Source organism: Paraburkholderia bryophila, assembly GCF_013409255.1.
GTDB lineage: Bacteria > Pseudomonadota > Gammaproteobacteria > Burkholderiales > Burkholderiaceae > Paraburkholderia.
This window is the reverse complement of record NZ_JACCAS010000002.1, coordinates 2,411,122-2,467,255: the sequence shown is the minus strand read 5'-3', so window position 1 is coordinate 2,467,255 and position 56,134 is coordinate 2,411,122. Positions and strand designations below refer to the sequence as shown.

At 62.0% G+C, this 56,134-nt stretch carries 55 protein-coding genes and 1 riboswitch (2 of these 56 running past the window's edge); of the genes, 17 read left to right on the top strand and 38 right to left on the bottom strand.

Annotated features, from left to right (window positions below; translation table 11 throughout):
• Positions 1 to 1,125: the 5' portion of an AAA family ATPase gene (locus GGD40_RS32025; protein WP_179710162.1), read on the bottom strand. 780 nt of this gene lie to the left of the window's left edge; the window shows 1,125 of its 1,905 coding nt (coding positions 1-1,125); the start codon lies at positions 1,123 to 1,125; the stop codon falls past the left edge of the window.
• A 577-nt stretch (positions 1,126 to 1,702) separates the two neighbouring features.
• Entirely contained in the window at positions 1,703 to 2,179 is a 477-nt protein-coding gene (locus tag GGD40_RS37125; protein ID WP_257030643.1) for a hypothetical protein, read from the bottom strand.
• A gap of 101 nt (positions 2,180 to 2,280) precedes the next feature.
• Here GGD40_RS37125 and GGD40_RS32015 point away from each other — a divergent pair, with 101 nt between their 5' ends.
• A complete protein-coding gene (locus GGD40_RS32015; protein WP_179710164.1) occupies positions 2,281 to 3,315 on the top strand; it encodes a helix-turn-helix domain-containing protein in 1,035 nt (344 codons plus the stop codon).
• Positions 3,316 to 3,334: 19 nt separating this feature from the next.
• Here the strand turns inward: GGD40_RS32015 and GGD40_RS32010 are convergent, their stop codons facing one another.
• The gene (locus GGD40_RS32010) at positions 3,335 to 4,645 is read right to left on the bottom strand and encodes an MFS transporter (RefSeq protein WP_179746332.1); all 1,311 of its coding nucleotides are present in this window, start codon (positions 4,643 to 4,645) and stop codon (positions 3,335 to 3,337) included.
• Between the two features lie 301 nt (positions 4,646 to 4,946).
• On the opposite strand from GGD40_RS32010, the gene GGD40_RS32005 reads away from it, so the two are divergent.
• Complete coding sequence (locus GGD40_RS32005; RefSeq protein WP_179746331.1) at positions 4,947 to 5,564, top strand: ABC transporter ATP-binding protein; 618 nt, start codon at positions 4,947 to 4,949, stop codon at positions 5,562 to 5,564.
• 128 nt (positions 5,565 to 5,692) lie between these two features.
• Here GGD40_RS32005 and GGD40_RS32000 read toward each other — a convergent pair whose 3' ends face one another.
• The 7 genes from GGD40_RS32000 to GGD40_RS31970 form a co-directional block, all read right to left on the bottom strand.
• Positions 5,693 to 6,100, bottom strand: coding sequence for a universal stress protein (locus tag GGD40_RS32000; protein ID WP_373565386.1), 408 nt, complete (start codon positions 6,098 to 6,100; stop codon positions 5,693 to 5,695).
• Positions 6,101 to 6,248: 148 nt separating this feature from the next.
• Entirely contained in the window at positions 6,249 to 6,599 is a 351-nt protein-coding gene (locus GGD40_RS31995; protein WP_257030642.1) for a hypothetical protein, read from the bottom strand.
• Position 6,600: 1 nt separating this feature from the next.
• Positions 6,601 to 6,816 (bottom strand): hypothetical protein, encoded by a 216-nt coding sequence (locus GGD40_RS31990; RefSeq protein WP_179746330.1) that lies wholly within the window; start codon positions 6,814 to 6,816, stop codon positions 6,601 to 6,603.
• A gap of 188 nt (positions 6,817 to 7,004) precedes the next feature.
• Positions 7,005 to 8,300 (bottom strand): multicopper oxidase family protein, encoded by a 1,296-nt coding sequence (locus tag GGD40_RS31985; RefSeq protein ID WP_179710174.1) that lies wholly within the window; start codon positions 8,298 to 8,300, stop codon positions 7,005 to 7,007.
• A gap of 1 nt (position 8,301) precedes the next feature.
• Positions 8,302 to 9,738: a TolC family protein gene (locus GGD40_RS31980; protein ID WP_179746329.1), complete on the bottom strand. Its 1,437-nt coding sequence runs from the start codon at positions 9,736 to 9,738 to the stop codon at positions 8,302 to 8,304.
• A complete protein-coding gene (locus GGD40_RS31975; RefSeq protein WP_179746328.1) occupies positions 9,735 to 10,052 on the bottom strand; it encodes a hypothetical protein in 318 nt (105 codons plus the stop codon). The genes GGD40_RS31980 and GGD40_RS31975 overlap by 4 nt, the downstream gene beginning before the upstream one ends.
• 90 nt (positions 10,053 to 10,142) lie before the next feature.
• The gene (locus GGD40_RS31970) at positions 10,143 to 10,568 is read right to left on the bottom strand and encodes a hypothetical protein (RefSeq protein ID WP_257030641.1); all 426 of its coding nucleotides are present in this window, start codon (positions 10,566 to 10,568) and stop codon (positions 10,143 to 10,145) included.
• Positions 10,569 to 10,749: 181 nt separating this feature from the next.
• Here GGD40_RS31970 and GGD40_RS31965 point away from each other — a divergent pair, with 181 nt between their 5' ends.
• A complete protein-coding gene (locus GGD40_RS31965) occupies positions 10,750 to 10,947 on the top strand; it encodes a heavy-metal-associated domain-containing protein (RefSeq protein WP_179746327.1) in 198 nt (65 codons plus the stop codon).
• 64 nt (positions 10,948 to 11,011) lie between these two features.
• On the top strand, positions 11,012 to 11,419 hold the full coding sequence (gene copM / locus GGD40_RS31960) for a CopM family metallochaperone (RefSeq protein WP_035555661.1): 408 nt from the start codon (positions 11,012 to 11,014) through the stop codon (positions 11,417 to 11,419).
• 50 nt (positions 11,420 to 11,469) lie between these two features.
• Here the strand turns inward: copM and GGD40_RS31955 are convergent, their stop codons facing one another.
• Positions 11,470 to 12,279, bottom strand: a complete 810-nt coding sequence (locus GGD40_RS31955) for an alpha/beta fold hydrolase (protein WP_179746326.1) — start codon at positions 12,277 to 12,279, stop codon at positions 11,470 to 11,472.
• Between the two features lie 135 nt (positions 12,280 to 12,414).
• Here GGD40_RS31955 and GGD40_RS31950 point away from each other — a divergent pair, with 135 nt between their 5' ends.
• Positions 12,415 to 13,323 (top strand): LysR family transcriptional regulator, encoded by a 909-nt coding sequence (locus GGD40_RS31950; RefSeq protein ID WP_179746325.1) that lies wholly within the window; start codon positions 12,415 to 12,417, stop codon positions 13,321 to 13,323.
• A gap of 20 nt (positions 13,324 to 13,343) precedes the next feature.
• Here the strand turns inward: GGD40_RS31950 and GGD40_RS31945 are convergent, their stop codons facing one another.
• The 5 genes from GGD40_RS31945 to GGD40_RS31925 all read right to left on the bottom strand — a co-directional run bounded on the left by GGD40_RS31945 (position 13,344) and on the right by GGD40_RS31925 (position 22,380).
• Positions 13,344 to 14,966 (bottom strand): tetratricopeptide repeat protein, encoded by a 1,623-nt coding sequence (locus tag GGD40_RS31945; protein ID WP_179746324.1) that lies wholly within the window; start codon positions 14,964 to 14,966, stop codon positions 13,344 to 13,346.
• An 11-nt stretch (positions 14,967 to 14,977) separates the two neighbouring features.
• Entirely contained in the window at positions 14,978 to 17,638 is a 2,661-nt protein-coding gene (locus GGD40_RS31940) for a DNA-binding protein (protein WP_179746323.1), read from the bottom strand.
• A 225-nt stretch (positions 17,639 to 17,863) separates the two neighbouring features.
• Entirely contained in the window at positions 17,864 to 20,971 is a 3,108-nt protein-coding gene (locus GGD40_RS31935) for a bifunctional diguanylate cyclase/phosphodiesterase (RefSeq protein ID WP_179746322.1), read from the bottom strand.
• Positions 20,968 to 21,762 (bottom strand): substrate-binding periplasmic protein, encoded by a 795-nt coding sequence (locus tag GGD40_RS31930; protein WP_179710191.1) that lies wholly within the window; start codon positions 21,760 to 21,762, stop codon positions 20,968 to 20,970. The genes GGD40_RS31935 and GGD40_RS31930 overlap by 4 nt, the downstream gene beginning before the upstream one ends.
• 201 nt (positions 21,763 to 21,963) lie before the next feature.
• Positions 21,964 to 22,380 carry a potassium channel family protein gene (locus GGD40_RS31925; protein ID WP_179710193.1) on the bottom strand — a complete coding sequence of 139 codons (417 nt, stop codon included), beginning with the start codon at positions 22,378 to 22,380 and terminating at the stop codon, positions 21,964 to 21,966.
• Between the two features lie 263 nt (positions 22,381 to 22,643).
• On the opposite strand from GGD40_RS31925, the gene GGD40_RS31920 reads away from it, so the two are divergent.
• Both GGD40_RS31920 and GGD40_RS31915 read left to right on the top strand, forming a co-directional pair.
• Positions 22,644 to 23,285: an MAPEG family protein gene (locus GGD40_RS31920; protein ID WP_179746321.1), complete on the top strand. Its 642-nt coding sequence runs from the start codon at positions 22,644 to 22,646 to the stop codon at positions 23,283 to 23,285.
• A gap of 16 nt (positions 23,286 to 23,301) precedes the next feature.
• Complete coding sequence (locus GGD40_RS31915; RefSeq protein ID WP_179746320.1) at positions 23,302 to 23,808, top strand: dihydrofolate reductase; 507 nt, start codon at positions 23,302 to 23,304, stop codon at positions 23,806 to 23,808.
• Here the strand turns inward: GGD40_RS31915 and GGD40_RS37280 are convergent.
• Positions 23,803 to 25,299, bottom strand: coding sequence for a methyl-accepting chemotaxis protein (locus GGD40_RS37280; protein ID WP_179746319.1), 1,497 nt, complete (start codon positions 25,297 to 25,299; stop codon positions 23,803 to 23,805). The genes GGD40_RS31915 and GGD40_RS37280 overlap by 6 nt on opposite strands.
• Positions 25,300 to 25,617: 318 nt before the next feature.
• Positions 25,618 to 27,327, bottom strand: coding sequence for a hypothetical protein (locus tag GGD40_RS31905; protein ID WP_179746318.1), 1,710 nt, complete (start codon positions 27,325 to 27,327; stop codon positions 25,618 to 25,620).
• A 237-nt stretch (positions 27,328 to 27,564) separates the two neighbouring features.
• Here GGD40_RS31905 and GGD40_RS31900 point away from each other — a divergent pair, with 237 nt between their 5' ends.
• Complete coding sequence (locus tag GGD40_RS31900; RefSeq protein WP_179710202.1) at positions 27,565 to 27,837, top strand: hypothetical protein; 273 nt, start codon at positions 27,565 to 27,567, stop codon at positions 27,835 to 27,837.
• Here GGD40_RS31900 and GGD40_RS31895 read toward each other — a convergent pair.
• The 5 genes from GGD40_RS31895 to GGD40_RS31875 all read right to left on the bottom strand — a co-directional run bounded on the left by GGD40_RS31895 (position 27,834) and on the right by GGD40_RS31875 (position 32,719).
• Positions 27,834 to 28,757 carry a LysR family transcriptional regulator gene (locus GGD40_RS31895; protein ID WP_179710204.1) on the bottom strand — a complete coding sequence of 308 codons (924 nt, stop codon included), beginning with the start codon at positions 28,755 to 28,757 and terminating at the stop codon, positions 27,834 to 27,836. The genes GGD40_RS31900 and GGD40_RS31895 overlap by 4 nt on opposite strands.
• A gap of 71 nt (positions 28,758 to 28,828) precedes the next feature.
• A complete protein-coding gene (locus tag GGD40_RS31890) occupies positions 28,829 to 29,602 on the bottom strand; it encodes an SDR family oxidoreductase (RefSeq protein ID WP_179746317.1) in 774 nt (257 codons plus the stop codon).
• A gap of 205 nt (positions 29,603 to 29,807) precedes the next feature.
• Positions 29,808 to 30,599 carry a PhzF family phenazine biosynthesis protein gene (locus tag GGD40_RS31885; protein ID WP_179746316.1) on the bottom strand — a complete coding sequence of 264 codons (792 nt, stop codon included), beginning with the start codon at positions 30,597 to 30,599 and terminating at the stop codon, positions 29,808 to 29,810.
• Positions 30,600 to 30,816: 217 nt separating this feature from the next.
• The gene (locus GGD40_RS31880; protein WP_179746315.1) at positions 30,817 to 31,929 is read right to left on the bottom strand and encodes a linear amide C-N hydrolase; all 1,113 of its coding nucleotides are present in this window, start codon (positions 31,927 to 31,929) and stop codon (positions 30,817 to 30,819) included.
• A gap of 151 nt (positions 31,930 to 32,080) precedes the next feature.
• Positions 32,081 to 32,719, bottom strand: a complete 639-nt coding sequence (locus GGD40_RS31875; RefSeq protein ID WP_179747118.1) for an FMN-binding negative transcriptional regulator — start codon at positions 32,717 to 32,719, stop codon at positions 32,081 to 32,083.
• A 112-nt stretch (positions 32,720 to 32,831) separates the two neighbouring features.
• Here GGD40_RS31875 and pdxR point away from each other — a divergent pair, with 112 nt between their 5' ends.
• Positions 32,832 to 34,367: a MocR-like pyridoxine biosynthesis transcription factor PdxR gene (gene pdxR / locus GGD40_RS31870; RefSeq protein ID WP_179746314.1), complete on the top strand. Its 1,536-nt coding sequence runs from the start codon at positions 32,832 to 32,834 to the stop codon at positions 34,365 to 34,367.
• A gap of 24 nt (positions 34,368 to 34,391) precedes the next feature.
• Here the strand turns inward: pdxR and GGD40_RS31865 are convergent, their stop codons facing one another.
• On the bottom strand, positions 34,392 to 35,021 hold the full coding sequence (locus tag GGD40_RS31865; protein ID WP_179746313.1) for a TetR/AcrR family transcriptional regulator: 630 nt from the start codon (positions 35,019 to 35,021) through the stop codon (positions 34,392 to 34,394).
• Positions 35,022 to 35,096: 75 nt separating this feature from the next.
• Here GGD40_RS31865 and GGD40_RS31860 point away from each other — a divergent pair, with 75 nt between their 5' ends.
• The 4 genes from GGD40_RS31860 (at position 35,097) to GGD40_RS31845 (ending at position 38,867) form a co-directional block, all read left to right on the top strand.
• Positions 35,097 to 35,570 carry a hypothetical protein gene (locus GGD40_RS31860; protein ID WP_306456608.1) on the top strand — a complete coding sequence of 158 codons (474 nt, stop codon included), beginning with the start codon at positions 35,097 to 35,099 and terminating at the stop codon, positions 35,568 to 35,570.
• Between the two features lie 50 nt (positions 35,571 to 35,620).
• A riboswitch (SAM-I-IV-variant riboswitch) is annotated at positions 35,621 to 35,730 on the top strand.
• Positions 35,731 to 35,774: 44 nt separating this feature from the next.
• The gene (locus GGD40_RS31855) at positions 35,775 to 36,128 is read left to right on the top strand and encodes a hypothetical protein (protein WP_179746312.1); all 354 of its coding nucleotides are present in this window, start codon (positions 35,775 to 35,777) and stop codon (positions 36,126 to 36,128) included.
• Positions 36,129 to 36,233: 105 nt separating this feature from the next.
• Positions 36,234 to 37,616, top strand: coding sequence for an ATP-grasp domain-containing protein (locus GGD40_RS31850; RefSeq protein WP_179746311.1), 1,383 nt, complete (start codon positions 36,234 to 36,236; stop codon positions 37,614 to 37,616).
• A gap of 66 nt (positions 37,617 to 37,682) precedes the next feature.
• Positions 37,683 to 38,867 carry a lytic transglycosylase domain-containing protein gene (locus GGD40_RS31845; protein WP_179746310.1) on the top strand — a complete coding sequence of 395 codons (1,185 nt, stop codon included), beginning with the start codon at positions 37,683 to 37,685 and terminating at the stop codon, positions 38,865 to 38,867.
• A gap of 132 nt (positions 38,868 to 38,999) precedes the next feature.
• Here GGD40_RS31845 and GGD40_RS31840 read toward each other — a convergent pair whose 3' ends face one another.
• The 7 genes from GGD40_RS31840 to GGD40_RS31810 all read right to left on the bottom strand — a co-directional run bounded on the left by GGD40_RS31840 (position 39,000) and on the right by GGD40_RS31810 (position 45,697).
• A complete protein-coding gene (locus tag GGD40_RS31840; RefSeq protein WP_179746309.1) occupies positions 39,000 to 40,859 on the bottom strand; it encodes a M3 family metallopeptidase in 1,860 nt (619 codons plus the stop codon).
• A 45-nt stretch (positions 40,860 to 40,904) separates the two neighbouring features.
• Positions 40,905 to 41,384, bottom strand: coding sequence for a hypothetical protein (locus GGD40_RS31835; protein WP_179746308.1), 480 nt, complete (start codon positions 41,382 to 41,384; stop codon positions 40,905 to 40,907).
• A 45-nt stretch (positions 41,385 to 41,429) separates the two neighbouring features.
• Positions 41,430 to 41,939, bottom strand: a complete 510-nt coding sequence (locus GGD40_RS31830) for a DinB family protein (RefSeq protein WP_179746307.1) — start codon at positions 41,937 to 41,939, stop codon at positions 41,430 to 41,432.
• Between the two features lie 149 nt (positions 41,940 to 42,088).
• Positions 42,089 to 42,526, bottom strand: a complete 438-nt coding sequence (locus GGD40_RS31825) for a GNAT family N-acetyltransferase (RefSeq protein WP_179746306.1) — start codon at positions 42,524 to 42,526, stop codon at positions 42,089 to 42,091.
• Between the two features lie 4 nt (positions 42,527 to 42,530).
• Positions 42,531 to 43,388, bottom strand: a complete 858-nt coding sequence (locus tag GGD40_RS31820; protein ID WP_257030640.1) for an alpha/beta fold hydrolase — start codon at positions 43,386 to 43,388, stop codon at positions 42,531 to 42,533.
• Between the two features lie 263 nt (positions 43,389 to 43,651).
• Positions 43,652 to 44,209, bottom strand: a complete 558-nt coding sequence (locus GGD40_RS31815; RefSeq protein ID WP_179746304.1) for a TetR/AcrR family transcriptional regulator — start codon at positions 44,207 to 44,209, stop codon at positions 43,652 to 43,654.
• Positions 44,210 to 44,341: 132 nt separating this feature from the next.
• Positions 44,342 to 45,697, bottom strand: coding sequence for a carotenoid oxygenase family protein (locus GGD40_RS31810; protein ID WP_179746303.1), 1,356 nt, complete (start codon positions 45,695 to 45,697; stop codon positions 44,342 to 44,344).
• A 153-nt stretch (positions 45,698 to 45,850) separates the two neighbouring features.
• On the opposite strand from GGD40_RS31810, the gene GGD40_RS31805 reads away from it, so the two are divergent.
• Positions 45,851 to 46,612, top strand: coding sequence for an IclR family transcriptional regulator (locus GGD40_RS31805; RefSeq protein WP_179710235.1), 762 nt, complete (start codon positions 45,851 to 45,853; stop codon positions 46,610 to 46,612).
• A gap of 49 nt (positions 46,613 to 46,661) precedes the next feature.
• Here GGD40_RS31805 and GGD40_RS31800 read toward each other — a convergent pair whose 3' ends face one another.
• The 4 genes from GGD40_RS31800 to GGD40_RS31785 all read right to left on the bottom strand — a co-directional run bounded on the left by GGD40_RS31800 (position 46,662) and on the right by GGD40_RS31785 (position 50,986).
• Positions 46,662 to 48,221 (bottom strand): methyl-accepting chemotaxis protein, encoded by a 1,560-nt coding sequence (locus GGD40_RS31800; RefSeq protein WP_179746302.1) that lies wholly within the window; start codon positions 48,219 to 48,221, stop codon positions 46,662 to 46,664.
• 213 nt (positions 48,222 to 48,434) lie between these two features.
• Entirely contained in the window at positions 48,435 to 49,178 is a 744-nt protein-coding gene (locus tag GGD40_RS31795; RefSeq protein ID WP_179746301.1) for an SDR family NAD(P)-dependent oxidoreductase, read from the bottom strand.
• 58 nt (positions 49,179 to 49,236) lie between these two features.
• Positions 49,237 to 49,665, bottom strand: coding sequence for a GNAT family N-acetyltransferase (locus tag GGD40_RS31790; RefSeq protein WP_179710241.1), 429 nt, complete (start codon positions 49,663 to 49,665; stop codon positions 49,237 to 49,239).
• Positions 49,666 to 49,726: 61 nt separating this feature from the next.
• Positions 49,727 to 50,986, bottom strand: coding sequence for an MFS transporter (locus GGD40_RS31785; protein ID WP_179710243.1), 1,260 nt, complete (start codon positions 50,984 to 50,986; stop codon positions 49,727 to 49,729).
• Positions 50,987 to 51,246: 260 nt separating this feature from the next.
• On the opposite strand from GGD40_RS31785, the gene GGD40_RS31780 reads away from it, so the two are divergent.
• Positions 51,247 to 51,642 carry a response regulator gene (locus GGD40_RS31780; protein ID WP_179710244.1) on the top strand — a complete coding sequence of 132 codons (396 nt, stop codon included), beginning with the start codon at positions 51,247 to 51,249 and terminating at the stop codon, positions 51,640 to 51,642.
• A gap of 318 nt (positions 51,643 to 51,960) precedes the next feature.
• Here GGD40_RS31780 and GGD40_RS31770 read toward each other — a convergent pair whose 3' ends face one another.
• A complete protein-coding gene (locus GGD40_RS31770) occupies positions 51,961 to 53,628 on the bottom strand; it encodes an ankyrin repeat domain-containing protein (protein ID WP_179746300.1) in 1,668 nt (555 codons plus the stop codon).
• 306 nt (positions 53,629 to 53,934) lie between these two features.
• Here GGD40_RS31770 and GGD40_RS31765 point away from each other — a divergent pair, with 306 nt between their 5' ends.
• Positions 53,935 to 54,657, top strand: a complete 723-nt coding sequence (locus GGD40_RS31765) for a helix-turn-helix transcriptional regulator (protein WP_179746299.1) — start codon at positions 53,935 to 53,937, stop codon at positions 54,655 to 54,657.
• A gap of 32 nt (positions 54,658 to 54,689) precedes the next feature.
• Positions 54,690 to 55,058, top strand: coding sequence for a VOC family protein (locus tag GGD40_RS31760; RefSeq protein WP_179710250.1), 369 nt, complete (start codon positions 54,690 to 54,692; stop codon positions 55,056 to 55,058).
• Positions 55,059 to 55,296: 238 nt separating this feature from the next.
• On the opposite strand, the gene GGD40_RS31755 is transcribed toward GGD40_RS31760, so the two are convergent.
• Both GGD40_RS31755 and GGD40_RS31750 read right to left on the bottom strand, forming a co-directional pair.
• Entirely contained in the window at positions 55,297 to 55,854 is a 558-nt protein-coding gene (locus GGD40_RS31755) for a nucleotidyltransferase family protein (RefSeq protein WP_218901373.1), read from the bottom strand.
• 9 nt (positions 55,855 to 55,863) lie between these two features.
• A protein-coding gene (locus GGD40_RS31750) for a winged helix-turn-helix transcriptional regulator (protein ID WP_179746297.1) crosses the window boundary here: on the bottom strand, positions 55,864 to 56,134 show its 3' portion. Its footprint extends 152 nt past the window's final position; only the last 271 of its 423 coding nucleotides appear in the window; the start codon falls outside the window, past its right edge; the stop codon is at positions 55,864 to 55,866.

The window sequence follows — 56,134 nt, the reverse complement described above, 5'->3', positions numbered from 1 at the left end:
CCGCTCCGCGTAGAAGCGGAAAATCTTCGCGCGGTCTTCGCGATCCGGCAAACGGACCTGCACGGTGCGATCGAAACGGCCCGGCCGGCGCAACGCTTCGTCGAGATTGTCGGGGTGATTGGTCGCCGCGACGATGATGACGCCTTCGTTCGACGCGAAACCGTCCATCTCCGCCAGCAGTTGATTGATGATGCGGTTGCTCTCCGCTTCGACCGGACCGCCGCCGGTATCGGTGCGTTTGGCGAGACCGTCGGCTTCGTCGATGAAGATCACCGTGGGCGCATTCTTGCGCGCCAGTTCGAACAGATGCTTGACCTTCTGAATGCCGACACCGTAGTACTTCGCGCTGAAATAGCTGCCCGTGATCGAAATGAAACTCGCGCCGCATTCGCCGGCCAGCGCCTGCGCGAGCCGTGTCTTGCCGACGCCCGGACCGCCTACCATCAGAATCCCGCACGGCGCGCGCACGCCCATCGACGTGAACTGCTGCGGGTCGGACAGGTAGCCGCGAATATCGGCAAGCGCCGCCTTCGCCTCGCCGGCGCCGATCACGTCGTCGAAGCGCAGCGTGGGCGCTTTGTTCAGCAGCGAAGCGCCGCCGCGCATTTCGCGGCGCATGAACCACACCATGCCGCCGATCAGCAGCAACGGCAGCATCAGACTAATGGCGTCGCGCACCTGATCGAACACCGGAATCCAGCGCGACGCTCCCGTGCGAATGTCCGCGTCGGGCAGCCAGACGAGTTGATACGCGGCGGCCTGATTCGAGCTGGGTTCACCGAGCAGCAGCGCGTGCGAGAAAGTCGCGTTGTGGTCGGTGACGAAGTACTTCGCACCGTCGCGCCTCGACACCAGGATCGCACTGGGACTCACGCCCACCGCCGCGACGTTGCCGTCGCGAACATCGCGCAGCATTTGCGAGGCGTCTTTCTCTTCGTGGATCCACGCGGACGGGTCCTGCCGCATCTGCTTCGCGACGCCCGTCAGCGCCGGCACCGCCTGCGCGGTGCGCTGCTGCACATGCCACACACTGAACGCGAGCAATGCCACGATCAACGCCGCCCCGATCGCCATGGCGATTTTGCGTGCGCGTTTTTTCTCAAGCGAGTTCTTTCCCGGCTTCATGAGTCACTTCCAAAAACGGGCTCAGGCAAGCCCTGATACTGGCCAAAATCGGGTGGGTAGAGGTTGGCGAGGGGAATCGATCGAGACGACACCGTGCATGAATGGAAGACAGGACAACCAATCATGCGCCCCCTTTTTGCGCTGCAAACACGGGCTAGTATGCCGTGTCGGCGCGCGTTCAAAATCGGGGGGAAAGCCTGTTTCTACCGTCTATCCGGCGGTTTCAGGCGACCGGATTTCAGGGAGCGAACGGCGCCTGAAAAGGCTCGGCGTCCCTGCTCCGGCGCACAGTTTATCAGCGCTAAATTCAGTGCGTATTCTGGATACTTACTATTAGTCCGCGCCCTATTTAAAAGCGGTCGGAATTACTGCACGCGTTGATTTTTATTTATTGGGGCGCGGTGCCGCTGTGGGCGAACGATGGGGTCGATGTGCGACGGGCCTCTTTGGGCCCGTTCGCATCATCGCCACTTTCTCTCAGGTTCCTCGACTTGTACTACCGATGCCCGTGGGCATCGTTTGGTCCCCTACTACACAGCTACTGCCCCCGGTCTTTGCGACTCTGTTATTTCGCGGCTCACGCGGCCGACCGGCTTCGCCGGCCGACCTGTGCCTCAGTCACCAGCCGCGCCAGCAGCTTCGTGATGCGCTGCCGCTGGCTATTAATCAATTCGTGGGTCTCTTCCAGCGCACGAATGCGCTTTTCCCAGTACTCATGGTCGAGCGTGTGCTGCGCGCCGGACGCGTCCCCACGCGTCACAAACTCCACCACGCTCTCAAGATGCTGCAATTGACTGTCCACCAAACTGGACGGACGCAGACCGCCGCGTTGCGCGGTGGATCGCCTGTTCGTGCCGCTCATCTTTCGTTCCCCGTGAAATGCCAGCCGGCAAAGCATGGACCTCGCGCCCATTGCGCCGCGTATGGCGGACGGCGCTTTCTTCACGCGCAGCTGCGGTTCCAGCACGGGGCGACGGTCGATCAAAAACTGCCGCGCCATCAGCGAAAACGATCTGCATCTAATCATGTGACGATAAGGCAAAATTTTTGACACGCTTTACCATACGTCTCAGTTTTGGCCGACGGTGTGCAAAAATACGTGATCGCCGCCGTCTCCCCGCCGGTAATGCCTTTCCCGTTCGCAGCAAGCTATTCATGAATCAGCGCTCCTTGCCCCCGCATCTGGCCGCGGCCGCCGCAGCCGATTCGCGCTCGTCGATTTCCACGAGCCGTTTCAGCACGCATGGCGTCGCCACGCAGAAGCAGGCGTTGGCGTGGCGCGAGCGAGTGGGGCATGTGGTCGACGCGCCGCCGTCGAAGGAACAGATTGGCAGCGGATTTCACGGTGAAATCGATTTGTATGCGGTCGGCGGCATGGTGTTTACCGATTGCCGCACCGATTCGATGCAACTGGAGCGCTCGGTAGCCCGCGTCTCTACAGATAGCCGGCGCGATTACGTGTTTCAACTGTTCGTGGAAGGCGAAGTTGGCCACGTTACGGGCATGCACAAGAAACGCAGCGCCACGGGCTCGGTGCCAGGCATCGTCGCGTTCGACCTGAACCAGCCGTTTCGCGCCGACCGCCCGGCGTCGCGGCTGCTGAGCCTGTTCGTGCCGGCTGCGCTCGTCGATCAGGAGCTGGACGGCCCGGCCATTCACGGCCGCATCGTCGAGCAAGGCTCGCCCCTGACCGGCCTCGTACTCGACCATATGACGGCGCTCGCCCGCGAAATGCCCACGCTCGACCCGGCCGGCGCGATCGAGGCCTTGCAGGCCGGCGGCCAGTTGCTGGTGGCCGCGTTCGGCAAGCACGCGCGGCTGACCGGCGCGAGCCGCGCCGCGCTGCAGACCGCGGTAATGGCACAGGTGCGCCGCTACATCGAAAAGAACCTGCACCAGAGCGAGCTCACGCCCACCAGCGTGGTTCAGGCGCTGCAATTGAAACGCGCGACGATTTATCGCTGGTTCGAGCACGAAGGCGGGCTGGGCGCGGTTATCCGCAACCGCCGGCTGCGCGAGGCGGCGGACGAACTAGTCCGTTTTCCGGGTCTTCAGGTCGCCGAAATCGCTTATGGGCTCGGTTTTCAGAGCGCGTCCGACTTTACTCGCGCGTTCCGCCGCGCCTTCGACATGAGTCCGCAGGACATGCGCCTGCGCGCGTTCGACCTGCAACTGCGCAACGCCGCATAGCGGTGCGGTTACCCGGTTATCACGCCGACGGTTGCGACGGGCAGGTGCTGCACGCGCCGCGCGTCGCCGGTTCGGGAAAGCCCTTCAATGCGGCTAGCGTCAGCAGCGTCGCCCCCATCAGATACCACGCCGGCACCATCGGGTCGCCAGTCCGGTTGATCAGCCACGTCACGATGAACGGCGAAAATCCGCCGAATAGCACCACGCCGAAGCTGTAAATCACCGCTAGTCCGGCAGCGCGCCGGTGCACAGGCAGTGCTTCCATCATCAGCACCGAACTGGGGCCGGCGTTGTTGACGGCCAGCGCGACGTAAGCCGTGATGATTGCCAACGCAACCAGATCGGCCGCGCCGTGGGTCAGTGCCCAGAACGCCGGCCACGCCAGAACGAGCGACGCCGCAAGCGACGCGTATTGCAGCGTCTTGCGGCTCGCGAGCCGGTCGGCTGCACGCGCAAAGAGCGGCGTCACCACGAGAATCACGAGACCGGACAGGCACGCGGTCCACAGGCTGATCGCCGGCGGCCGCTGCAGCGTACGGACCAGGTAGGCCGGCATGTAAAACACGGTCAGGTAAATGCCCACAGACGGCGCGGCCATCATCAGCAGGCCGCAGACCAGCGCACGCGGATGCTCGGCGAACATGCGCGCCGGCGAGAGCCGCGCGCGTTTCTGCGGCGCGGCCGCCGGCATACGGCGGCGCAGATACCAGCCGACCGGGCCGATCAGGCCGCCCAGCACGAACGGAATGCGCCAGCCCCAGGCGTGCATTTCCGCGGGCGACAGCAACATCGTGGTGCTCGCGCCAACCAGCGCGGCGGCAAAGGCGGCCGCGCCCTGGCTCGCGCCGCGCCAGCTCACCATGAAACAACGCTGCCGGTAAGCGGCCGATTCCATCAGCGAAGCCGACGCGGGACCGATCTCGCCGCCCGCCGCGAGCCCCTGCATCAGCCGTGCGAGGACCATCAGCACGGTCGCGGCGGGCCCGATCGACGCATAGTCCGGCAGGCAGGCGATCAGCCACGTGCCGAGCGTCATTAGCGTGAGCGAGACCGTGAGGCCCGCTTTGCGGCCGCGGCTGTCGGCGATATGGCCAATCATGATCGCGCCGAGTGGACGCATCACGAAGCCCGCGCCGAAGGTGGCGAGCGAGAGCAACAACGACGACGCGGGGCTATGCGACGGAAAGAACAGATTGCCGATTATCACGGCGGAGAAGCTATAAACGGTGAAGTCGTACGCAACGAAGCCGTTGCCGATCACGATGGCGGTGACGATACGCCTGAGTTCGGCGCGGGATGGCGGAGCCGTTTTGCCGGCAGCAATTTGCATGAGGTCGGGTGGACGGAGTCGTCGGGAAAGTCAGGGAAGGCGGGAAACAAAGACAAACTTCACTTGTTTAACGGCCTCACGTTGCGCAACTTTACACCGCGTGACGCGATTCGCCGTGTCGCGCCGGCAAGCGTTCGCCTACCCACGCGCCCGTGCTGTCCGCCCGCGCTGCTAAACTTGCGCCACTCCGGCTACGCCGACTTCATGAAGAGACCGTGCGGCCCGACACGATGCGAAGCGACCCGGTTCACCATCGCATTGACAACTGAAGCGCCCTTCTTCTACGACTCCGTTTTAATCCATGCTCCGATTCGACAACCTCAGCAAGCGCTACGGCGAACGCGTCATTTTTCAGGGACTGCACTACGAGAATCAGGCCGGTTGCGTCGCGCTGAATGACGAATCCGGCAGCGGCAAATCCACGCTGCTCGGTGTGCTGGCCGGCACGATCGAAGCCGATTCGGGCGATGTCTGGATTGGTGGTCACGCGTTGCGCAGCGCGCCGCTCGCCGCGCAAACCGCGCTGATGTATGTGCCGGAAGACTGCATGACGTATCCGGATCAAACCGGCCGCGCGTATCTGCACGACGTTGCCACAGCGAGAAAAACCACGGTCGGCGCCGCCGCGCTGGAGCTGGCGGATCGTTTCGGGCTTACGCCGCATCTCGACAAACGCTTCGAGCAGATGTCGTTCGGCACGCGCAAAAAGATTTTCCTCACGGCTTCCGTGTTGGGCGAAACCAGCGTGCTGATTGCGGATGAGCCGGTCGGCGGCCTCGATGCCTCAGCGCGTGCGGTGCTGGTGGAATTGTTCAGCATGCTGGGCGAAACCCGCACGGTGTTTTTCTCCAGCTACGACACGGTCTTTACCGAAGCTTGCCAGGCGGCCAGCATCCAGTTTTCCGACCTGGCGGGTTAGGCAGGCTGGAATCTAACGGTGTATCGGCGTATCGGTGTATTCGCCGGCGTCAGATTGCTGCTGGAACGGGGGGACGCTGCCGCGAACCGTTGAAAGACGCGTTGAACGAAGCAGCGTCGACTACGTAGTCAATGCACCATCGTCACGGGCGTGACCGTGCGGCGCGCCAGCGAAGCGAGCGTGACCATTCTGCGGAAAAAGCCCATATGGCTGGCGTCGATCACCATGACGTCGGGTTGCGTCAGCGCCGCGTAATCGGCGATCGCTTTGGTACGGTGACCGAATACCCGTTTCCAGTGATACGGCACGCCAGCTTCTTCGAGGATCGTGCGAACGTCGATCAATGCCTTCAGCATGGCGCGTTTTTCTTCCCGCACGAGCGAGCTGCGCGAGTGAAACGCCGCGACCCGCCCTTGATCGACGGGTTCGAGCACTTCCAGCAATTCCACCTCGGTGACACCGCGCTCCAGAAACAGGAACGCCGCGTAACGTGCGGCTTCGACCGCGCCGCCATTGTCGAGGACAGGGATCAACATTCGTATCATGGGGCACCTGTGGCCACTATTCGATACATTGAGCTTATCCAATGCCGCGTTAAAAGCGCGTAAAAGTATCGGCGGGTTCTAACGAGGATCGTGCAATGCGCTATTCAGCGCTAGCTCGCGGCCGGCATTCATGTTCGGGTTAAGCCTGGATCGCAGCAGGATTCAACTCGATATGCAGAATCACGAGCCAGCGTTTCGGACAATCCTCTGCGATCCGCAGCTCCTGCTTGCCGTCGCCGGTCTTCTTGACGAAGCCCTTCTCGCGCGCAAAACCGAATGCGCGGCGCGCGTCGGCCTGCAGCCAGAGCGTCAGCAGGCCGCAGGTCACACAGCTAAACAGCCAGATCGCGTCATGAGGCAGCGCGGAATCGAGTTGCTGCGCGACATACGTGAAAATGGTCGTGAGCACCTGGTTGGTGACGAAGGCAATCGCCACGACCTTGCACATTCCGCGGAACATCATGGCCTGTTTTGACGGTGTCGCGGCCATGTCAGACTCCGAGGATCCGGCGCGCTTCGACTTCGGCCAGTTCGAGCGCTTGTGCGGCGCTACGCATCGGCCGGCCGCAACCGCGCCCGATGACTTGCTGAACCTCCTTGTCGCCGCGTCGGGTCGTCACGCGTAGCGCGCCTTTGAACATCTGCCCCGGCGCGGGAAATACGCAAGCCTCGACGGTCACGTTGCCCTTCGTTTGTTTGAATGCCATACAGCCTCCAGCGAATCTCATCGTAATTGCGGCGAACCGCCAACCCCAGACGATACGGAAGATGCCGTAAAAAGCGGGCAACGATCGTGACCGGCGGTGTAAAAAACCTGTGAAAACCGAGGCGTGATACGGGCCAGGTATGGGCCTCGCCTCACAGGTTGCCGATCGATAACAGGAGACGTGCAGGTTCAGCCCTCCGGCAACTCGCCGGTGTATTCATAGGCCACCGTCCCCTTCGGATGCCTGAACCAGCCCGGATCGCGATAGTCGTCGCGCCCGAGTCCCTCGCGCACTTTGACGACGCTGAACATGCCGCCCATTTCCAGCGCGCCGAACGGGCCGGTGCCGGTCATCATCGGCAGCGTGTTGTCGGGCAGCGGCATTTCCATGCCGCCCATCGCGCCGCCCGTGCCGCCCATCGCCATATAGCCGGGCACCAGCTTGTTGATGCGCTGCGCGAGGTCCTTCTGCGGCACGCCGATCAGGTTCGGCACCTGGTGTCCCATCGCGTTCATCGTGTGATGCGACTTGTGGCAATGAAACGCCCAGTCGCCAGGGCGATTAGCCGTGAACTCGATCGCGCGCATCTGCCCGACCGCGACGTCCGCGGTCACCTCGGGCCAGCGCGCGGACGGCGGAATCCAGCCGCCGTCCGTGCCTACCACTTCGAAGTGATAGCCGTGCAGATGAACCGGATGATTGGTCATGGTCAGATTGCCGACGCGAATCCGCACCCGGTCGCCGGCGCGCACCGGCAACGCGTCGATGCCCGGAAACACGCGCGCATTCCACGTCCACAGGTTGAAGTCGGTCATCTCGTTGACGCGCGGCGTGAAGCTGCCCGGGTCGATGTCGTACGCGGACATGATGAACACGAAGTCGCGATCCACCCGCATCGCGCCCGGGTCTTTCGGATGAACGATGAACGTGCCCATCATGCCCATCGCCATCTGCACCATTTCGTCCGCGTGCGGGTGATACATGAAGGTGCCGTGCTTCTCCAATTGAAACTCGTAAACGAAGGTCTTACCCGGCGGAATATGCGGCTGCGTGAGACCGCCTACGCCGTCCATACCGCACGGCAACAGCATGCCGTGCCAGTGAACCGTGGTGTGTTCCGGCAGCCGGTTCGTTACGAAGATGCGCACCTTGTCGCCTTCCACGGCCTCGATCGTCGGGCCGGGCGCCTGGCCGTTGTAGCCCCACAGATTCGCACTCATGCCCGGCGCCATTTCGCGCACCACGGGTTCGGCGATCAGATGAAACTCTTTCCAGCCGTTCTTCATGCGCCACGGCAACGACCAGCCGTTTAGCGTGGCGACGGGCGTATAGGGCCGGCCATTGGCCGGCGCGAGCGGAGGCTGCATCGTGGCGGTGGCCATCGTGGGCGCTTCGGGCAACGACGCCGCGCCGGCTTTGCTGACCAGCGCCGCGCCCAGCAAAGCGGCGCCCGAGCCGCCGAGAAAATGTCGACGTGTCACCATGTCATTGACCTTTGGATTCATTGGATGAGGCGGTTTGCGTCGCCGGTAAGAGAGGTGTCGCGGCCAGCGCGACAGGCGGCAAACGGCCGCCGAGCGCTAGTTGGAGATCGGTTTCGGCGAGCCAGTAGTCTTTCAACGCGTCGATCGCGCTATTCACCGCGCCGATCTGCTCGCGGGAATCGGCAAGCAGTTCGAACACGCTCGCGAGCATGCCGTTGTAGCGAAGCAGCAGTTCATTCGAAATGGTTTTGCGGATCGGCACGACTTCGTCGCGGTAGTGCCTGGCGAGCTCGTAGTCGCTGATATAGGCGGAATACGCTTCACGTACCTCGGAACGCGCGTCGATCGCCGTCTCGCCAAGCCGGTTCGCCGATTGCAAATAGATCGCCTCGGCGCGCGCCACCTTCGCGCCGCCCCAATCGAACACCGGAATTTCGACGCTGATTTCGTAGCCCTGCTCGCGGCCGTCGGAGGTGGTGAAGTTGTTCTGATAGCCGACGTCCAGCGCATTGATGAAGCGCGTGGCCTTGCTCAGACCCAGCGAACTTGCGACGCTTTGCGTTTGCAGTTTCGCCGCCTGAATGTCGAGGCGGTTGTTCATGGCGAAGCGCTCGAGGTCGGGCAACTCGGCACGCTCCCGAGGAAGATCGGGTAAGCGTTCGGGCAGCGCGTATTGCGACGCTTGCGAGCCCCACAGGCCCATCACGCGGGTGAGCTTTTCTCGCGCCGCCAGCGCCACCTGCTGTGCTCGCACACCTTGCGCCATGGTTTCCGCGTAGAAAGCCTGCTCGCGCGCGTACTCCAGCTTGCTGAAATGGCCGGCCTGCTGCATCCGCAACGCGAGTTCGGCGCTCGCCTGCGCCGCGTCCGTCACCTGCACCGCGTAGGCCGCGGATTGCTTCGCCGCCGCCGCGTTGATGTACGCGCGTCGCGCATCGGCCGCGACTTTTAGCATTGCATCCGCCGCGAGCAAACGGGTCCGTTCGAAGCGACGGCTTTCGATACGCGTGGCCAGCGGCATCGTCAGCACGTTCATGAGGCCGAGCGTGAATGTGCGGCTAATGCTCAGGTCGTTGCCACCGTGCGTGCGGCTAAACGTGAAGCCGGGATTCGGCAGCCGCCCCGCCTGAACCAGATCGGCTTCGGCGATGCCTAGCTCGCTGTACGCAGCTTGCAGGCCACGATTGTTCAATAGCGCGATCTGGACCGCGTCGTCCATGTCGAGCGGTTTGGCCAGCAGTTCATCGGTGCGTTTGGCGACCGCGTTGCGGTCCTGATCCGTCGTGATTAACGCGGTATCTTTGCCGAGCCGTTCCGAGGCTGTGCTGGAAACGGTCGCGAATCCGCCGTCTTTCGAAAACGTCGTGCAACCGGCGAGCAATAAAACCGCCGCGGCAATAGCCAACACGCGGGGAGTGGGAAACAGGGGCCGACTCATTTCATCGGCTCCTCATGGGAAGCACCGTGCATGTCATGCTCGGCACCGGCGCCGGTACTCATGGAATGCATCATGTCATGATGCATTCCGGCGTTACTGGACGACGGCTTCGTGACCGCGCGATTGAGCGCCTGCCAGCTCGGTGCGTTCGGCTCGCGGTAACCCACGTAGTCCGCGAAGAAGGACGGCGCGCTGAGCGCGGGCGTCGACGCGGCGGCATCCGCCGGGTCGGGAATGACAGAGGGGGTCTGGGCGTGCACGAGCGACGGCAAGCTTGCCGTCGCGGCGAGCAGCGCCGCAATAAACGTTCGCATGAATTGTCTCGTCGTATGTCGTCCCGGCAGCCGACATGCAGCCGGCCGCCGGAGCGAATGGGAACCACGCAGCGCAAGGCTGCGAAAGAACTAGACGAGTGAGAGGCGCGGAGGCCGTTCGATGCCGTCCGTCAGAAACGACGCGACACGAACAGCGGGAGGCAGGGGAACGGTGAAATGAATCGGCTCGACCGACAGGGACGCCGCTGCGGTATTCGGCAACGCACCGCCGAAACAGCAAGCGGCGCACGTCGAGCACGCGTGCGCGTGATGCTCGCCGCCAACTGTGCCGTGATGCGGAAGAGGGACGCTACCGCCCATGTCACTGGCTTGCGCGGCCCTCATCGCGGCGTGGTCGTGATGCTGAAGTTGGCTCGCGACCGGCTCATAAAGCGCGGGCGCTCTCTCGCCGATGGAATGCGAGGAATCGCATTTCATGGAGACGGCCGCGAACGACTGAACCGGAAGGCTCAGCACGAGCAGCACGACGATGAGGAGTTTGCGCCAGTAAGACATGGGTACGGAGTCTAGCATGCTGATTAAGGCGACTGTAAGGCCAGAAGCGCGCCTCGCGCGACGATTTACCGTGATGCCTGGCATCGGTTGAATACATGAGCCAATACGCTTGACCTTACTGCGGTGGGAAGGTCCACGCTTGAGTCCTGACCACTTATTAACGATTCATTGGAGGCAGCAAATGGAATTCGAAATCCCGGATATGACGTGCGGCGGATGCGCCAATGCGATCAAGCGTGCAGTCACCCAATTCGACCCCGCCGCGAAGCTCGACGTCGACGTCCCCGTTAAAATCGTCAAGGTCACGTCGACGCAATCGTCGCAGCGGATTATCGAGGTCATCGAGGCAGCGGGTTTTCATCCGCTGGCAAGAACCTGAATGAAATGAACCGCTGCCGATAAACGCATCGACCAGGACACCCTTTTCCTAACGGACATCCACCATGAAAAACCTTCGCGCCTTTCGCGCCCTCTGTCTGTTCAGCGGCCTGGCGTTTGCCGTCGCGGCCGCGCCGGTTCACGCGCAGCAAAGCGGCACCATGCCCGGCATGCCGGGCATGAAAATGCCGGCTTCGACAGGCGCCGGCTCAAGCGATTCGACGCAAGCGTTCAAGGCCGCCGACGACAAGATGATGCAAGGCATGAGCGCGCCCGCCTACACCGGCGACACCGACAAGGATTTCGTCGCGCATATGATTCCGCACCATCAGGGCGCGGTTGAAATGGCGCAAGTGGAATTGAAATACGGCAAGGACCCGGAGTTGAAGCGCCTGGCTCGCAACATCATCAAGGCCCAGCACGATGAAATCGCGTTCATGCAGCGTTGGCAGGCAAAACACGGCGTGAAGTAAAAGAGCAGCCGGGGCCTGCAAAGAAGCGCCCCGGTATGCCTGCCTACCCGTTACGCGTCGTGCTCAACACGCGCGAGATGCTGAACGAAGTCGTGAATCCGCTCTGCGACTTCAACCGGCGCTTCGAGCGGCGACAAATGCCCGACACCCGGCAGCACATGCATTACCGCGTGCGGAATGCGGCCGAGCACTTCCCGCTGCAGCACCGCCACGCTATCCACGCGATCCAGTTCGCCGGCAATGATCGTGGTCGGCACATCGATCGAGGCGACTTCACGCGTAATGTCTTCACGGCTCGTGGATCGCGGCCACGCGGCCTTCGCTTCGGGCGCGCCACGCAGGCTGTCTTCGATCACTTGCCGGCGATGCGCGGGGCTCAACGACTTCGCGCACAACATGCCGTCAATGGACGCTTCGACCGAAGCCGGTGAGGCATAAGCGCTTTCCATCTGGGCCAACGCTTCGGCCGGCAATTGCAACGGCACCGGCGGCGACGGCGCAACCAGCACGAGACCGGCCAGACCTTGCGGACGGTGCGCCGCCAGCAACTGCGCCACCTTGCCGCCCATCGAATGCCCGACCAGCACGAAGCGCCGCAGCGCGAGCGCTTCGATCACGCGCTGTGCGTCGTCGGCGAGATCGGCGAGCGCGTAACCGGCGGCCGGCTTGTCCGAATCGCCCCAGCCGCGGTGATCCGGCGCGACCGTTCGATACACGTTCGGCAGCGCGGCGATCACGTCGTGCCACGTGCGCGACGAGCCGCCCCAGTAATGCAGAAAGACGATGGCGGGGGTGTCGCCGCCGTCGTCGAAACCCAGTTCCCTCACGTGAATCCGTACACCGTTCGAGTCGATTTTCATTTGAAACTCCCTGCGCGTTGAGCCTGTCTCTGCCCATCGTCAGGCATTGAGTTCGATGGTAGATTTAATCGTGTCTCGCGATAATCCCGATTCCACTATCATGATTCGATCGTAAAACTATCGACTGGAGTCGTCATGGACCGTTTTGCCAGCATCGCGGTGTTCGTGGCTGCGGTCGACGAAGGCAGCCTTGTCGCGGCGGGACGGCGCTTCGGCTTATCCGCGTCGATGGCCGGCAAGCACCTGAGCGGACTCGAAGCCGAACTGAAGGTCCGGCTGTTGCAGCGCAGTACCCGCAGCCTGAGCCTGACGGATGCGGGCCGCGCGTATTACGCCCGCTGCAAGCGCATTCTCGACGAGTTCGACGACGCCAACCGCGAGGCGAGCGACGCGCAGCGGATCGCGAGCGGCATGCTGCGCGTCGCCGCGCCGGTCACGTTCGGCGCGATGCATATGGGGGACGTCGTCACGCGGTATCTGAGCGATCACCCTCACGTCGACATCGACATTGCGCTCGACGATCGCTACGTCGATCTGCAAAACGACGGCATCGACGTCGCGATCCGGATCGGCCGCTTGCCCGACTCGCAACTCGTCGCGCGTCGGCTGGCGCCTTGCCGGATGGTGATCTGCGCGTCGCCGGCCTTTCTCGCGCGTGAAGGTGTGCCGCACACGCCCGACGATCTGGCTCGCGCGCCGCGTCTCGCGTTCAGCGAGGCCGTGTCGGCGGGTGAATGGACGTTGCTGGACGAGCAGGATCGTTATCACGTGATCGGCGGCCCGCTGCGCATGCAGGCCAACAACATGCAGATGCTGGTGGCGGGCGCACTCGCCGGCATCGGCATTGCGTATGGTCCCACCTTCGTATTCGGAGAGCACATCAAGGCGGGCAATCTCGTCGTGCTGCTGCCGGGTTTCAGGGCGCCCGAGCTGACGATTCACGCGGTGTATCCGTCGGCGCGTTATGTGCCTTCGAAGGTGCGGCGGTTTATCGATTGCCTGGTCGAGGCGTTTGGCGACGAACCGCCTTGGGATGACTTCTAGCCCGTCTCTCAACGTCGACGTTACGCGTCAAAACCCTCGGCACACGCCTGCCGTACCCGTTCGATCACCGCAGGCCAACGTCCACCCAAAGGCTGACGAAATAGCCGGATCGTCTCCGGATACCACGGCGAGTCATCGCGTTCGAGCATCCAGCGCCAGTCGACGGACTGCTCCGGCAGCATCACCCAGCAGCGGGTACCGACCGACGCCGCGAGATGCGCAATCGCCGTATCCACGCAGATCACCAGATCGAGCTGCGCGATGATCGCGGCGCTATCGGCCATGTCCTTCGTTTCAGAGCCGAGATGCAGCAGCGGCTGTTCGGCGGGCGGCGATTGTGCCTCGTCCTCGCCGTCGCCTTTTTGCAGACTCACGAAGCTCACACCAGGCAGACGCCAAAGCGGCGCGAGCATCGCGAGGGACGACAGTGAGCGGTTCGCGTCGTTCTGGTGGAGCGCATTGCCTTTCCAGACGAGTCCGATTCTGCGGCCCGAGGGAAGTGTTGCGAGGCGCTCGCGCCAGGCGTCGACAAGCAACGGATCTAATGTCATCCGAACGGGCGGCGGAATCGTTTCTGTCGTTGTCCGCAGGTAAAACGGCACACTCAACGGACTCGTCCAATAGTCGTAACTCGACGCCGCGGCCCAGCCCGCCTCGTGCGTCAACACCACGTCGACGCCCTCCACCGTGGCGAATAGCCGATGCAGCGACGCAGCACAGACGAACGCGACCTGCGCCGCGCCTTGCGCCTTCAGCAGCGGCAGATAGCGGCCGAAATGAATCGCATCGCCGAGTCCGCCTTCCTGCCAGACCAGCAGTTTTTTCCCCACCAGCGATTCGCCTTGCCAACGCGGACGCCCGACGACCTTCTGCGTCTTATGTTGCATCGACCCAGGGTCCGCATGACGCGCGTCATGCAACCGCCAGCCTTCGTCGAAGCGCCCCATGCTCAGCAGCAGCGTGGCCAGCGCGAACCGCGCCATGTGATAGTCGTCGCTAACGGCAAGCGCCTGCCGGTAGGCGGCCTCCGCTTCCGTCAGACGGCCCAGTTCCTTCAGGATGTTGCCGAGGTTGCTGTACCCCATGACGAAATCGGGACGCAGTGCGATGGCGCGCCGATAGGCATCGGCGGCTTCGCTCCAGCGGCCTAGCGGTCTCAACACAGTGCCGAGGTTGTAATGAAATTCGAGGCGATCGGGCAGAATGCGCGACGCTTGCCGATACGCCGCTTCCGCTTCGGCCATGCGCGCCTGGTCCTGAAGTAGCGAGCCGAGCTGGTTGTGAACGTCCGCGAGATCGGGGCACGCGTCGAGCAGTTGCCGCAATAACGCTTCCACGTCGGCCAGGCGGTTGAGGCCCTTCAGCAAGGTGGCGAGGTTCAGGTACGCGTCCGCGAAACGAGGATTCGTTTCGATAGCGCGGCGCCAGTAAGACTCGGCGTCGGCGAGATCGCCCAGACCAAGCGAACTGACGGCCGCGAGTTGCAACGCCTCGGCTAATTCCTTGGGCGGCAACGGCGGCTGCAAGTCGAGCAGCGGCTTCACCTTGTTCAGCGCGTCGACAAATCTCGCCGACGGATCCGGCTGCGCTACCGGCTCGTCTTGAGCCGAACTGGAAGGTTCGCTAAGGGAAGACGGACACATAAGCAGATCGATCAGCGCTCGATCTTCGACATGACCGCTGTCGTCGCGTCGTAGCGATAGCCCTTCTGCGCCAGTTGCTGCGCCATCGTCGCGCCGATCAGTTTTTGCTGCATATCGCGCGATATCAACTCGTGATCCGGCTTGAGCCGCTCCAGTTCCGACGCGAGCCGTCGAACCAGCACCACTTCTCCGGTGCTGCGCGCGTCGATGAAGATGATCCGCTCGCTCGCGAGACCGAGGCGTTGTTTGAGATCTTTAGCATGCGCCACCCATTGCTCGGCGTTCGCGTGAAGCTCGTCGAAGGCCTTGGTGTGCGCTTTGGCCTGAGCTGCCACTTGACGCTGCAGCGCCGCGATTTCCTCGGCGCTGTCGGTCTCGTCCTCGTTGACGCCCGGCTGCGGGTGGCGTCGATTGTGTTTGGCGGCAGCGTGCGGTCGCTCCGCAATGCGCTGCTGCAGTTGGGCGGCATGCTGTTCGGCGGCGTCCGCGCGTTCCTTCGCGGCAGTGGCTTCGTGCGACAGTCGCGTCAGCTCGGCACTCGCGGCAGCAGCCGCCGCGGTCAGCGTGCCGACGTGTTCGCGGCTCGCGTCGAGTTCCGCCGATTGCGCCTGACGGTCGGTGTCCAGCGCGGCGAGTTGCTGCTGCGCGTGATCGTGTTCCTGCGTGAGTCGCGCGATCTCGGCCTCTTTACTGGCGACACGCTCGGTCAGTACTTCGTGCGCCTGGCGTTCTTCTTCGAGCGTGGTTTGGGTGGCGGCGAGTGCCGCGCTTTCCGCCGACACGCGCTGCTCCAGTTCCTCGATGCGTGCCTCGGCGGCAAGCGCGCGCGACGTGGCCGTCGCCGCTTCCTGCGCGGCGCGTTCCGCCTCCTGCGACTTGGCCTGACCGGTGTCGCTCAACGCGGCAGCCTGCTGCTGCGCGTGATCGCGTTCCTGCGTGACTCGCGTTATCTCAGCGTCTTTGCTTGCGACCAGTTCATTCAATACGTCATACGCCTGGCGCTGTTCTTCGAGCGTGAACCTGGTGGCCTCGAGCGTCGCCATTTCTTCAGACGCACGCTGCTCCAACTCCTGAATTCGCGCCTCGGCGGTTTGCGCGCGCGACGTGGCCGAAGCCGCGTCCTGCGACCATCGTTGCGCCTCTTCCGATTTCGCGTGACACGCGTCGTTCAACGTCGCGACCTGCTGCAGCGCATGATCGCGGTCCTGCGTGACGCGCGCGATCTCAGCGTCTTTGCCGGCCACCACCATGATCAATGCCGCACGAGCCTGGCGTTCTTCTTCAAGCATCGCGTTCGTGGCCGCAAGCGTGGCGCTTTCCACCGACGCACGCTGGTCCAGTTCCTCGATACGCGCCTCGGCGGTGTGTGCGCGTGTCGTCGCCGCAGCGGCGTCCAGCGACCACTTGTCCGCCTCTTCCGACTTCGCCCGCAACGCCTCGTCCAACGTGGCGACCTGCTGCTGCGCGTGATCGCGGTCTTGCGTGATGCGTGCGATCTCAGCGTCTTTACCGGCGACCACCACGATCAGCGCTTCACGCGCGTGACGCTCTTCTTCAAGCGTCGTGCTGGTGGCTTCCAGCGCGGCGCTTTCCGCCGACACACGCTGCTCCAGTTCCTCAATACGCGTCTCAGCGGCTTGCGCGCGCGAGGTGGCCGCAGCCGCGTTTTGCGACCAGCGGCTCGCCTCTTGCGATTTCGCCTGACACGCGTCGTCCAACGTGGCGACCTGTTGCTGCGCATGGTCGCGTTCCTGCGTGATTCGGGCGATCTCGGCGTCTTTGCCCGACACAACCGCGATCAACGCTTCACGCGCCTGACGTTCGTCGTCTAACGTCGCCTTGGTGGCTTCGAGCGCGGCGTTTTCAACCGATGCGCGCTGCTCCAGTTCTTCGATGCGCGCCTCGGCGGTTTGCGCGCGTGAGGTCGCCGCGACTGCATCCTGCGACCATCGGTCCGCTTCGTCCGATTTCGCCTGACACGCCTCGCTCAACGTCACGACCTGCTGCTGCGCGTGATCGCGCTCCTGCGTAAGCCGCGCTATTTCGTCGTCTTTACCCGCAGCGGCCACCACCAGTTCTTCCCGCGCCAGACGCTCCGTTTCGAACGTCGTATTGGCGGCTTCGAGCCTGGCGTTATCCGCCAGCGCGCGCTGCTCCAGTTCCTCGATGCGCGCCTCGCCCGCTTCCGCGCGACGGCTTGCCGCCACCAGTTCCGCGCCGAGGCTCAAGGCCGTGTCTTCCGACGCCGCCAGCGCGCGCGTCTGCGCGGCGAGCCGCTCGCGGCCCGCTTCGACTTCTTCGATAGTCTTCTGATACTCGGCGAACGCCTCGTCGCGTTCGGAGAGCGCGGCATCGAGATGCTCGCTGAGCGCGTTGAGGCGCTGGTTGAACGCTTTCTCCGCTTCGTCCTGCGAAGCGCTCCAGATGCGATCCGCGGCGCTCATGATCGTTTCGGCCACGCCGGTCGGCAAGCCGCTCTGGACCTGCACGTTCGGCGTGCTGGGCAGGCGTGCTTCGCGCCAGCGTTGCAAAGCCTCGACGATCGCAACCAGCGAACCGCCTTCGAGTTCTTTCCAGATGGCGACGGGCGAGACTCGCTTGTCTTCGTCAACCATGCGATCGGCGATCGCGGCGACCCGCTCATCGGTGATTGTGTCTACGTCCCTGGACATAAATGCCTCAAAATCAATGTGGCCGGGCGGAAGAGATAAAGTCTCCCATACGTTACTACGTCCCGCCACATTCTCGACGAAAGGAAAATGACAGCTACCACGGCGTGGACCGGCGACTGAGTTCGAGCCATCAGGCCCGGGCGCCGGCCTCGACTAGCGTCCGTATCGCGAGCTTTACATTCATCCGCGAATCCGGCTAGCCGTGTTGAATGACAGGTATCAGGTTTATTCGGCCACGCAAGGACGCGCTTCGCGCTGCCTCAATAGCGCTTCGAAGCCCTCGACAGGAAGCGGGCGGCAAAAATAATAGCCTTGGTACGCGTGGCATCCGGCCGCCGCGAGGAAGTCCCGCTGCGCCTCGGTCTCCACGCCTTCGGCGATCACGCCCAGGCCGAGGCTGTGCGCGAGCGCCACGATGGTCCGGGCGATCACGGCGTCGTTGGGGTCGACCAGCACATCCCGCACGAACGAGCGGTCGATCTTCAACTGGTCCAGCGGCAAGCGCTTCAGGTACGAAAGCGACGAATAGCCAATGCCGAAATCGTCGAGAGAAAAGACGACCCCTCTTGCCTTGAGCGCCGCCATCTTCTGAATAATGTCCTGCACGTTGTCCACCAGCACGCTTTCGGTCAATTCCAGCTTCAGGCGGTTGGGCCTCGCGCCGGTTCGACCGATGATCGTCACCACCTTATCTACGAAGTCCGGCTCGCGGAACTGCTGGGCGCTGACATTCACCGCGATCGTGAGATGCGCCCGGTCTGCTTGCGTTGCCCACGCCGCCAGTTGCTCACAGGCCGCCTCCAGGACCCAACTGCCCAACGCGAGGATCAGGCCGGTTTCTTCCGCGACCGGAATGAAATCGGCTGGCATTACGATGCCGCGCTGCGGATGCTGCCAGCGCACCAGCGCTTCGACGCCGGTGATCCGGTCGGCGTCGATCTGCGCCTCGTAATACAGCAGGAACTGGTTCTCTTCGATCGCCGTGCGCAGCCCCGCGTCCAGCGCGGCCCGCTCCATCACCACTGTCTGCATGTCGGGATCGAACAACCGCACGGCGTTGCGGCCTCGTTCCTTGGACTTGTACATGGCCAGATCGGCCTGTTTCAGCAGCTCGTCGATCGACGCCTGATGACCGATGAACACGGTCGCGCCAATGCTCGCGGTGCTGCGGTATTCGATCTCGCCGAGCTGATATGGACTGCCCAGCACGGCGAGAATGGTCTCGCCAATTGCTTCGGTCTGTTCGGCTGCCTGCTGGCGGTTTTCGTGCAGATTGCCCAGCACCACCACGAACTCATCGCCCCCAACCCGCGCCACGGTGTCGGTCTCGCGGACGCTGACAGCGAGACGTTGCGCCACCTGCTGCAGCAGCAGGTCGCCCTTGTCGTGACCGAGCGTATCGTTCAACGTCTTGAAGTGGTCCAGATCGATGAACAGCAACGCGCCGCACGCGTCGCTCCGGGCGCTCGCCGTCATCGCCTGCTTCAGGCGCTCCAGCAACAAGGTGCGGTTAGGCAAACGGGTCAGTGCGTCGAAGAACGCGAGTTCCTTGATGCGCTCTTCCGCGATCTTGCGTTCGGTAATGTCGTGGTGGGTGCAAACGTAGTGGCTGACAATACCGTTCTCGCCCATCACGGCGGAGATCGTCAGCCATTTGGGGTAAACCTCGCCGTTCTTGCGGCGGTCCCAGATTTCGCCCTGCCAGCCGCCGGCACGATGAATCGTTTCCCACATGGTGCGGAAGAACGCGACGTCGTGCCGATCCGAGCGCAGCACCTGCGGCGTTTCGCCGACGATTTCTTCGGCCGTGTAGCCGGTGCACTCGGTGAAGGCCGTGTTCACGCGCAGGATCCTGGCGCCGAAGTCGGTGATCATCATCGGCTCCATCGAGTCGAATGCGACCGCCGCGATCCGAAGTTCGGCCTCGGCGTGTTTGCGTTCGGTGATGTCCCGGCCGCTGGTACGAAAGCCGATGCCATTGCCTCGGGAGTCGCTGATCGGCACCCACGAGACGGACAGCCAGATCAGCGCGCCGTCCTTGCGAACGCAACGAAATTCGAGGTCGTCGCCGCGAATGCCCCGCAGGCCCTTCTGAATTTCAGGGATGACGCGCGCAATGTCCGCCGGATGAATCACCGTGCCGGCAAAGTCGGGCATCGCCATGCATTCGCTGACGGTATAGCCGATGTACTCTTCCACGGACGAATTGATCCAGCGCGGCTTGCTGTCCGGGCCCCACCAGACTTCCCAGTTGACCGTGCAATCGGCGATCGCGCGAAACTTCGCCTCGCTCTCGCGCAGTTCCCGGGTCATCGACGAAGCGAGCCGCAGCGCGCGGCCATGGCCGGTCATCATGAGCCAGGTGAGCAGCGCCAGCAGCAGGCTCAGACCTGTGCCGGTGGCGGCGATCTGCAGCGCCGCGTTGCGGCCGAAACGGGCTTTGAAGTCGTCCTGGGCGCTCATTGTCAGCGTCCAGTCATGGCCGCCGACCACCAGATATTCGTTGGCCGACATGTCGGTCGGCAGATGCCCGGCCGACCCCGGCGTTCTATGCAGCAGCGCCGCGGACGACGGCTCGACGCCGTCGTATATCGCGATCGACAGGCCGGGCGGCTGCTCGCCATACAGACTGGCGATCACGTCGTGCATCCGGAACGACGCGTAGACCCAGCCGACCAGGTGCGCCCGACGCTGGGCGACGCTTTCCTGCGACTGCCCGCGCGCATAGACCGGCAAATACATGATGAAACCGGGGCGCGCGTTGGTCTCGGTGTCCACCACCAGACTGACCTTGCCGGAGACGGTCGCCATACCGGAATCGCGCGCCTGCTCCATGGCGCGCCGGCGCACCGGATCGGCCCATGCATCGAAGCCGGGCTCCATGCGATTCAGGCCGACCGACGGCGAGCGCTGAATGACGGGGGCGTAATCGTCGCGTGCGCCTTCGGGAAGAATGGTGTAGCCGCGCAGGCCTTGCCGGCGCATGGCGCCGATGTGATCGCTCTTTTGCGCCGCCGGCACCCACGCCACCAGACCGATGGCCTGAATACCGGAGAAGTTGGCGTCGAGATTGAGCGTGTCGACGTAGTCGCGAAAGCGCTCGCGGTCCATCTCGCCGCCGGCGGCGAACAGGCTCTGCACGCCGCGCAGCAGGAGCTCATACGTGCCCATGCGCTGTTCGATGCGGCTGACGGCATCGCCTAGCGAGAAGTCGAACTGCGTGAGCAGCTCATGACGCGCGGCTTGCCGCTCATGGTCCCACAGCACCCACGTTACGCTGAGCGCGGCCGACAGGACCAGCAGCGGCAGGACGGCGATCCGCGCCCAACTCACGGCGGCGTCGGGAAATCGACCATCGCATCGGCGAGGTCGGGTTTGAAATACTTCTCGAACAAGCGCCGCACGGTGCCGTCTGCGCGCATTTCATCGACCAGTGCGCGCCACTTGGCCCGCTCGACCGGCGACAACGCCCGCTTCGACATGATCAGGCCGTGCGGCACGGCGGGATCGTCGAATTCCACGATGGTGGTCACGTCGCGGATTTTCTTTTCGTCGATTGCAGGGTAATCGAAAGGCTCGATGATCATGCCTTGAATGCGCCGGAGGATCAGCGCCTGATACAGCGGATCCAGGCCGCCCGCCTGGCTGACGCGGTTTTGAGCGGCCAGCGCGTCGACCAGCCGGTTCGCCGATTGGCTATAGCGGAAGCTGCGAATCACGCCGAGCTGGAATTGACGGTTGCGTTCGAAATCGGCCGGCCGCTGAATGCCGGCGTCTTTGCGCACCAGCAAATAGTATTTGTTGCTGAAGTACCAGGCGAAGTCCGCGTACTGATTGCGCTCGTCGTTGGCAATGCCCGACAGGCTGAAATCGAGGCCGCCGGATTCGATCAGCTTCCAGATTCTGGCCCGCGACATGAGGCTGACACGGATCTGACAGCCGCTGCGGCGCGTCAGTTCGTCGGCGAAATCCTTGTCGATCCCGCTGTCCGTGTCGACGGAATAGAGCAGGCCATGATCGTGTAACGCGAGCGTAAAGGTACGCGAACAGTCGGGACCCGCGGCGAAAGCGCTACTCAAACAGCTCAGCGCCAGCAGCAGGCCACCAAGGCCGTGTCGAATCACAGTGGCTCCATCGTGCGAAGGAAGGTGGCTTAAATAACGCGTTCGATCCGAGGACACGCTTCACGCAGTATCGGCATCGCGCTGCCGTTCTTGAGCGGCGGTCGTATTTTGGCAGCTATTGTGGCGGGTTTGTATTGTTTACGTCGGAATTTTGCAGGGGCAGGAGCGGCGCCGTACAGAGCGGCCAACTTCCATGACGGCTTAAGGATCGCTATCCGCAGTTCGCGTTTGGCGATGTAGCAGGCCGGCCCGTTGCGCGGCGAACTGGATCGAGTAAACCGCGCAAGCGGTGACCACGCCGGTCAACAACACGCCGAGCAGTCCGAGCAGAACCGCGATGATTCGCCCCAGCGCGGAGGTCGGCACGACGTCGCCGTAGCCGATGGTCAGCGCCGTGACCGCGCAAAAGTAGAAGGTCTCACCGATCGACGACGGCGCCCTCGACGTCGCGCCGACGGTTCCGCCGAGGTAATACATGGCGATCGACAGGAGGAAGAACAGCGCCAGCAGCATGGCCAGAATATGGCGCAGGAGCCAGAGAAGCCGCGTGAATTCGGCAATCGCGTCGTGCGGCCGGATCTGGGCGCGAGCATTGCCGTGGGCAGAAGGGTCAGCCATGTCATGAACCTCGCGGATGGGTCGGCTTCTTCTGGTGAGAAACCTGAAAGTAGAGGGACTAGCCGGTCGACTGCGTACATTGCCCGCTATCGTCGGGAATAGCAACCTGGCCGGTCGCCACACCTGACGGCGCGCAAGCCGTCTTTCTCTGCAGAAGGGATTTCGGTTTGCCGCGCATTACACTACGTCGCAACAGACCAACGCGCCGGGCACGGCCGATACCCATGCCGATGCCACCGCAACCATCGCCAGGAGGAAAACCCATGAGCGTCCCTGCCCAACCCGCGCCCGACTTTCGGCGGCAGCGCGCCGTCGGCATGGCCGGCATCGCGGTCGCCTCGCTGTTTGCTTCGGCGCTCTGGCTCGGCATCGATCTATGGATATCGCCGCTGCCCGGCATGGAGAGCCTCGGCGCGCGGATGCTGCTGACGCTCAAATGCTGCTGCGCCGCTGTGCTGTTCTGCCTGGTGACGGGCATCGAAGCCGTCGCGCACGAGCGATTGACGTCGCCCGCATTCGACCCGCTGGTGGGCTTCGAGACGCGCCGCTTGCGTGTCAATCAACGGTACCTGCAAAACACGCTGGAACAGATCGTCGTGTTTGCCGCGGCGTTGTTCGGGCTGGCCGCCTACTCTCCCGACGGTTCGTCCATGCGCGCGGTTGTAGCGACAACCGTGCTCTGGATCGTCGCGCGAGCCGCATTCTGGCTCGGCTACCATCGCAGCGCGGCGCTGCGCGGGCTCGGCGCGCCGGGCATGGCGATCAGTATGATCGTGCTGCTTTACGTGGTGAGCCGGTTTGGCCACGAGATCGCAGGGACGGTTGGGGCCATCGTGCCGCTCGCTGCGTTTGTCGCGATCGAGGCGGTGTTGTTCTGGGAGACGCGGCCGGTGAAAGAGCGTTAATTCGAGCGAGACAACCATGTTGAACGGCAAGCGAATTTCAATGGTGGCCGCCATGGCCACCAACCGCGTCATCGGCGCGGCGAACGACATTCCGTGGAAAGTACCCGGCGAGCAACGCCGCTTTCGCCAGCTCACGGAAGGGCATCTCGTCGTGATGGGTCGCCGCACGTATGAATCGATCGGCCGGCCACTTCCGAATCGGGACATACTGGTTATCGGCACTCAACCTATTGTTGCCGCGGAAAACGTGATGACCTGCCGCTCATTTCAGGAAGCCACCGACCACCTCGCGAACGACAAGCGAGATGAAGTGTTCATCGCAGGCGGCGAGAAGATCTACCGCCTGTTTTTGCCGTACGCGGACACGATCCATCTCACCGAAATCGATCTGACGCCACCGGGCGACGCGCTATTTCCAGAACTTCCGCCGGCGGACTTCGATTGCATCGAGAGAGCCCGTGTGGACGGGCCCACTCCCTATACCTTGCTGACCTTCCAACGTATCGCTTCGATCGCGCTATAACCTGAAGACCGTCACCGCCGCGTGCAGCTTGGCCGCCTGATCGTCCAGCGATTGCGCCGCGGCGGCCGCCTGCTCCACGAGCGCCGCGTTCTGCTGCGTCACCTCGTCCATTTGCGTGACAGCCTGACCGACCTGGTCGATGCCCTTGCTCTGTTCATCCGAAGCCGCAGCAATCTCGCCCATGATGTCGGTTACTCGCGTCACCGCGGCGATGATGTCGCGCATGGTCGCTCCAGCCTGCCCCACCAGCTCAGTGCCCACGCTCACATGCGTCGTGGACGCATGGATCAGATCCTTGATCTCCTTCGCAGCGGACGCCGAACGCTGCGCCAGCGTGCGCACTTCACCGGCCACGACTGCGAAACCCCGGCCCTGCTCACCGGCGCGCGCCGCTTCGACCGCCGCGTTCAACGCGAGAATGTTGGTCTGAAACGCAATGCCGTCGATGATGCCGATGATGTCCGCGATCTTCGACGAGCTCTGGCTGATCTCGCTCATCGTGCCGACCACGTTAGTGACGACCTGACTGCCGTGCCCCGCGATGTTGGAAGCATTGGCCGCCAGACCGCTCGCCTGACGCGCGTTCTCCGCGTTCTGCCGCACCGTGCCGGTCAACTCTTCCATACTCGCCGCGGTTTCCTGCAACGAGGCCGCCTGCTGTTCCGTGCGCGAAGACAGGTCGGTATTGCCGGCAGCGATTTCCTTCGACGCGGTGCTGACCGATGCGACCGAATCCCGCACCTCGGTCATGACGCCTTTGATACGGTCCATCAACTGGTTGAATGCGGTCGCTGTCTGGCCGATTTCATCCCTGCCGTGAACCGGCGCGCGCAGCGTCATATCGAGCGATTCGCTCGCCTGCTGCAGCGTGCCCTGAATGCCGAGCAGCGCCCGCTGGATCGAACGCGACAGCACCATGATCCAGCCGACCACCAGCGCCAGTACCAGCACCATCACCGCGACCACCGTGCGCACCGCATTCGTGCTGGTGCTGGTGGCTGCCGCATCGCGTTGTTCGGCCTGTTTGTTCGCCTCTTCGATGATCTGTTCGATCGATGCCTGAAGCGGCTGAAAATCGGAGTGATAGAGCGCGGTCACCTGGTCGTTCGCCGCCTTGGAATCGTGAGCGGCCAGGTCGATCAGTTGACGCGACTTCTGATCGTAAGAGGTCCACGCCGCGATCACCTTGGTGAATCGATCCTGTTGCTCGGGCGATTCGAACAGCGGCAGGATGACGCTCGACCACTTGCTCACATTTCGTTCGGCATCCGTAAATACTTTCCTGGTGTCGTCGGTAGTCGGATCAAGTTCGATGGTCGACAGTGCGCTTCCCTTGATCTCCGCGAGACCTCGCGCCTGCTTCTCCAGCCGATGCGAGGCAGCTTGCGCATTGCTGACCGAATTAAATCCGATCGACGTCACCACGGTGCCGAAACCAATGGCAAGCAACGTGACCAGCATGAGCAGCCGAAGCTTTAACTTAATCGTCATAGGAATGATCCGTAAAGTCAGAATACCTAATTCATGCTTTCGGCATATTCCAGAGGAAACTTGAACTGTGCTGCATTACCGAATGTTCGTGCCCGACGCGCTTTCTACGACGTCGTAGCGCCTGGCGTGGGTTGGCCGTTGGACCGTTAGCAGATCGCCGTCCGCCCTGATCCGCAACGGCTTACGATTGACTTTCCGACATGGGATAAACACTGACGCCGATGCTCCGGCGCCGCGCCTCAAAATCAGATCGCGGGCCGCCAGTGCCCGCGATTGCCGGTCTGATTGATCGTCAAGATGCAGACCGAGTGGTCGAATTCATCTGCACACGCCGACGTCGTTTATTCCGAGCGGCGATCTGGGCGGTAATTCACCGGTCAGTGGTTCCTTCAGGTAAAGAGCATTCATGGTCGGGCAGCGGTCCTGGATGTACTGCGACATCTCTCCCGATCTCGGCTGGCCTCGCTCACTCTGGCTAAGCCCGGCGCAATAGTCGACTCGGGTTTCCGCCCAACACAATTGAAATTTATAGACGGCCCGCCTGAAGCGCATGCCGCTCTCTTGCGACTGTTCGATGCTGATGCCTAAAGCGCAGCTCTCTCCCATGCGGAATGAAAACGTAACGGACGTACCGGTATCTTCATCCAGGTGTCCTTCATAGGAATAAGGAAGATAACCGTCGGTCGCGTACTGAGACCGGGCGCCCGGAAACACCCGCGCAATATCCGGCACGGTGACACACGCATACGGCGGCAGCCTGTAAAGATCGAGCTTGGCTTCCGTGCTGTCCTGAAGCCTGAATTTATCCGTGCAGCGAACCGTATGCGTAACGGCATAATTCATGATCGGTTCGCCCTTCACTATTTCGGGCGGGTTGACGAAAGTACCTGGGACCGCCAGGTTGAGCACGCCAAATTGGGTAGGCTGATACCAATCACTTCCCGTTCGTTGCACGTCCGTTTTTAGCGTGCTTTTCGGGTGCCAGTCGATCGAACAATCAGGCGGCGACGGCGTCATTTCCGTCGTTTTCTCGCTATACCCCATACCTAGCAGTTTCATGGTTTTGTCGACGTCATTGAGCGCGCCAGAATCGGCAACGCTTTTCAGACGCACCAGAAAATCGTTGACTACCGTATCACGATCTTCAGATGGCGAACCAACGGCGGCGAGCGTTGGGATATCGCTTTGGCTCATCGCAACGTGGTTCGCCGGACCAGGCGGCGTTGCCGAGCGCTTTGGGACGGAGATGCTTCCTGTCAGGATGTAGGCAAGATTGTCGAGCCGATTCTGAATCTCGTCCGCTGGAAGCCCCTTCTTATTATCGGCTGCGAACTGATTATCAAGTGCTACCTGAAGAAGCCCGTTCGAGCGATCGTTGTTGGCCAGCTTGATGGCGATTGCTTTTCGTTTCGTCGCATGCGCCGCCGCGAGAATCTCCTGCTGGGCAAGAAAGTTGTAGACCTCCGCATGAGACTCCATCCAGACGCCAAAGCCGCCAACAATCGTGCGTGTCAGCGGACCCTCGCCATGCGGCGGCATCCACTTGTTATAGAGAAGCTTGTCCCGATCGTAATTCCAGAAGTAGCCGAGACCGTGACTCAGGTCGCCCACGAAATCCTGCGGGACTTCCGCCAATACGTCTGAACTCAAAACGAGTTGCCGCTCTCTCGTAGGCAACATGATCACCTTGGCGCCGCTCCAATCCTCCTGCAATACGCCAAACGGAACGGCGCCACGATTGTCGACCGCGTCTTGATAGGCGTTGAGTGCCGACTTCAATAGCGGGCTGGCATTCACCAGTTTCAGCACCTCGCCGGACGGGTGCACGACCACGCCCCACAGCGACTCCTGACCGGTTAAGGCTCGGTTGCCGTGCGCGGACACCGCCGAAGAGGAAGCGTAGATGCTGCCGGCGGCTGGACCGTCGACTGGCAGCGTCACCGCACCGGCTTGATTGCCGACTGCACAGAAAGTCAATAGAAGAAGAGCCCACAACTGTCCATACCAACTTGCAATTTCGCGTTTCAATTGATTAGTCCGAGTACTAGCGATTGAAAGAAAAGGATCGTCTTCAGAACGAAAAAAACGGGGTGAAACAGACACGCAAAAGGATTGCGAACTGTCCCACGATCCAGTTGGAGGGTCAATCGCCTGCTTCGGAGTTTCAAAAAAACAGTGCCGATGTTCTACTTATTGATTAAAAACGATTGGACCGCAATAAAGCCTTACAATTCGACGTAACTTCCATAACAAAAGGTATATGTAATGTCTGCGGTCTTTTTTAAGCGCGCTTTGATGTGGTCGCTTCCTGCCGTCCTGCTCAATCTGTTAATTCAGTATCACGAGTCCGGTAAGCTGACGGCCTCGGCCGTAGCCGTCAGTGTCGTTATCTTCCTGCTAGGGGGCCTGCTTTTCGAGGCGTTGAATTCCTGGTGGACACGCAAGTTCGAGAAGAGCCCATTCTCCCGTGCCGTGTCGGCTGGTTTCTGGGCCATTGTGGCCATCGGTTTGTTCGTGTTTTTTTACCGCATGAGTTAAGCAGTCAGCATAGGCTTCGGCACGAGCTGCGGCCGAATCAACGCTTCGAACCATTCGATAAACGCATTCAGCCGCCGCGACCGTTGACGGCGGTGCGGATACAACAACGAAACGGGCATGGCCGCCGCGCAAAAATCAGGCATGACTTCAACCAGTTCGCCGCGATCCAGCAAGTGCTGCACATCGAAGCGCGGAATCTGAATCAGCCCTATGCCCGCGAGGCAGCAGGCGATATAACTTTCGGCATTGTTCACGACGACTTGCGAAGCCACGGCAACGCTACGGAGCTCGCCTTCAACGACGAATTCCCAAGGTTGTTCCCGCGCGGTGGTCGGCGACGCATAGCCCACCATTTCATGCCCTTGCCCGAGCTCGTCCGGCAGGCCCGGAATGCCTTTCGCGCGGAGATACTCGGGGCTCGCGCAATTGATCACCGCGAAATGGCCTAACGGATGCACCACAAGACTGCTGTCGTTAAGATTACCCACCCGTACGACGCAATCCACGCCTTCACGAACGAGGTCGATTGCGCGATCGGTCGATCCCAGTCCCAATTGCAAACGCGGATAGCGTCGCAGGAAACCGGGCAGCGCGGGGGCGATCAAACGACGGGCGATCCGGCTGGGAACGTCGACGCTCAAGCGGCCGGACACTTCTTTCTGACGCGTCTGAAACAACGAGTAGATGTCTTCCACATCGCCGAGCAACGGCCGTACGCGATCGAGCAATTGAATGCCGTCGGCGGTGAGTTGCACGCGCCGCGTGGTGCGATGGAGAAGCCGCGTCGCGAGGCTCGATTCGAGCTCCTGCACCGCCGCCGACACCGACGCGCGCGGCAGATCCAACGCGTTGGCGGCCTTGATGAAACTCCCCATGTCCGCGACCTGGACGAAGATACGAAGCTGGTCGAGTTTATCCATCAGTGCTTCCTTCAATGGCGCAGCGAGCCGCCGCGGCTAGCTTGAGCCGCCACGGCGCCGGCATGCCGGGCTTACTTCGTGGTGTAGCCACCGTTGATCAGAATGGTTTGACCGGTGATCCACCAGCCGTCGCTAACCAGGTGACGAATGAACGGGATCACGTCTTCGATATCGGTCAGACCGGTTTTGGAGAACGACGACAGCGCCGCGGCGGTCTTGTGATACGCCACCGCCTCTTCGCCTTCGGCGGGATAGAAGAACGGCGTATCCATCGGACCCGGTCCAATCGCATTGACCGAAATGCCGCGCTGCCCGAATTCCTTCGACGCCGCCCGCGTGAAATGTTCGACCGGCGCCTTGGTGCCTTCGTACGCCGCATAAAACGGCGTATACGCGCCCAGCAGCGACGTGACGAGCGTCACCACCTTGCCATGATCGTTGACGTTCTTGCCCGCTTCTTTCAGAAAGAAGAACGCAGATTTCGCGTTGACCGCGCTCATCTCGTCGTATTCCGCCTCGGTGATTTCCACGAAAGGCTTCTTGAGTACTTTGCCGACGGTATTGATCGCAATGTCGGGTTTGCCCACTGCGGCGATCGTGTCGGCGAATAGCTTTTCGACGGCGCTCGCGCGGGTCAGATCGGCCTGAAATGCGACAGCGCGTGCACCCGCTGCTTCGATAGCGGCCACGGTTTCATCGGCCGCTGCTTTGCTCGACGCGCTGTTGTAGTGAATCGCCACCGCGGCGGCGCCTTGCCGGGCCAGATCCCGCGCGATCAAGCCGCCGAGATTTTTCGCGCCGCCGGCGATCAGAACGACCTTCCCTTTGATTGAATGGTCAGCCATGGGGTTCTCCATCTGTGATTGGTAGGGAGTTCGAGTCTAATCGCCTGACGTCGATAGATCAGGCCTCGTTTCCTGGATAGATCATCCAGAGAATCCGACCAATGATGGGGATTGGCGGCTCGTTCTGGAGAACCTGGCGGGCGTGAGCATCGATCATCGAATGCGTTTTTATCTGATCAAAGGGGAGCGTGCGGCTTTGGGTACGTCAGACCTCGCTTCGCTCCGCGCGGCCGCCCACTTGAACCGTGCCGTTCCTGTAGCGAGCCTGCAGCGTGCACGGTTGGCCGCGTGCGTCGCCCTGCAGTACGGTAATGTTTCGCTCCAGCAAAGAGGCGAGCGCACCGGCGGCGACGCCCGTTGCCGGATCTTCAGCGTGGGGTTCGAGATGATTGAAATTGCGGCCCGCGTAGACCTCGTCATGCAGACGACAATACACGTATAAGCCCGACACGCCCTGCTCCCGTCCCCAACTGACGATAGCCGGGAGATCGGGTTGCAATGCGTCGAGCAAGGGTTGATCGGCCACTTCCACCAACAGCTTGGCGCTGCCCACCGACGCGAGCCTCGGCAAGCCGATCAGATTAGCCGGATCGGTCTGAAGCAGGCGCGCCACGTCGGCGACATCGACACTCAGCGGCGGGCAACGCTGCGGACTCACCTCGACGAAGAGGCTCTGGTCGAGACGCGTGACCTCAAGCACCTGCCCGCGCAGGCTGGTCACGAACCGGGTCCGCTCGATCTCAGGATTGCGCTCGAAGAACACCGCGCTGGCGGCAAGCGTTGCATGCAGGCAAAGCGGGCTGCGCATGTGCGGATAGAAATAGTCCAGTTGCGTCTCGCCGGCCGCATTCGTTTCTACGAACACCGTCGCCGCTGCGTTTTGTTCTCGGGCGAATGCCAGGCGCTCGGCCTCGGCCAACGCGGCGTGCTCGACCACGATAGCCGCGTTGCCGGTTCCTTCATGACGGCCAAAGCAAAGCATGCGATGGAGTTTCATTGTTTTCGTGTGCGCCGGATTGGGAGTGGAAATTATCCTTCAGTTCATGCGGGCCGCGGACATGCAGGCGAAAGCGGGACGCTATCGCGAAGCGATCGGCGTGATCCGTACGTGGACAACTTCCGAGCCGAGCCAGCCATGCGAACTATCCGCAGGTGAACCAGCAGATCGCGGCGTATGCAGCGCACCTGGCTCGCGACGCCAGGTGCGGTTTGTTTCACGGCGCCGGCGCCGGCATGAATCTGAACGACGGCGTCGCGACGAACGATCCCGAGACTTCACCGGAAAATACCTGCCCGGCGTCGATAGTCAGCTTCATCACTGGCGCGCCCGGTTTCAGATTCAGATTGTGCAGCGACACCCAGAACGTGTCCGGCCGCGTCGACGAGTCGAAATAGTAGACGAGGTTCTTCTGGTCGGACACGGTGCGCCAGATCGTCGACGACAGGTTAGGCTGATCCGGCGTCGAAATGCCTAACGGCACGCTGACGGATCGCATCACACTCATCACGCCGGCCACGGCCTGATAGTCATACGACCGGTTCGGCACGCCGACAATGTAGTTCGGATCGAGTTGTTTCGGGATCGCGTCGAGCAGAAACGACGCCCGCACGAAGCGGTCGGCCGCGCGATTCGTGCCCGGCAGAAATGTCAGACCGCCCACCCCTTTCCAGTAGGTATCGAGCGCGAGCTGTTCGCTGTAGATCGGCGAATTCGTCATGATCTTGAACGCCTTGCCATGATGAATCACGAGTTTGCCGTCGAGGTATTCGAGGATTGCCGAATCGCCCTGCGCGTCGGATAGCGAAAGATGGATCGTCAGCGGTTTGCCGTTCGGTAACGGCGGCGCAATGATCTGAAACGGCTCGCGACCCAGCACGTCCAGCGCCTGCGCGACGGTGGCGAAATTGTCGAGCGCGTATTGCACCCACAGACTGATCGATAGAGGCGCGCGTTTTGCGTCCGGCTTGCCGTAATCGGTCTCGGACAGATACAGCGCATTCGCCACGAGCCCGCGTTCGTTCATTCCGTCGGCGCTGCCGATCTCGTAGCCGGACACCACCACGCTGCCGTATTTCGACGTCCAATGCGGCGAGCGCGGGCCGGCTGCGCCGTCGCGTTCAATGCCCGCGGGAAAGACCCACAAGTTGGAACGCATGTCTTCGGACCAGTCCATCGACCGGCCCGTGATGACGAGACCTTCGTCGCCGGTATAGAGCACTCGGGTGCAGCTTTGCGCGCTGTCGGCGCCCAACATGGCGAGCGCCGTGAGCGTGACGAGGGCGAAAGCGGAAATCGTGGAGCGAAGGTGGCTTGCGAAGCGGGACATGAGGGGTTCCTTGGGTCTTCGTTACGCTGCGATGATACCGACGCGCGAGATTTCTAGATACGCTCAATGTCCGCTTCCCGCCTGCATCTAAACTGAATTGACATTCCGCCGAAAGCCGCCATGCATTGCGCAACGCAAACCCGCCTCCCTCTTACTGCGCCTTTGTCGCGGCACACGCCAGCATGGCATCACCAATCGCATGCTCGCCCTGTTCGTTAAGCGCCGCGCCGGCACCGTGGATATCCCGCGCGTCTTTATTCTGGCCCAGCTTGATCTTGCCGACCAGTTGCGTAATCTCGATCTCGATGCCGACAATCGCCTTCAGCATCGCATCGATATAGTCGCTGGCGCTATCCGTCATTTTCCACGGACTCGGCTGTGACGCTTCATGAACGCGCGTCAGGCGCGCGACCAGTCCGCGCACGTAGCGCTCATCGTCGTGGATCGTAATGCGGCCGTGCGCATGCACCACGCGGTAATTCCATGTCGGCACCTGCTTGTGAAACTCGTGCTTGCTCGGATACCACGATGGCGAAATATAGGCATCGCCCGCGCGAAACACCACGAGCACTTCGTCGCTATGGCTTAACTCCTGCCAGAGTGGATTGGCGCGGGCCACGTGCGCTTTGAGGACACCGTGGGTTTTTTCATCGGCGTTCAGTTCGAATGGCAGGTGATTCGCGTCCATGCCGCTCTTGCCGTGCGAAAACAGCGTGCCAAACGGGTGCTCTGCGATCAGTGCATGCAGCACCTCGGCGCGCGGTTCGTTGAATTGACTGGGGATGTACATAAAGGCTCCGTTCGGGGCGAAAGGTTTTGCGTCGCTAAGGAAATTTTCGCGGTAAGCTGGATTGTTTGATAGAGCCAGTTTCGAGCAATTTCCCTGAACCAGAAAGAAAGCCATGGCCAGAAAGCCAAAAACCGTCGAGCTTCCTTCGATCGGCACGCTAGATCGAAGCGCCGGGCAGCTCGGGCGCCAACTCGCCCAGGCGTTGCGCCATGCCGTCAATCGGGGCGACCTCAAGCCCGGCGAACTGCTGCCGTCCACGCGTGCGCTCGCCACGTCGCTGCAGGTCGCGCGCGGCACCGTGATCGAGGCGTTCGATCAGTTGATCGCCGAGGGCTTTCTGACATCGCAACCGCGAGCCGGCACGCGCGTGGCGCAAGCGCTGGCGCCGGCCGCTCAGGCAGGCGAGCGCGTTTCCTCCGTCGAGCCCGCGCCGCTCACGGAACGCGCCCGCCTGTTCACTCAGGTTGCACGTCAATTTTCGGTCGTGCCGGCGGCGCCGTTCGCGGTTTCAGTGCCGGTCGGCCCGGCCGCGCCCGACGATATCTGGCGTCGGCTCGGCAACCGTCTGCGGGCTCGCGGGCCCGGCGCGCCCGCAGGTTATGGCGATCCGCAAGGCGCGCGCGTGCTTCGCGAAGCCATCGCCGATTACGTGAGGAAATCGCGCTCGGTCCGCTGCGAGGCCGACGAGGTGATCATCACGAGTGGCACGCAACAAGGCCTTTACCTGTGTTGCCAGGTGCTGCTGGACGCCGACGACTCGGCGTGGGTGGAAAACCCCGCGTACAGGGGAATCACCGCGATACTTGAGAGCACCGGCCGGCCGGAGCGCATGATCCGCGTGCCTGTCGACGCCGAAGGCATGAACGTCGAGGCCGGTATCGAACTGGACTCGCACGCACGCGCGGCATTCGTCACGTCGTCGCACCAGTACCCGCTCGGCATGCCGATGAGCATGGCCAGGCGCAGCGCGTTACTGGCCTGGGCCCGCGCGAATCAGGCGTGGATCGTCGAAGACGATTACGACAGCGAGTTGCGTTACGCGGGACATCCGTTTCCGTCGCTCCAGGGGCTCGACCCGAATCGCGTGATTTATCTCGGCACGTTTAGCAAGATCCTGTTTCCGTCGTTGCGGCTGGGTTACGCCGTGGTGCCGAAGAACCTGGTCGAGGCGTTCTACGGCGCACGCGTGCTGATGGATCGCCATCCGCCGAACGCCGATCAGCATGTGCTCACGGCATTCATCGCGGAGGGTCATCTGGACCGGCATATCCGCCGCATTCGTGGCGTGTATGCGGACCGCCGCGCGCGAATCATCGAGACGATCGACCGCGTGTTGCCCCGCGACGTTGCATGGCTACAGCCGTCCGATCAGGGTATGCATATGGTGCTGTGGCTGGGTGGCCGCATCGACGACAAACGGGTCGCGTCGCTAGCCGCCGAAAGCGGCGTTGCTGTGCGAGCGGTGTCGCCCATGTATGCGGGCGGCAACGGGCCCATGGGTTTGATCCTGGGCCTGGGCGGCTTCAGTGACGAAGAGATCGAGATCGCCACCGGCCATCTCGCGCGATGCATTAACACCGTGGCGCGCGATACCTCCCGCGACGTAAAAACCCGGCCGACGAAAAAGACTGCGCGGCGTAGCGCCTGATAGAAACCGGCAGGACGCCCAGCGCTACTCGATTTTTTTCCCCGCAGCGGACCCGAGATACGTACGCACGAGTTCGCGCATTTCAGCGAGGAGCATGGCCCGCATGGCCGGTTCTTCGTCGGCGGTAATCACCACGCTCTTGAGCATGTGGAGCAGAACGACCGCCATCACTTTCGCCTTGGCCGCGCTCAGAGCGGGTATCGCCTTGCTCAGGATATCCGCGATACCCCCACGCATCGCGGCGCGAAACCGCGTACGTTCGTCGGCGCTGCCCCCGCGCGCATCCACGAGAGTCACCGCAAAACTGCGTTGCGACTGAAGCACCAGCATGAAGTCAACAAACGCGTCGGCCACGCCCTCAAGCGTCATGTCGGGAACCTGGCGCGCCATGTCGGCCAGTCCATCCTGGACGTGAAGCGCGTAACGCAACAGTAGCGCGTCGGCGAGCGATTCCTTGGAGGGAAAGAATCGATAAAGCGAGCCGATCGCGGTCCCCGAGCGCGCCGCGATCTCGGTCATCGTGGCGGAGTCGTAACCTTTTTCCGTGAACACGGCGACCCCGGCTTCCAGGATCGCGGCGACGCGCAGATGCCCCCTTTCCCGTTTGGGTTCTGAAGCGCGCGCGGCGTCTGGGGCAGGCTTAGGCGAGATCATGCTGATGGACCGATATGCGAGTATTTGGTAGGAATTCCTCGCATATTAGCATGATGTGGCTTGCTGGAATCGCCGTTGAATATAGGCTACATCTATCATTTTGTATTTTTCACGGGCTTGTCGTTTGACATATGCGAGGGTGCCCTCTACTATGTTTTGAGAGGATATCCTCGCGAAATTGCGATCGATCGATTGATCACCCCGATTCTTTCTCCCCACCACTTTCAAGGTGATTACATGCAGCAGGTTTGGTCGTTTCTCGCCGGGGCGCTACTGTGCAATTGCGTCCCCCATCTGGCGTCCGGATTGCAAGGCTTTCCGTTTCCTACGCCGTTCGCCAAGCCCGGAGGTGTCGGCGATTCCTCGCCTGTCGTCAATGTCGTTTGGGGCTTCGCCAATCTCGCCGTCGGCGTGCTGATCGCGGCTCGCCATACGAACATGGCGGATATCGGCGTGGACGCGTTAGCGGGTCTCGTGGGCGCCCTTGCGATTGGGACCTTCATGGCGCTCCATTTCGGCAAAGTGCAACGCGACAAGCGAGTTCGTTGACGCACACGGTGTGGTCCCTTTCACAGTCACCCGGCAATCTGCTAGACTTAACCCTGCATCCAGAGTTGGTACCAAACGGTACAAACGCCAACCTGCCTCCCCGGGCAAGGTGGTTGCCTCAAGGCGATGCGGCCGATAGTCGGCAACGAAGCGGGAGCGGCATAGCTTGCACCGGTTCGAATTTAATCTTCATCCGGAGTCGCTATGAAACGGGATCTCTCCTCGTCACCCGCATTGAAAACGGAAGACAACTGGTCGCACTGTCTGCCCGGTTTTCGACTGACCCACACTCTCCATCTCGTCTCCGACGTCAATCTCGACGTAGTCGCTCAGGCCGCCGCGCATCTCAAGAGCAAGCATGTGCCCGTCAATCGTTGGGCTGTCGTCAAGCGCGGCAAAATCCTCGAACAGAAGATCACGCTCGACGACATCAGCGAGCAACAGGCCAGGGTATTGCGCGAGCACCTGCTGACCCTCGAAGACGTGTTGCGCGTTCGCCTGGAACATCGTTTCGTGCGGTGCGATTCGGACGCTGAGCCGGCGTTTGTCACGTCGTAAAGAAGCCGCTCCGCTTCCCGCTACACTCACGCGATCGTCGCGCAGTCCATGCGAAGAGCGACGGACTCAGCGAACGCGCGATAACGCGTGAAAGGAACACACGGCATGCCCACCGCCCCGGATCACATCACACGCAACGCCCACCACGCCGCGCGAACGACGCTCGAAAGCGCCCTCGCCGCCACGCCGCGCGACGCGGCCTTGCATCGCACGATGGCCGACGCGCTGCGTGCGGAGGGCGATGAACTCGGCGCGCTCGCGCATCTGATCGCGGCTCAAACGCTCGACGCCTACGCGGCCAATCAGCCCGACGCGACGACCGCGACGCTCTGCGACGTCGCGACGGGTTACATGATGAAAGGTGACGACGAGCGCGCCGCGCATTGGTATCGGCTCGTGCTGGCGCTGGATCCGAACGTCGCGATCGCGTATCTGAACCTCGCCGCGATCCACACGAACGCCGGAGAACTCGCCGAAGCGGACGCATGCCGCGAGCGCGCGTACGCGTTGCAGCGCGTGTACGTCGAACGCGTAGGGTCGCCCGCGCTGAACGTGTTGATACTTTGCGTGGGCAGCGGCATCGGCAACATCCCGTTCGACGCGCTATTTCCCACCACCGTGTGTTGCCGGATCAAATACGCGATCGACCACGCGCGCGAAGAAGAAGACGCGCAGCTTCCGCCCTACGACCTCGTCTTCAATGCGATCGGCGACGCCGATGTCGCGGGCCCGCTTGCGGCGCGGCTCGAACGCTTCGCCAGGCACTGCGAGCGTCCGTTGCTCAATCCGCCGTCGAGCGTCGCGAAAACGTTTCGTCACCAACTCGGCGCATTGCTGGCCGGTCTCGACGATGTTGCCGTCGCGCCCTGCGTGCGAAACGATACGCCGCCCGCATCGCGCGACGAGCTCGAATTACGCCTCACCGAAGGCGCGCTGTCGTTTCCGCTGCTGGTGCGCCCGACCGCAACACATGGCGGCGAAGGCGTGCTGCGCTGCGACTCGCTCGCCGCGCTCGAAGCGCGACCCGACGCGCTGACAGGTCCGCACTATCTGACCCGCTTCACCGACTATCGGTCAGCGGATGGTCACTACCGCAAATACCGGGCGATTTTCGTCGACCGTCAGCCGTTTCCGTATCACCTGGCCATTTCGCTGGACTGGATGGTCCATTACTTCTCGGCCGATATGGAACGGCACGCGTGGAAACTCGACGAAGAACGCCGCTTTCTCGACGACGCGCGCGCCGCGCTCGGCGACCGTGCGTGGGACGCCGTCGCGGCCATTGGCCAACGACTCGACCTCGATTACGGCGGCGTCGATTTCACCTTGTTGCCCGATGGCCGTGTGTTCGTCTTCGAAGCGAATGCGACAATGCTCACGCATTACGAGCGCAACGGCGGGCCGCTTTCGCATAAGAACCCGTACATCGAGCGTATCTTCACTGCGTTCGGCACGTTGCGAGCAAGCCGCGCCGGTCGCAAAAGGTAAGATGACGCCTCCTGGCCAACGCTGCGGTCGACTAAGAGCGACCTGCAAAATCAATTCCAATTCATCATGCAGCTCCAGAAGCACAACCCGATCGTCAACGCGCTGCGCCAGACCACGGCATGCATCGCCGCACTATGCTTGATGCATGGCGCAGCGCTAGCCGATTGCATCGACGACGCCGCGGCGTTTCAACATGTCAACGTGAGTTTGATGCGCGGTATTGCGCAGGTCGAATCGGGCATGCAGCCGAATCGCATCAATACCAACAGCAATGGCACGACCGATATCGGACTGATGCAAATCAACAGCTCATGGCTGCCAGTGCTGGCGCGCGAGGGCATTAGCGAACAGAGCCTGTTCGATCCTTGCACCAACGCTTATGTCGGCGCGTGGATTCTGTCGGAGAACATTCGCCAGTTCGGGCCGAACTGGAACGCCGTCGGGGCCTACAACGCGGCGTCGCCCGATAAGCGCCTGAGCTACGCGCGCAAGGTCTATGATGCGGTTCAATCCATCTCCGCTTCGCCGGATTCATCCATGCCTATTCTCCCGCCTTCCTTCACGCCGCCGCAGACTTACAGCCCGTTCACGAGCCTCGAAATCACGCCCGTGCAGAGCGGCCGTCCCCGCGCCGCCGCGCCGGCCGGCACGGCTACCGGCGCAACCGGCACAACTGGCGCGAGTTCCACGATCGCGGCCTCGGCGGCGTACAACTTCGGCTGGACCGTCACCGGCGCGGATCAGGCAAAGCCCATGCAGGTATTCGACGACGGCTCGAAGGTGTTCGTCCAGTTCGTCGACATGAAGCACATTCCCGCCATTTTCGCGGAGACGCCGAACGGGCGCGTGCTGCTTCGCTGGGATCTGCAATTCCCGTATGCCGTGATCGCGCGCCCGGAGCAGACGCTGATTTTCCAGAGCGGAACGTTCGAGGCGCGTGCGTCGCGTACGCCTGGCGCGGCGCAGTCGTCGGCCAGTGTTGCGAGCCGCGATGCGACGCCGGCTGCGGCGTCAAGCCCGCTTTCCACGCCGACGAGTCGCGATCAGAAAACGGCCCGTGCGGCATCGACGGACGCGCTCTGGTACGTCAGCAGTCCGACGACGAGTAAGCCGCAGCCGCAGGCGAGCACGGCGCAAGCGGTTCCGCTGCAAGCAGCGACGCAACCGCCGAGCGCGCCGCCTTCTGTGCCGGCACCGAAGGCCAAGCCCGCTCCTTCTACCGACGCGCTTTGGTATATCAATGCCAAATAATCGCGCGCTGGTAGCGGGTGGTCGTGAGCGGAGAGGTCGGCGTGCCACGGTCGCGGCTACGCTGCCCCGTTTGCCGCCACACCGTATTACTCTTCGCGATAAGGCTTTCGAAGTTCGAAAGCCTCTCCAAAACTAAGCCGCACTCCCCAACCGCGCGGCCCACGCTTCAAACTCCGCATACAGCGCGGATAGCGATTCGTCATTGCTCGCTATCCGTTGCGCGCCGTGAACGATCGAGATCGACGCATCGAGATCGCCTCGCGGCGTGGACGGCGTGGCCCGCTCGCTTCGCCTGAAAACTTCCTGACTCAGTTGCCACGCGTCGTCGGCGGAACGATTGCAGTCCGCGGCGAGATAGCTCGCGTTCAACGTCTCCCCCGTCAACGCGAATAGCGTCTGATCGAGCGTCGCGCTATTGCCGGGCGCCCAATAATGTTCAGCAAGCAGCGGCCCGACCGTCGGATTGTCGACGATATAGCCCAGCGAGCGGATCAGATAGGCGCGCGTTTGCGCCGCGGCCATCTTTGCCAGCAGATAGCCGTGGTAATAAACGGCGATATCGTGATAGATCGGATGAGGCGTGGCCAGCGCGTAGTTGGTATGCCCTTCAATACCGAGAATGCGCTTCGTCACCGAACGGGCCAGTTCGAGCACCGAGTCCGGTGTGCGTTGCGCGTCGTCCATGTTGTACAGCGCCCATTCGAAATACGTCGGAATCAGATCGCGCCGTTCGCTGTAGGCCAGAAAAGCCTGACGGGTGTCGACGCGTGCGCGAATCGCTTCTTCCGGCATCGGCTTGCCTGCTGCGTCCATGGCGTAGCGTCGCATCCAGCAGGGATCGGCGGGCAATGCATCGAAGAACTTGGCCTGAGCTTCGAGCAAAGCCGGCGAACTCGGTGCGAATTCCTGCGAAAAACACGGCGAATTCCGCGTGACGTTAGCGTAATGCGCGGCATGGCCGGCCTCGTGGAACAACACGTTGAGCCCTTGCAATCCGGCGCCCGCCTGTTGCGGCCGCGCCGTCGAGGTGAAGCGAACGTCGGCCGGCGTCCAGCCGTCGGTGTCGTCGTGATAGCCCGGTGTGGGGGCAATGCAAAAGCCGGTGGGGAATTTGCCTTGCCGGTCCAGCAGATCTATCTCTAACCTGGCACCGCGATACGACACGCCCATACGGCGAAACGATTCGGCCCAACGCTCCAGTGCTTTTCCAAACGGAAAGTACGCTTCATGCCGCTGTGACGCGCCGCCCTGCATCAGGTACGTCAGATTGCGCGGAAGCAATGCCTGCTCACCGTGCTCCGTCACCAGCCGATGCAATGATTGTTGATGCGCGTCGCGAGTACTCGCTTCGAAGCCGTCGAAGATCTCGAACAACTGTTCGGGCGTCATCCCGCTGTTGGTCCGCAAGCGATAGTCGAAGAAATTGCGGTAGCCAAGTTCTCGCGCCAATTCGTTGCGCTTGCCGACAATCTCGACGAAGCCGCTCTCCACTATCCAGCGTTCGAGTCCGTGCAGCGCTTCGTGAGAACTTTGACGCGCGGACTCGTCCGGGTTGGAGGCCAGATTGCTCCTGAGCGCCGCAGGCGAAGCGTTCTCGCGACGGCCTTCGGCACCGATATGATTCATGGTGTACGCCTGGCGTCGCGCGTATAGATCGACGTCCCGTTCGATCAACTCGGACAGCAACGCAGCGGCGCGATCGGTGCCGATCGCATTGGCCTCGAATAAGGCGACCCAGCCGCGCAATCCGCTGACGAGCGCATCGCGTTCAGGCGAGGATTCGGCGGTGTCCAGCATCGACAGATACGCGTGACACTGGGCGAGACGCTCCGCGTCGGCAGAGAACATCTTGCGGCTCAACGAGGCTGCGCCCAGTGCCTCGTGCTCGTTGCTTTGACCGGTGTGAGTCGCCCAGTAGAGGTCGCCTTCCGTGCGCAGCAGTCGCAGATAGTGCTTATTGAGTTCGTCAAAGAACGCGCGAGCGTTTTGCATGTGAGAGGTCTTGGCTAGAACGTCTTAAAGAGGAGACAGCACGCTTTATTTCGCGGCCCAGCGAACCAGCCGCGCATGACGATGGCGAAACAGGAACTTGAGCACGCCGAGCATACCGCGCCGCCACATCGGTATCTTTGTACCGGGCCAACGCAATTCGAAGGTCAGCCGGTCATGCACCTCGCACCCTCCGCCTGCGTCGCGAACAGTCCGTTCGTGTACCCATGTGCGGATACCCAGCATGCGCGACGTTTCCTTGAACCGGTAATCCGGTCCCACGTCCACTTCGGCTAGCGTCAGGTCGTCGAAATCCACCGGGAGCCAACCGAAAGCGAGCAGCCAGCTTCGGCCAAGGTACTGACCGCACGGCACCTGATCGATAGTCTTACCGCGCAATCCGGACGGCGTGGTCATGCGCAACCAGGGGAACAATTCGTCGTTGATGCCTTCCGGTGTCGTCACGCGGCGCCACACGTCGAGTGCGTTGAGTGGCAGCGTCGACTTCTGTTCGAACGTCAATTTCATTTTATTTGTCTGGCAATGGCGTTAGACGAGATCAGGCCGTCGAATTCAGTCGCGCCGACGGTACGCGTCTCTCAGGAAAACCGGAAGATCCGTCACGGGCGGCGACACGCTCATCTGCTTCAAGCTATCCACCACAAAACCACGATGATAGGAGTTGTGGTTGATCACGTGCAGCAGCATCTCCATTCGAGTCATCGCGCCCGCGCCACCGTCCAGAAAGCTGAACTCGACCACTTCGCCCAGCACGTCGGCAGGCGTCGCGTCCGCCAGCGCGACGCACCAGGCGTCGACCTCCTGCTGACTGCGCGACAGTTCTTCAAAAGCAATTTGAGGCGCCATGTTGCGTGCGGTGAATCCATGCGGTCGCCCTTCCAGATGCGCCTGAAAGATCAGGCCGACCGCGCAGCAGTGCCCCAACGTACGCTCAATCGATCCGAACGTGGTGGCCCGCTTCTCCGTTGCCGTGCCTTCGGGCAGCGCCGCCACGGCGTCGTAGATCAGGCGATTGGCCCACTGGTTGTACTGAGCAAACATCGCGATCGGATCCGGATTCATCGATACATCCTGGTAAGAAGCAAGGAAATCGTGGCCTTGCGGGGTTCGTTTGACCACGATTCTGCCCTTACCCGGCTAAGCCCGCTGTCACTGCCGAGCCAATCTTTATCGACTTTCAGCCACGGCGTTCGCACGCTTCGCAAATACGATTACCGCGAAATAAGTTTTCTCATCGACGGCGCGCGATGCAGCGCAAAGTTCTGCCGCTCATAGAATGGAACCGCATCCGGATGCGCGTCGAGAAACACGGCCGTCATTTCGCGCGCCTGTGCATCGGCTTCGGCATAGTCCATCAACGCGCGGCCGGCGCCGCTGCCTCGTGCGTTGGCGTCGACAACCAGGTCGTCGATATGCAAGTGAGCACCGCGTGCGAGCGTATGAACCGGCCGCATGCCCATAACGCCGATCAGCATGTCCCCTTCAAATGCGCCAACGAGTTCATAGCCGGTATGCGCCTGGCGGCGTGCCCGTTGCAGGAACTCCGCTTCATCCAGCGCGCGCAACTGGGCGATGACGGGAAACGCGCGCGGCCATTCAGTCGGGGTAAGGCGTCGGACATTGACTCCGGTGCGGCCACTTGCGGACATAGCGTCAATCCATTCCGTTTGAAGAGTCCCTATTCTTGCATAAGGCGTCCAGTCCGAAAAACGCGGCAAGCTCGTCGGCGATGATTTGTGGTTGCTCTTCGGGAAGAAAGTGGCCGCAGTGGCTAATCGTGCAGCCCTGAACGTCGACGAAAAACTCGCGCAACGGGGTCGCCATGTCGGCAATAGATCCTTGATCGGAACCGAGCGCTAATAAAGGCGTCGGCAACTTGCCGTTAGCGCTCAACTCGCCGTTCTGCCGCGCGGATAGCGATGCCGCGCGATAGTAAGCCAGACCCGCCCGCAAGCTGCCGTCTTTTACGAAAATACGCAGATACTCGTCGAGGTCCGCGTCGGAAAACGCATCCGGATTCGCGGTCTTTCGACGCAGAAACCAGTCGAGATATTCCCGCTCGCGGCCCGCAATCAGCGTCTCAGGCAAGTCAGGAATCATGTGAAACGAAAAATGCCAGGTCCGCCACGCGCGATCCGGCGCCGTGGGGAGTGCAGCGGGCAAGGTAATGCCCGGAATGCCCGCATCCAGCAACGCGAGCCGGCGAATCTCACTGCCGAATAGCGCCGCATACGGATAAGCGACCCATGCGCCCACATCGTGAGCGGCGAGCGAGTACTGGCCAATGCCGAGTTGCTGAAGAAAACGATGCACCTGCTGGGCCAGCGTCTGCGTGTCATAGCCGTCTGTCGGTCGGTCGGAATCGCCCTGCCCTGGAAGATCCAGTGCAACGATCTGGCAGACCGGTGCGAGCAGCGACATCACTTTGCGCCATGCAAACCAGCTCTCGGGAAAGCCTGCCAGCAGCACGACGACATCGCCGTTTGGCTTGCCACCGCGCACATAGTGCAACCGGATGCCGTTAACCGTCTCGTACCGATGCTCGAATCCGGCTAAACCGTCAACCGGTCTCGACGGCGGCGCAGCATTGACGAGTTTTGATCTGACGGGTGAAGCCGCAAATGAATCCGTTGTCACCATAGGAACACCTTGATTTACGCTGTCCGGAAAGCTTTCCGATCAGTACTCGATTAAGAAAACAAATAGGAAACATTCATTTCCTATTTGACCCAAAAAAAAGCCTCCGAGTATCCCAAGGAGGCAGTCAGCTTGTGCTAATGCAACAGGCGCATTGCCTGGTCGGCGGCGGCCATCATTTGCGCGCGGGTTCGCCCTGCTTTGCCCACGATTCTGAATCCTTGCGTCACACTCAGCAGCAAGCGCGCGGTCGACGCAACCTCAACGGTCGAAGGAATCGAGCCGTCTTTGTGACCTGACCGGATCAGATCCGCCAACAGCTTTTCCGTACGCTGCAAAGCCGCGGTGATACGACCGGCCACCTCACTATCGAAGGTCGCAAGGTCGGTGGCACTGCCCACGACCAGACACCCTCGCTCGCCTTCGACTCCATGAGCCGACTCGGCATAGAAATGCAGAACCGCGAGGACCTTATCCCGACCGGACCCCGCGGCGTTGATCGAACGTTGCAAGCTCGCCTGACGAATCTCCATGTAGCGTTCGAGTGCGGCAAGAAACACCGCGCGCTTATCGGCAAACGCCTTGTAGATGCTGCCGGCCGTCAGGTTCATCGCGGCGCCCAGTTCGCCGAGCGACGTCGCGTGAAATCCCCGTTCGCGGAAAATCCTGATAGCGCCGTCCAGCGCCATGTCCATATCGAATTCACGAGGACGGCCAGGACTACGAGGGGTTCTCGGTGCATGAGTGTGAGTCGTCATGGCGGCAGTATAGGAAATGAATATTTCCAAATCAAGCGATTTCTCAACACCCGCAGCCTGACAATCGGCCTAAACCCAACTGTTCCCTGGCAGCCACGCTCCGTGAAATCCCGCGGGAATACGCCTGGGCAGTCGCACGGTCGCGATCGGATCGCCGTCTATCTGCCGGCCATCGAGAATCACCACGTCGCTCGTATCGCTCGCCTGCCGGTAGACACATACGAGCAGCCAGCCGTCGTCTTCATTCGTCGCTCCGGGACGCGGCACGAATACGGGTTCGCTGTTCTGATCCCCTTCCGGCACTGCGTAGCGTTGCTGCGAGCCATGTTCCAGGTCATAACGCACGACGCCGCGCATGTCCGTATTGGTCGGTTGCTCGACCGCGTATAGAAACCGATAGGGCTGGCCGGTCCGCGTTTCGTTGATGCGGGGCAGTTCGATGCCAGCATCGTCGAGCGGTGTTTCAACGACGGTACCGCGATCGAGATCGATCACGTAACGCCACAGCACGCCGAGCGGGTTGTCGAGAAACCCCGCACCGCCGGGTGATACACGCAGGAACTCGGGATACCGGACGACATCCAGAACGACAGTCGTTGCGCCCACGTCGTAGGCATTCACCACATGCTGGATCAGACACGGCGTCACGTCGAACCAGCGCATCGCGCCGCCATGACGCGGCATCACTCCGATCCGCGCCTGACGATCGTCGTGCCAGCGCAAAGGCATCCGATAGCCGCGCGACAACATCGAAAAGTCGTACGCGACGTTGAGGTCGAACAGAATGCTGCGCGTCGCCGTGATCGCCATGTCGTGCATCATCGAAGGAGACCGGGATGGCAATTCGATTTCCATCTCGACTGTCGTGTTGCCGTGCGCATCGGTCACGCCGTAGCGCAGCCACGGTTTTTCCCAACCGGCGCGAAACGTCATCAGTTCGCCGGTTCGCGGATCGACTTTGGGATGCGCGGTCATGCCTTGCATCAGGCCCGGATGACAGCGGGCCGCGCCGAGCGTCGCGAGTCCAGCCGTGATGGCGAGCGGCGCGCCGCCTTCCGCGAGCGCCAGTATTTCACCGCCATGAACGAGCACGTTGACGTTCGGATTCGTATCGAGCACCGGCGACACGTCGGCGAAATCCCGCGCCTGTGCCCAGCGCTTCGTGCGCGCCCAGCGATTGCAATAGCGCAGGGCGCGCCCCTGCTGAAACGAAATGGCATGCAGCATGGCGGCTTCCGGCCACCACGACAGCACGTCGTTCCCCGCAAAGCGCCCGCTCAACGGATTGGGGCCGTTGCGCATCAGCACGCCGTTGAGTTCTGGCGGCAGCGTTCCTGCCACGGGCAAGTCGATGAGATCGACTTCATCGACAACCGGCGCCGTTGCGCCGGCGTTCAAGTCGAAATTGAATCCTGAATTGGTCACCACATTGACCTTAAAAAGAGCAATGCGTGATTTATACCCGGATAAATATAGACAGTCAATAACACCCGGATAAAATTAGACCGATGTCCTCCCGTCTTGACGCGACCCGCCCCGCCTTCTAGCATGGTCCGCTCTACAGAACGATCTTCTCCCATGCAAAACGAAGACTCAGAAAAAGGCGGCGGCGTCGCGGCGCTCGATCGCGCGTTCGCGATACTCGGCGCGTTCGAGTCGGGCGAGAAAGGCGTATCGCTCGCGGACCTGGCGCGCCGCACCGGCTACTACAAGAGCACGTTGTTGCGCCTGCTCGGTGCGCTCGATCATGGCGGCTTCGTGCGCAAGCTCGAAGACGGGCGCTATTCGATTGGCCCCGAACCGCTACGGCTCGCGCAGATCTATCAGGAGTCGTTTCATGTCCGCCATGTCGTCGAGCCGCTGCTCCAGCAACTCGCAATCGATTCGGGCGAGACGTCGTCGTTTTATGTGCGTCAGGGCAGCCACCGGATCGTGCTGCATCGTGTCGAGCCGGCGCGCGCGGTACGCGTATCGATTCGCGAAGGCGAGCGCTTTCCGATCGATCGCGGCGCGTCGGGCAAAGTGCTGCTCGCGTTTTCAAAGCCCTACAAGAAGGGTTTCGACGACGTGCGCGATCGGATGTGGGCGGTGTCGTACGGAGAGCGCGATCCGGACACCGCGTCGATTTCGGTGCCGGTGCTCGGATTGGGCGGGGAGCTGGTCGGCGCGCTGACCGTGTCGGGACCGCGGGAACGGATCGGCGCCGTGGAGTCGATGCGCGCCGCGTGCAAGCTACTGCTGAGCGCTTCGGCTCGCGTGAGCGCGGCGCTCGGCGGCGATCCGTCGATATTTGCCCATAGCCTCAAGCTCGCGGATCAGAACGATTTCGCAGCGCCGTAGTTATCGACAGTTGCAGGCAAGCAGTTGCCGGCAATCATCGGCCCGGGATTCACGCCGTCGCGCCTTGCAAGCGGAACACGTTGACCACATCGCGCAGCATTTGCGCCTGTTCCTGCATCGACTGCGCGGCGGCCGCGGCCTGCTCGACCATCGCGGCATTCTGCTGGGTCGTCTCGTCCATCTGCGCAATCGCAACGTTGACCTGCTCGATGCCGCGGCTCTGCTCTTCCGACGCCGCCGAAATCTCGCTGATGATATCGGTCACGCGCTTCACGGCATCGACCAGCGAATGCATCGTGCCGCCCGCTTTCTCGACGAGCGCCTTGCCGTCGTTGACGCGCTCCACCGAGTCCTCGATCAGGCTCTTGATCTCTTTCGCCGCGTCGGAACTGCGGCGCGCGAGATTGCGCACTTCGCCCGCCACCACCGCGAAACCGCGCCCTTCTTCGCCCGCGCGCGCCGCCTCGACGGCCGCATTCAACGCGAGAATATTGGTCTGAAACGCGATGCTTTCGATCACCGCGATGATGTCGACCACACGCGCCGAGCTCGTCGCGATGTTCTGCATGTTCGCGACGACCTCCTGCACGACATGGCCGCCGTCGCCGGCCAGCTTCGACGCGTTGCGCGCCATCTGGTTGGCCTGCACGGCATTGTCGGCGTTCTGCTTCACGGTCGCGGTGAGTTGCTCCATGCTGGCCGCGGTTTCGCCTAGCGAAGAGGCCTGCTGTTCGGTACGCGCCGACAGGTCGAGATTGCCGGCCGCGATTTCTTCGGCCGCTACCGTAATCGTTTCGGTGCCGCCGCGAATACGCCGGATCGTATCGGCGAGACGGTGCTGCATGCGCTGCATCGCGAACAGCATGCTTTGCTGATCGTCCTTGCCAATCGAAACCGTGCGCGACAGATCGCCGTCGGCGATGGTTTCCGCCACCTGCGCCGCGTAGGCCGGTTCACCGCCAAGACTGCGCTTCACATTGCGAATGATCAGCACGAGCGCGATCGTGCTGAAGCTGCCTGTCACAAGAATGGTGAGCAGATAACCCAGCAGCGCGTTGCGGAACGCCGTGTTGATGTCGTCCACGTAGACGCCTGAAATCAGATACCAGTCCCACGGTTCGAAGCGTTTGACGAAGCTGATCTTCGGCACGTGCTCTGTTTTGCCCGGCAGTCGCGCCATATAGTCGACGAAACCTTGCCCTTGAGCCTGAGCGACTTTGACCATGTCGACGAACAACAGCTTGCCGTCGGTATCCGCGTAATGGGTAACGTCTTTGTTGCGCAGATCCGCGAGCGTCGGATGCATGATGACGACCGGCGTCGCCGTCGTAATGATCATGTAACCATTGCCCGGATAGCGCATCACCGACAGGCGCGCCATGGCCTGCTGTTTCGCCTGATCCAGCGTGAGTTCGTGCTGGTCGGCCAACCTGGCGTAATCGGCCACGATGCCGTACGCGGATTCGACGACGTTCTGCACCGCCGCCTTGCGATCCGACAGCATGGTGCTGCGCGATTGCCACGCCGCCCAACCGCCTAGAAGCAGCAGACCGAGCCACGTGATCAACAAGGCCAGCCACAATTTCGTATTCAAGCTAAGTCGATTCACGCAGTTTTCTCCGTCGCCTGCTAGCGCAAGGTCATTCCCTGCGCCAAGCTCAACCCTGCTGGCATCGTGCGGAATGCGTCGACCGGCAGAGGGCTGTCGCTGTATAACGGCATCACCGCGCATAACCTGAATCAGGAAATGCCTGAAATTACGGCCCATTGCGCGGTATCGCTCGCTATCGGCAAGCTTTCGGAAAACACACCTTCAAACTCACTATGTGAGATTCAACCCGCCGTCCGACAGCAGAATCTCGCCCGTCAGGTAGTCCGACGCCACCAGCATGGCGACGGCCTGGGCGATGTCCTCGGGGCTGGCGGCTCGACGCATTGGCGCGCGTTCTTTCCAGAGTTGTTGCGCCTGTGTCCAGTCGGCCGTCAGCGGTGTATCGACGAGACCCGGCGCGACCGCGTTCACGCGAATCTCCGGACCCAATGAGAGCGCGAGCAAGCGGGTCATGTGGTTCAACGCGGCCTTACTCGCGGCATACGGAATCGAGGCGCCCTTGGGACGCACGCCGGCATGTGAACTCACATTCACCACGCAGCCGGCGCGACCGCGCTGAGCCGCCGCGCGCAATGCCGACTCCGCCTCGGCCACCAGCCGGAACGGCGCCACGACGTTGACTTCGTGCAGTTCCTGCCAGATGGCGGGCGTCGCGGCGGCCAGGTCCGCGTGCGGAATCACGCGGCTGATCCCCGCGTTGTTCACCAGGACGTCGAGCTGTCCCCAGGCGTCGATGGCTTGCCGGACGAGTCTCACTCTGTCGGCGTCGTGAGCCAGATCGGCCTGAACGTAGCGGGCGGATTCGAGCTCGTTCGCGAGAGCATGGCCCGCCTCCACCGAACCGCGCGAATGCACGACCACGGAGAAACCGTCTTGCGAGAGCCGTCGCGCAATGGCAGCGCCGATACCCGAGGTCGAGCCGGTGACAAGCGCAACGGGGCGTGGCGTTTTCATGGGAATCCCGTAGTTGGAGTTAGAGCTTTTTGCGCGAGTCGAAAAACAGAATGTCGCTTCAAACCAGATCTTTTCTCATGAACACGCGACTACTGCCGGCCGGCTCGCAGGGCACGTCGCCGAACACTCGCCAGCCATGCCGCAAGTAGAATTCCGGCGCCTGAAAGTTGATTGTATAAAGCACCGCGCCCCGGCAACCGCGCTCGATGGCCTCAGCTTCCGCTTCGGCCAGAATCCGGCTGCCCAGGCCTTCACCGCGCAGAGACGGCGGAATATAAAAGAGATCGACGAAGAGCAATCCCAACGAGGTTCTTCCCGTCAATCCACCGATTACCTTGCCGGTTTCAGGGTCCTTGATGAGCACGGCGATCGGACGAACGTCGTCGATACCGGTCTTCTGGATGTTGAATTCGTTGAGACTGCGAGAGATCGATTCGATGTCGCCGGATTGAGGCGAGTCAGTCAAGTGGATGGAATGCTTGGGCATGTCTGTACTTGTTGGCCGTTTCGAATGGGTGGGCGACTCACAAGCGGGCTATCCTCTCACATCATGCCGCGCGGCTGCGCATCCACTGATTGAGGCCCGCGCACAGAACGAGCAGCGAAGCGGTCACGAAAAATACCGGTTGCAGGCCGATGTGCGCGCCAATACTTCCGCCAATCAACGGCCCGACGACTTGCCCGGTGAATTGCGCCGATTGCAGATAGCCCAAGGTCGTGCCGGAGCTTTGTTCGTCGACCGAATGGCGCACCAGTTTCGCGATGGAAGGCAACAGGCCGGCGATCGTCATGCCCATGATTCCGCGCAGCGCGGCCAATTGCCACCAGTGCGTCACGAACGCTTGCGGCAACATGACCAGCGCCGTGGCGATCAGGCAGCCGATAATCACATTCCAGCTACCGACCCGGTCCGCGAGCGCCCCAAGCCGCGACGCGGTCAGCATGCTGCCGAACGCCGAGCACGCCATCACGATGCCGGCCACGCGCGCGAGATCCGCATGCGGCACACCCAAGCCGCCGATATACACCGTGATGATCGGTTCAATGGACATATTGGCGAGCAGGACCATCATCGCCGTGACGAGCAGCGCCGGTATCACCGCGCGATTCGGCTTCACGCCGGACTGTTCTTTCGCCACCGGTTTTGCTTTTGCGTCGACCGTGCTGTTGAAATTTTCGCGTACCAGCAAGATCGTCGCGACGGCCGCCACGGCGATCATCGCGCCGCCGACGAAGAACGTGCCGCGAATTCCCACCCACGTCGGCAGAAAGCCGCCCACCAGCGGCCCGATCAGATTGCCGGCCAATGCCCCCGTCGACAGCACACCGAGCGCCCAGCCGGCGCGCTCCCGCGGCACCTGGGTTCCGATCATGACGATCGATGCCGACGCGTACCCACCGATCAACCCGGCCGCGAGACGCAACACGACGAGCTCCGTCACGTTGTGGGCGAGGCCGATCAACGACATCACGACCGCCATGCCGATCGCCGCGCGCACCAGCATCGGCTTGCGGCCATAGCGACCGGCGAGACGCCCCCAAAGTGGCGCGGTGATCGCGGTGCCGAAAAACGTCGCGCCGAATGCCACGCCCGACCACTGGACGATCGCGCCCGGCGAATGGATGCCGAGCTGCTCGACGTACAGCGGCAGAAACGGCAGCAGCATGCTCAAGCTCACCAGCGTCGTGAACGACCCAAACACGCAGACCGCCAGATTGCGTTGCCAGTAGGCGCCGTTGCGCGCCGCGTAACTGTGGGGATCCGAATGCAACGACGCTGCGTTGAGGGCGTTGGCGGGGATGGACATGGCGTGTTTCCTCGAAATTGCCGGGATGCGCGGGCGGCGTGTCGGTCGAAGCCGTCCGCCTGCGGTGCTCCCAATGCCTAGAGCATACCCACGACCATCCATCTAAAAAAATGAATTTATCTGATCGGAATGATCCTTTTTGAGGATACTTGGATGGCTGCGCTGCGGCATGAAAATCGGCAGCGTCGATTGGCGTCGGCGCCGAACTTCCCGGGATTAAAACTGACCAATAGAAGGTCAGCGATGGAGAAGAGTTCGGTATGGCAAGTGTTCTGCTGGTAGATGACGATCTGGAAGCGTTGGCCGCATGGAGCGCCTGCTGCGCCGCTGACGGATATGAAGTCACGATGGCGAGCAACGGCCAGTTGGCGTTGGCCCGGTTCATCGATTTCCCTGTCGATATCGTGGTGGCCGACTGGCGCATGCCGGTCATGTCGGGCAGCGAACTGTGTCACCAACTGCGCACGCGGCCGAACATACCCGACGTCGCGTTCATCCTCGTTTCCGGTGAGCCGAGTCCGCCCGCCTTCGTCAGCTATGACGGTTTCCTGCGTAAGCCGGTGGATGGTCCCCTGCTGCTCGCGACCATGCGAAGGCTGATCGCCGACCACGCGTCCCATCGACAGCCGACGCCCAGCAGAGACAAGCCGGCCTGAAACACAGGCGCGCATTCCCAAGCATCTTCAATGCCCGCTTCGGCTGCACCGACAGGCATCCCGGCAATGTGACAGTGCCGCGGACTTGCTCACCTTGATAGCTACGTGCCCCAGGCAAGGTCTCTACATTACGTCGGGTCAATTCGGGCCACGGCGACTACAACGACGGCATCGCCGTGCTCAACTGGCCGATCGGCTAAGCTGCGCGGCGCTAGTGACGAAACGCGGCGCTGGCCGATGCTTTGCGGCATGGTCAGCGCCGCCATCGTTTTGAACGATGGCGATTGCTACCGCGTGGCTGGCAACGAACGACACGCGTCAGCTCGATTCAGGCGTCGCGCCGCTGTCGCCCAGCAAGACCTCCGTCACCGCGTCGGAAAACCGCCTCACCCGACCTTCGACGATGAGCCGCTCCGGATCCGCCGGATCCTGCTCCACGGGAGGCAGGCCATGAGCCTTCAGCGCGCGGGCACAGCCGATCCAATCCGGATTGTCCGACCCGCCCGGCTCGCCCAGCGAAGCCCAGGACAGCGTGCCGAGTACGTCGTCGCCATAGCCGTGGCGCTCTCGCCAGCTCGCTCCATGCGCGAGCAGAAAGGCGGTCAGCTCCGCGTCGCCGTGAAAGACGGCGTGGTTGAGCGCCGTTGCGTCCCAGTCTCCTCCGCGCGCCGCGATCGGCCAGCCGAGTTCGACCATGACCTTGACCGCTGCGCTGGATCCCCATGCCGCGGCGTCGGGCATTAACCGAAGCTGGTCGTCCGACAGCGAGCCCGGCAGCGTGGGATGGCGTGCCTGAATGCGGCGCGCCTCGGTCGCGTCGGCGCGGCCACAGGCGGCGATGAAGTCGTCATCGGCGGTGAGGTCTTCCTGCACGCCATGGGCGCGTAGCAACTCGGTGACCTCCGGTAGACCCACTTGCGTCGCCAGTCGGTAAGCACTGATGCCGGCGCCCGTTCGCGCCGTCGCATCGGCGCCGGCCGCCAGCAACGCGGCAATATGTCCGCGTGATCGGCGCACCGCGATCGCACGCAGCAGCGGCGTTCGCCAGGTGTGGGTGACGCCCGGTCCAGCCGGCTCGTTGGCGTCGCCGCCGTGAGCCAGCAGAAGTTCGAGCGCGGCCGGTTCCGGCATGTCGAGCGCGCGCCATATCGCATTCGTGCCGGCGACACGCGCGCCATGCTGAAGCAGCAGGCGCGTGCAGTCGGGATTTTCCAGCGAGTGATAGAGCGACTCACCGTCGTCGGGATCGGCGCCGGCCGTGAGAAGCATCTCGGTGAGAAGCGGATCGCGGAGCACGCCGGCCGCGCCGTAAAGGGCCGATAGGGGTTCCTTGTCGTCAGGCGTCGCGAGGGAAGCCGGTGGCAAGCGATTGCCGATGCGCTGGTTTGGATTAGCCCCAGTGCGCAAAAGATGCATTGCACATTCGCGTAATCCTGCGGCGAATTCCGGCAACCGTCCCAGGCATGAGTGAGTCACCGCGACGAGCGGCGGAAGCTTGAGCGCGCCGCCCGCGCGGTTGATCCAATCCGGATCGGCGGTTGTCGTCCGCGAGATCACGTCGAGACGTCCCATTGCGCAGGCCGCGTAGGGGTCGCTGGTGAGAAGGTCGGCGTGTTCCCGTAAGAGTTGGGCAGCGACGCGTGGCCGTGCCGCGTCGTAGCTGCCGGTCACGTCGCCGCCGTAGGCCAGGCTCAGCCAGCGGCGTATCAGCACGGCCTGTTCTTGATACGCGAAAGCGCTGGCCTCGACATACGCGGCAAGATCCGCCCAGGAAGAAAAACCATACTCGCGCGCGATACAGGACTGCGCATCGTGCAGGCGAAGCTGAAGCGCCAGCAGTTCTTTCTCCGTGCGGCGCGCGGCGGCGGGAAGATGAAGGACGAAGCGTGCGATCGCGGCGGGGTTACCGTTGCGGTAGAGCCGCAACAGCTCTTTCGCCTGCTTCTTCAAATGGTCAAGATTGGCCTTGGGAGGCAACGTGTTCATGACGGATCCTCGTGCATTGAATGGCCGAAGGTCCGCAATACCGCCAGCACAAAGGATGGTGAGATAGTTGAAGCGCTCCTACAGGTGGGTTCAACCCTTTCCGCGGACCCGGAAGCGGCCTGCACCGCTAGGCACGATGCTATGCGATGGGGTGAGGCGGCGTCAACCTGACGGGATTGGGTGAGTTCGACAGCGCCGCATAGATCGTCAACAATCCGCTATCCGCTGAACAATGCCTGTTGCGGTCGGCTCGAAATCACCGACGCTGGCGTCGAATTGCTTGTGTGTCGATATCAGGATCCACGTATGACCCGCTCCGAACGCCTCCTTAACCTCTTGCAACTGTTGCGGCGTTATCGACGCCCCGTGAGCGCTCAGGTATTGGCCGATGAACTCGGTGTGAGCATCCGCACGCTGTATCGGGACATCGCCAGTTTGCAAGCGCAAGGCGCGATGATCGAAGGAGAACCGGGCGTGGGCTATGTGATGAAACCGGGCTTCATGCTGCCGCCCATGATGTTCAGCTCGGAGGAACTCGACGCGCTGGTTCTTGGCATGCGCTGGGTCGCGGATCGCTGCGACAAGACGTTGTCGGCCGGCGCGCTGAGCACGCTGGCGAAGGTCGCCGCGGTACTGCCTACGGAACTGCGTCGCGAGTTGGAGGAGTCGTCGCTGCTAGTGGGCGCGCCGTTGAAAAGACCTGCCCACAAAGTCTCGACCGATCTTCTACGTGCCGCAGTCCGCGCAGAGCAAAAGCTCAATATCACTTATGTGGACGGCGCTGGCATTCACTCACAACGAGTAGTTTGGCCCTTTGCATTGGTCTATTTCGACCAGGCCCGAGTGTTGATGTGCTGGTGCGAGCTTCGGGCAGACTTTCGGAATTTCCGCTCGGACCGGATTTCGGCCGTCGAGCAAATCGAGGAGCGCTACCCGAAAAGACGATCGACGCTGCTTCGCGAATGGCGAAAGGCCAATGATGCGGCGAGCCGCACGATACTGCCAGAATCTGACAGTGTCGGCTATTAAGCTGAGCCTCCTTTCTTAGTCAGGAGCTCACCATGAAGTTCGCCTCTGTTCGTGTCGTCACCCAGAATTTCGAAGGGCTGATCGAGTTTTATCAAAGGCTTTCCGGTATCGAGGCCGTACGGCCGGCCGATGGATTTGCCGAAATGCGATTCGAAGGGGCAGTGCTTGCGATTTCGTCCGAGCATCTGATCCAGCGCTTTAATGCCGGTGCGGCCATTGCGGCTGCGAATCAGTCGGCGATTCTGGAATTCGAAGTGACGGACGTCGACGCCGTGTTCGAACGGATGAATGCGTTGGGGACACCCATTGTTATGCCGACGACGTTGATGCCCTGGGGAAATCGCTCGCTCCTGTTGCGTGACCCGGATGGGAATCTCGTCAATGTATTTTCTCGGGCTTAAGTGTTGGGTCGTCTCGGACCGCGGTGATCTTGCCTGTGTGGCCTTGGGCGCTTATCGCGGCCGTATCGGGAGCCGGGGGAGCGCGAACGTAGTGAATACATACTCACGGAAAAGGGCCTAGGCCTTAGGCCCCCTTTGCTTACGCTGATGGAGTGGGGGCAGCCGTCGCACTGGCGGTTGTCCCTCGTCGAACGATCTTCGGGACAACCGGTGAAGAATGTAAAGTCCCAACCGATACCTACCAGGAGTCTCGCAACAGATGCGGCCACTCCCGCAGCCAACGCTCGGTTTTCTCGGCGTACACATCTGGTATGGGCAGTCGCCTGTTCGGCTTCAAGCGTCCGTCAAAAAGGTTTCGCAAACCAAACGGCGAGTAAATCTCATAGACCTCTTCGTGGCGTCGAATACCCACTGCAACCGTCGCACATGGAAATCGATCGATCCCATCCGACGCACGGCTTACCGCACCGAACGGAATTCCAAATTTGTTCTGGTACCAGACCGGTACGCGAGCCTGGTTGCGAATTTGCACTTCGACGGGGATATCCGCAAACAGGCTCCGGGTTTTTGCAATCACGGCGTCTTCCGCCTCCCATGACGTGTCTGGGTCGTAGTAGAAGAGATCGTAGTCCCGGATGCCCGCGTGAACGTCACGACCGGAAGCCAGATTCCATATCGACTGTGCGATACAACCGGCGGTCAGCCACCAATCAGAAAACCCAAGCTGTGATGCTCGATCCAGAATCAGCTTGTTCCACTGATTCCTTTGTGCGAGTTGTACAAGATCGTACTCCAAGACGAACATCTAGCGCGGAACGTCACCAGGTGCGCCGTCATAGGAGGCGCGCGCGGCATGGATCTCGGAATAGCGACGGTCGGCCCAATCGATAAGGTTCGCCATCGGCTCCAGCAGGGTTTGGCCCAGCGGGGCCAGACGATATTCGACGCTCGGCGGCTTGGTTGGAAAGACGTGGCGGGTGATCAGTCCGTCGCGCTCCAGATCGCGCAGGGTCTGGGTCAGCATGCGCTTGGAGATGTCGCGGATCGCGCGGCGAAGCTCGCTGAAGCGATGCGGT

Coding starts and splice junctions, on each gene's coding strand:
- GGD40_RS31945 (WP_179746324.1), bottom strand. CDS start 14,966: ATGTGTCCGTCTTCCCTTAGCGAACCTTCCAGTTCGGCTCAAGACGAG.
- GGD40_RS31970 (WP_257030641.1), bottom strand. CDS start 10,568: ATGTCTTACTGGCGCAAACTCCTCATCGTCGTGCTGCTCGTGCTGAGC.
- copM (WP_035555661.1), top strand. CDS start 11,012: ATGAAAAACCTTCGCGCCTTTCGCGCCCTCTGTCTGTTCAGCGGCCTG.
- GGD40_RS31890 (WP_179746317.1), bottom strand. CDS start 29,602: ATGGCTGACCATTCAATCAAAGGGAAGGTCGTTCTGATCGCCGGCGGC.
- GGD40_RS31770 (WP_179746300.1), bottom strand. CDS start 53,628: ATGAACACGTTGCCTCCCAAGGCCAATCTTGACCATTTGAAGAAGCAG.
- GGD40_RS32005 (WP_179746331.1), top strand. CDS start 4,947: ATGCTCCGATTCGACAACCTCAGCAAGCGCTACGGCGAACGCGTCATT.
- GGD40_RS31835 (WP_179746308.1), bottom strand. CDS start 41,384: ATGAAATTGACGTTCGAACAGAAGTCGACGCTGCCACTCAACGCACTC.
- GGD40_RS31955 (WP_179746326.1), bottom strand. CDS start 12,279: ATGAAAATCGACTCGAACGGTGTACGGATTCACGTGAGGGAACTGGGT.
- GGD40_RS32010 (WP_179746332.1), bottom strand. CDS start 4,645: ATGCAAATTGCTGCCGGCAAAACGGCTCCGCCATCCCGCGCCGAACTC.
- GGD40_RS32000 (WP_373565386.1), bottom strand. CDS start 6,100: ATGTTGATCCCTGTCCTCGACAATGGCGGCGCGGTCGAAGCCGCACGT.
- GGD40_RS31855 (WP_179746312.1), top strand. CDS start 35,775: ATGAAACGGGATCTCTCCTCGTCACCCGCATTGAAAACGGAAGACAAC.
- GGD40_RS37280 (WP_179746319.1), bottom strand. CDS start 25,299: ATGACGATTAAGTTAAAGCTTCGGCTGCTCATGCTGGTCACGTTGCTT.
- GGD40_RS31900 (WP_179710202.1), top strand. CDS start 27,565: ATGTCTGCGGTCTTTTTTAAGCGCGCTTTGATGTGGTCGCTTCCTGCC.
- GGD40_RS31920 (WP_179746321.1), top strand. CDS start 22,644: ATGAGCGTCCCTGCCCAACCCGCGCCCGACTTTCGGCGGCAGCGCGCC.
- GGD40_RS31805 (WP_179710235.1), top strand. CDS start 45,851: ATGCAAAACGAAGACTCAGAAAAAGGCGGCGGCGTCGCGGCGCTCGAT.
- GGD40_RS31940 (WP_179746323.1), bottom strand. CDS start 17,638: ATGTCCAGGGACGTAGACACAATCACCGATGAGCGGGTCGCCGCGATC.
- GGD40_RS31980 (WP_179746329.1), bottom strand. CDS start 9,738: ATGAGTCGGCCCCTGTTTCCCACTCCCCGCGTGTTGGCTATTGCCGCG.
- GGD40_RS31895 (WP_179710204.1), bottom strand. CDS start 28,757: ATGGATAAACTCGACCAGCTTCGTATCTTCGTCCAGGTCGCGGACATG.
- GGD40_RS31975 (WP_179746328.1), bottom strand. CDS start 10,052: ATGCGAACGTTTATTGCGGCGCTGCTCGCCGCGACGGCAAGCTTGCCG.
- GGD40_RS31760 (WP_179710250.1), top strand. CDS start 54,690: ATGAAGTTCGCCTCTGTTCGTGTCGTCACCCAGAATTTCGAAGGGCTG.
- GGD40_RS31785 (WP_179710243.1), bottom strand. CDS start 50,986: ATGTCCATCCCCGCCAACGCCCTCAACGCAGCGTCGTTGCATTCGGAT.
- GGD40_RS31845 (WP_179746310.1), top strand. CDS start 37,683: ATGCAGCTCCAGAAGCACAACCCGATCGTCAACGCGCTGCGCCAGACC.
- GGD40_RS31915 (WP_179746320.1), top strand. CDS start 23,302: ATGTTGAACGGCAAGCGAATTTCAATGGTGGCCGCCATGGCCACCAAC.
- GGD40_RS31850 (WP_179746311.1), top strand. CDS start 36,234: ATGCCCACCGCCCCGGATCACATCACACGCAACGCCCACCACGCCGCG.
- GGD40_RS31815 (WP_179746304.1), bottom strand. CDS start 44,209: ATGGACATGGCGCTGGACGGCGCTATCAGGATTTTCCGCGAACGGGGA.
- GGD40_RS31885 (WP_179746316.1), bottom strand. CDS start 30,599: ATGAAACTCCATCGCATGCTTTGCTTTGGCCGTCATGAAGGAACCGGC.
- GGD40_RS31880 (WP_179746315.1), bottom strand. CDS start 31,929: ATGTCCCGCTTCGCAAGCCACCTTCGCTCCACGATTTCCGCTTTCGCC.
- GGD40_RS31830 (WP_179746307.1), bottom strand. CDS start 41,939: ATGAATCCGGATCCGATCGCGATGTTTGCTCAGTACAACCAGTGGGCC.
- GGD40_RS31765 (WP_179746299.1), top strand. CDS start 53,935: ATGACCCGCTCCGAACGCCTCCTTAACCTCTTGCAACTGTTGCGGCGT.
- GGD40_RS31795 (WP_179746301.1), bottom strand. CDS start 49,178: ATGAAAACGCCACGCCCCGTTGCGCTTGTCACCGGCTCGACCTCGGGT.
- GGD40_RS31865 (WP_179746313.1), bottom strand. CDS start 35,021: ATGATCTCGCCTAAGCCTGCCCCAGACGCCGCGCGCGCTTCAGAACCC.
- GGD40_RS31990 (WP_179746330.1), bottom strand. CDS start 6,816: ATGGCATTCAAACAAACGAAGGGCAACGTGACCGTCGAGGCTTGCGTA.
- GGD40_RS31840 (WP_179746309.1), bottom strand. CDS start 40,859: ATGCAAAACGCTCGCGCGTTCTTTGACGAACTCAATAAGCACTATCTG.
- GGD40_RS31790 (WP_179710241.1), bottom strand. CDS start 49,665: ATGCCCAAGCATTCCATCCACTTGACTGACTCGCCTCAATCCGGCGAC.
- GGD40_RS31825 (WP_179746306.1), bottom strand. CDS start 42,526: ATGTCCGCAAGTGGCCGCACCGGAGTCAATGTCCGACGCCTTACCCCG.
- GGD40_RS31925 (WP_179710193.1), bottom strand. CDS start 22,380: ATGGCTGACCCTTCTGCCCACGGCAATGCTCGCGCCCAGATCCGGCCG.
- GGD40_RS31995 (WP_257030642.1), bottom strand. CDS start 6,599: ATGGCCGCGACACCGTCAAAACAGGCCATGATGTTCCGCGGAATGTGC.
- GGD40_RS31985 (WP_179710174.1), bottom strand. CDS start 8,300: ATGGTGACACGTCGACATTTTCTCGGCGGCTCGGGCGCCGCTTTGCTG.
- GGD40_RS31780 (WP_179710244.1), top strand. CDS start 51,247: ATGGCAAGTGTTCTGCTGGTAGATGACGATCTGGAAGCGTTGGCCGCA.
- GGD40_RS31965 (WP_179746327.1), top strand. CDS start 10,750: ATGGAATTCGAAATCCCGGATATGACGTGCGGCGGATGCGCCAATGCG.
- GGD40_RS31875 (WP_179747118.1), bottom strand. CDS start 32,719: ATGTACATCCCCAGTCAATTCAACGAACCGCGCGCCGAGGTGCTGCAT.
- pdxR (WP_179746314.1), top strand. CDS start 32,832: ATGGCCAGAAAGCCAAAAACCGTCGAGCTTCCTTCGATCGGCACGCTA.
- GGD40_RS31950 (WP_179746325.1), top strand. CDS start 12,415: ATGGACCGTTTTGCCAGCATCGCGGTGTTCGTGGCTGCGGTCGACGAA.
- GGD40_RS32015 (WP_179710164.1), top strand. CDS start 2,281: ATGAATCAGCGCTCCTTGCCCCCGCATCTGGCCGCGGCCGCCGCAGCC.